General features: G+C 46.9%; 57 protein-coding genes and 3 pseudogenes. 18 read left to right on the forward strand and 42 right to left on the reverse strand.

Translation table 11 applies throughout. The features are described 5' to 3' along the window. Positions 1–396: pseudogene (locus tag ACFPXP_RS02865) on the forward strand (Tn3 family transposase); the annotation flags it as partial. Positions 397–567: 171 nt separating this feature from the next. On the opposite strand, the gene ACFPXP_RS02870 reads toward ACFPXP_RS02865, so the two are convergent. Beyond that, positions 568–1,068 carry a CBO0543 family protein gene (locus tag ACFPXP_RS02870; RefSeq protein ID WP_379892167.1) on the reverse strand — a complete coding sequence of 167 codons (501 nt, stop codon included), beginning with the start codon at positions 1,066–1,068 and terminating at the stop codon, positions 568–570. Between the two features lie 216 nt (positions 1,069–1,284). Next, the gene (locus ACFPXP_RS02875; protein ID WP_254611199.1) at positions 1,285–1,632 is read right to left on the reverse strand and encodes a hypothetical protein; all 348 of its coding nucleotides are present in this window, start codon (positions 1,630–1,632) and stop codon (positions 1,285–1,287) included. A gap of 173 nt (positions 1,633–1,805) precedes the next feature. Here ACFPXP_RS02875 and ACFPXP_RS02880 point away from each other — a divergent pair, with 173 nt between their 5' ends. Beyond that, positions 1,806–2,195 carry an IS630 family transposase gene (locus ACFPXP_RS02880; protein WP_254611240.1) on the forward strand — a complete coding sequence of 130 codons (390 nt, stop codon included), beginning with the start codon at positions 1,806–1,808 and terminating at the stop codon, positions 2,193–2,195. Positions 2,196–2,271: 76 nt separating this feature from the next. Next, positions 2,272–2,607, forward strand: coding sequence for a hypothetical protein (locus tag ACFPXP_RS02885; RefSeq protein WP_379892169.1), 336 nt, complete (start codon positions 2,272–2,274; stop codon positions 2,605–2,607). A 70-nt stretch (positions 2,608–2,677) separates the two neighbouring features. Here the strand turns inward: ACFPXP_RS02885 and ACFPXP_RS02890 are convergent. From ACFPXP_RS02890 to ACFPXP_RS02900, 3 genes and pseudogenes are all read right to left on the reverse strand, one after another. Then, positions 2,678–4,933 (reverse strand): annotated as a pseudogene (locus ACFPXP_RS02890) (ATP-binding cassette domain-containing protein). Then, a complete protein-coding gene (locus ACFPXP_RS02895) occupies positions 4,930–5,259 on the reverse strand; it encodes an ArsR/SmtB family transcription factor (protein ID WP_379892171.1) in 330 nt (109 codons plus the stop codon). The pseudogene ACFPXP_RS02890 and the gene ACFPXP_RS02895 overlap by 4 nt, the downstream one beginning before the upstream one ends. Before the next feature lie 360 nt (positions 5,260–5,619). Beyond that, the gene (locus tag ACFPXP_RS02900; RefSeq protein WP_379892173.1) at positions 5,620–7,548 is read right to left on the reverse strand and encodes a carbohydrate-binding protein; all 1,929 of its coding nucleotides are present in this window, start codon (positions 7,546–7,548) and stop codon (positions 5,620–5,622) included. A 333-nt stretch (positions 7,549–7,881) separates the two neighbouring features. On the opposite strand from ACFPXP_RS02900, the gene ACFPXP_RS02905 reads away from it, so the two are divergent. Continuing rightward, the gene (locus ACFPXP_RS02905) at positions 7,882–8,679 is read left to right on the forward strand and encodes a helix-turn-helix transcriptional regulator (protein ID WP_379892175.1); all 798 of its coding nucleotides are present in this window, start codon (positions 7,882–7,884) and stop codon (positions 8,677–8,679) included. 224 nt (positions 8,680–8,903) lie between these two features. On the opposite strand, the gene ACFPXP_RS02910 is transcribed toward ACFPXP_RS02905, so the two are convergent. Beyond that, complete coding sequence (locus ACFPXP_RS02910) at positions 8,904–9,305, reverse strand: VOC family protein (RefSeq protein WP_379892177.1); 402 nt, start codon at positions 9,303–9,305, stop codon at positions 8,904–8,906. 268 nt (positions 9,306–9,573) lie between these two features. On the opposite strand from ACFPXP_RS02910, the gene ACFPXP_RS02915 reads away from it, so the two are divergent. The 4 genes from ACFPXP_RS02915 (at position 9,574) to ACFPXP_RS02930 (ending at position 12,688) form a co-directional block, all read left to right on the forward strand. Then, positions 9,574–10,353, forward strand: coding sequence for an RNA polymerase sigma factor (locus tag ACFPXP_RS02915; protein WP_379892179.1), 780 nt, complete (start codon positions 9,574–9,576; stop codon positions 10,351–10,353). Between the two features lie 3 nt (positions 10,354–10,356). Next, positions 10,357–11,352, forward strand: coding sequence for a hypothetical protein (locus ACFPXP_RS02920; protein WP_379892181.1), 996 nt, complete (start codon positions 10,357–10,359; stop codon positions 11,350–11,352). Positions 11,353–11,695: 343 nt separating this feature from the next. Beyond that, positions 11,696–12,184: a glycosyltransferase family protein gene (locus ACFPXP_RS02925; protein ID WP_379892183.1), complete on the forward strand. Its 489-nt coding sequence runs from the start codon at positions 11,696–11,698 to the stop codon at positions 12,182–12,184. 33 nt (positions 12,185–12,217) lie between these two features. Beyond that, the gene (locus ACFPXP_RS02930) at positions 12,218–12,688 is read left to right on the forward strand and encodes an NTTRR-F1 domain (RefSeq protein WP_379892184.1); all 471 of its coding nucleotides are present in this window, start codon (positions 12,218–12,220) and stop codon (positions 12,686–12,688) included. 238 nt (positions 12,689–12,926) lie between these two features. On the opposite strand, the gene ACFPXP_RS02935 is transcribed toward ACFPXP_RS02930, so the two are convergent. From ACFPXP_RS02935 to ACFPXP_RS02965, 7 genes are all read right to left on the reverse strand, one after another. Further along, entirely contained in the window at positions 12,927–13,127 is a 201-nt protein-coding gene (locus tag ACFPXP_RS02935) for a hypothetical protein (protein WP_379892279.1), read from the reverse strand. A gap of 2 nt (positions 13,128–13,129) precedes the next feature. Continuing rightward, positions 13,130–13,858, reverse strand: coding sequence for a PadR family transcriptional regulator (locus tag ACFPXP_RS02940; RefSeq protein ID WP_379892186.1), 729 nt, complete (start codon positions 13,856–13,858; stop codon positions 13,130–13,132). Positions 13,859–14,057: 199 nt separating this feature from the next. Further along, entirely contained in the window at positions 14,058–15,497 is a 1,440-nt protein-coding gene (locus tag ACFPXP_RS02945) for a DUF6179 domain-containing protein (protein WP_379892188.1), read from the reverse strand. Continuing rightward, positions 15,479–15,967: a DUF6323 family protein gene (locus ACFPXP_RS02950; protein ID WP_379892192.1), complete on the reverse strand. Its 489-nt coding sequence runs from the start codon at positions 15,965–15,967 to the stop codon at positions 15,479–15,481. The genes ACFPXP_RS02945 and ACFPXP_RS02950 overlap by 19 nt, the downstream gene beginning before the upstream one ends. A 265-nt stretch (positions 15,968–16,232) precedes the next feature. Then, entirely contained in the window at positions 16,233–16,724 is a 492-nt protein-coding gene (locus tag ACFPXP_RS02955) for a DUF4362 domain-containing protein (RefSeq protein WP_379892194.1), read from the reverse strand. 324 nt (positions 16,725–17,048) lie between these two features. Next, positions 17,049–17,810, reverse strand: a complete 762-nt coding sequence (locus ACFPXP_RS02960; RefSeq protein ID WP_379892196.1) for a DUF3891 family protein — start codon at positions 17,808–17,810, stop codon at positions 17,049–17,051. A 201-nt stretch (positions 17,811–18,011) separates the two neighbouring features. Further along, complete coding sequence (locus ACFPXP_RS02965) at positions 18,012–18,743, reverse strand: alpha/beta fold hydrolase (protein WP_379892198.1); 732 nt, start codon at positions 18,741–18,743, stop codon at positions 18,012–18,014. A gap of 315 nt (positions 18,744–19,058) precedes the next feature. Between ACFPXP_RS02965 and ACFPXP_RS02970 the strand changes: the two genes are divergently transcribed. After that, on the forward strand, positions 19,059–20,063 hold the full coding sequence (locus ACFPXP_RS02970; protein ID WP_379892200.1) for an ROK family protein: 1,005 nt from the start codon (positions 19,059–19,061) through the stop codon (positions 20,061–20,063). A gap of 56 nt (positions 20,064–20,119) precedes the next feature. After that, positions 20,120–21,340, forward strand: coding sequence for an MFS transporter (locus tag ACFPXP_RS02975; RefSeq protein WP_379892202.1), 1,221 nt, complete (start codon positions 20,120–20,122; stop codon positions 21,338–21,340). 284 nt (positions 21,341–21,624) lie between these two features. Here the strand turns inward: ACFPXP_RS02975 and ACFPXP_RS02980 are convergent, their stop codons facing one another. The 17 genes and pseudogenes from ACFPXP_RS02980 to ACFPXP_RS03060 all read right to left on the reverse strand — a co-directional run bounded on the left by ACFPXP_RS02980 (position 21,625) and on the right by ACFPXP_RS03060 (position 35,459). Next, a complete protein-coding gene (locus ACFPXP_RS02980; protein ID WP_379892205.1) occupies positions 21,625–22,086 on the reverse strand; it encodes an SRPBCC family protein in 462 nt (153 codons plus the stop codon). A 164-nt stretch (positions 22,087–22,250) separates the two neighbouring features. Continuing rightward, positions 22,251–22,733 (reverse strand): hypothetical protein, encoded by a 483-nt coding sequence (locus tag ACFPXP_RS02985; RefSeq protein ID WP_379892208.1) that lies wholly within the window; start codon positions 22,731–22,733, stop codon positions 22,251–22,253. Positions 22,734–22,840: 107 nt separating this feature from the next. Then, positions 22,841–22,990, reverse strand: a complete 150-nt coding sequence (rpmG, locus tag ACFPXP_RS02990) for a 50S ribosomal protein L33 (protein ID WP_379892210.1) — start codon at positions 22,988–22,990, stop codon at positions 22,841–22,843. A gap of 236 nt (positions 22,991–23,226) precedes the next feature. Further along, the gene (locus tag ACFPXP_RS02995) at positions 23,227–23,733 is read right to left on the reverse strand and encodes a YfiT family bacillithiol transferase (RefSeq protein WP_379892212.1); all 507 of its coding nucleotides are present in this window, start codon (positions 23,731–23,733) and stop codon (positions 23,227–23,229) included. Positions 23,734–23,863: 130 nt separating this feature from the next. Further along, positions 23,864–24,406: an AAA family ATPase gene (locus tag ACFPXP_RS03000; RefSeq protein ID WP_379892214.1), complete on the reverse strand. Its 543-nt coding sequence runs from the start codon at positions 24,404–24,406 to the stop codon at positions 23,864–23,866. A gap of 163 nt (positions 24,407–24,569) precedes the next feature. Beyond that, positions 24,570–25,453: pseudogene (locus tag ACFPXP_RS03005) on the reverse strand (Vgb family protein). A 470-nt stretch (positions 25,454–25,923) separates the two neighbouring features. Then, complete coding sequence (locus ACFPXP_RS03010; protein ID WP_379892216.1) at positions 25,924–26,469, reverse strand: NADPH-dependent FMN reductase; 546 nt, start codon at positions 26,467–26,469, stop codon at positions 25,924–25,926. Between the two features lie 206 nt (positions 26,470–26,675). Next, positions 26,676–27,491, reverse strand: coding sequence for an NmrA family NAD(P)-binding protein (locus tag ACFPXP_RS03015; protein WP_379892218.1), 816 nt, complete (start codon positions 27,489–27,491; stop codon positions 26,676–26,678). Positions 27,492–27,713: 222 nt separating this feature from the next. Next, the gene (locus ACFPXP_RS03020) at positions 27,714–28,352 is read right to left on the reverse strand and encodes a response regulator (RefSeq protein WP_379892220.1); all 639 of its coding nucleotides are present in this window, start codon (positions 28,350–28,352) and stop codon (positions 27,714–27,716) included. Then, the gene (locus ACFPXP_RS03025; protein ID WP_379892222.1) at positions 28,342–29,388 is read right to left on the reverse strand and encodes a GAF domain-containing sensor histidine kinase; all 1,047 of its coding nucleotides are present in this window, start codon (positions 29,386–29,388) and stop codon (positions 28,342–28,344) included. Before ACFPXP_RS03025 ends, ACFPXP_RS03020 begins: the two co-directional genes overlap by 11 nt. Then, a complete protein-coding gene (locus ACFPXP_RS03030) occupies positions 29,385–29,981 on the reverse strand; it encodes a GAF domain-containing protein (RefSeq protein ID WP_379892223.1) in 597 nt (198 codons plus the stop codon). The genes ACFPXP_RS03025 and ACFPXP_RS03030 overlap by 4 nt, the downstream gene beginning before the upstream one ends. A gap of 380 nt (positions 29,982–30,361) precedes the next feature. Further along, positions 30,362–30,553 (reverse strand): hypothetical protein, encoded by a 192-nt coding sequence (locus ACFPXP_RS03035; protein ID WP_379892225.1) that lies wholly within the window; start codon positions 30,551–30,553, stop codon positions 30,362–30,364. 44 nt (positions 30,554–30,597) lie between these two features. Then, positions 30,598–32,430 carry a UbiD family decarboxylase gene (locus tag ACFPXP_RS03040; RefSeq protein WP_379892227.1) on the reverse strand — a complete coding sequence of 611 codons (1,833 nt, stop codon included), beginning with the start codon at positions 32,428–32,430 and terminating at the stop codon, positions 30,598–30,600. Positions 32,431–32,734: 304 nt separating this feature from the next. Then, positions 32,735–32,890 (reverse strand): hypothetical protein, encoded by a 156-nt coding sequence (locus tag ACFPXP_RS03045; RefSeq protein WP_379892229.1) that lies wholly within the window; start codon positions 32,888–32,890, stop codon positions 32,735–32,737. A gap of 234 nt (positions 32,891–33,124) precedes the next feature. Further along, positions 33,125–33,571, reverse strand: coding sequence for a carboxymuconolactone decarboxylase family protein (locus ACFPXP_RS03050; protein WP_379892231.1), 447 nt, complete (start codon positions 33,569–33,571; stop codon positions 33,125–33,127). Between the two features lie 71 nt (positions 33,572–33,642). Next, positions 33,643–34,560 carry an RNA polymerase sigma factor SigJ gene (gene sigJ, locus ACFPXP_RS03055; protein ID WP_379892233.1) on the reverse strand — a complete coding sequence of 306 codons (918 nt, stop codon included), beginning with the start codon at positions 34,558–34,560 and terminating at the stop codon, positions 33,643–33,645. Between the two features lie 245 nt (positions 34,561–34,805). Then, positions 34,806–35,459: an SGNH/GDSL hydrolase family protein gene (locus ACFPXP_RS03060; RefSeq protein ID WP_379892235.1), complete on the reverse strand. Its 654-nt coding sequence runs from the start codon at positions 35,457–35,459 to the stop codon at positions 34,806–34,808. Between the two features lie 271 nt (positions 35,460–35,730). Here ACFPXP_RS03060 and ACFPXP_RS03065 point away from each other — a divergent pair, with 271 nt between their 5' ends. Both ACFPXP_RS03065 and ACFPXP_RS03070 read left to right on the forward strand, forming a co-directional pair. Next, positions 35,731–36,750, forward strand: a complete 1,020-nt coding sequence (locus ACFPXP_RS03065) for a permease (protein WP_379892237.1) — start codon at positions 35,731–35,733, stop codon at positions 36,748–36,750. Positions 36,751–36,764: 14 nt separating this feature from the next. Beyond that, positions 36,765–37,832 (forward strand): TIGR03943 family putative permease subunit, encoded by a 1,068-nt coding sequence (locus tag ACFPXP_RS03070; protein ID WP_379892239.1) that lies wholly within the window; start codon positions 36,765–36,767, stop codon positions 37,830–37,832. Positions 37,833–37,944: 112 nt separating this feature from the next. Here the strand turns inward: ACFPXP_RS03070 and cysI are convergent, their stop codons facing one another. Next, the gene (gene cysI / locus ACFPXP_RS03075) at positions 37,945–39,669 is read right to left on the reverse strand and encodes an assimilatory sulfite reductase (NADPH) hemoprotein subunit (RefSeq protein ID WP_379892241.1); all 1,725 of its coding nucleotides are present in this window, start codon (positions 39,667–39,669) and stop codon (positions 37,945–37,947) included. 40 nt (positions 39,670–39,709) lie between these two features. Beyond that, positions 39,710–41,533 carry an assimilatory sulfite reductase (NADPH) flavoprotein subunit gene (locus ACFPXP_RS03080; RefSeq protein WP_379892243.1) on the reverse strand — a complete coding sequence of 608 codons (1,824 nt, stop codon included), beginning with the start codon at positions 41,531–41,533 and terminating at the stop codon, positions 39,710–39,712. Between the two features lie 221 nt (positions 41,534–41,754). On the opposite strand from ACFPXP_RS03080, the gene ACFPXP_RS03085 reads away from it, so the two are divergent. Beyond that, positions 41,755–43,377: a catalase gene (locus tag ACFPXP_RS03085; RefSeq protein ID WP_379892245.1), complete on the forward strand. Its 1,623-nt coding sequence runs from the start codon at positions 41,755–41,757 to the stop codon at positions 43,375–43,377. Positions 43,378–43,499: 122 nt separating this feature from the next. On the opposite strand, the gene hisC is transcribed toward ACFPXP_RS03085, so the two are convergent. Further along, positions 43,500–44,567, reverse strand: a complete 1,068-nt coding sequence (gene hisC, locus ACFPXP_RS03090) for a histidinol-phosphate transaminase (RefSeq protein WP_379892247.1) — start codon at positions 44,565–44,567, stop codon at positions 43,500–43,502. 158 nt (positions 44,568–44,725) lie between these two features. Between hisC and pdxR the strand changes: the two genes are divergently transcribed. Beyond that, a complete protein-coding gene (pdxR, locus tag ACFPXP_RS03095; RefSeq protein ID WP_379892249.1) occupies positions 44,726–46,156 on the forward strand; it encodes a MocR-like pyridoxine biosynthesis transcription factor PdxR in 1,431 nt (476 codons plus the stop codon). A 76-nt stretch (positions 46,157–46,232) separates the two neighbouring features. Here the strand turns inward: pdxR and ACFPXP_RS03100 are convergent, their stop codons facing one another. From ACFPXP_RS03100 to ACFPXP_RS03115, 4 genes are read right to left on the reverse strand one after another with little or no spacing between them, the layout of a single operon-like run. Next, complete coding sequence (locus ACFPXP_RS03100; RefSeq protein WP_379892251.1) at positions 46,233–46,400, reverse strand: hypothetical protein; 168 nt, start codon at positions 46,398–46,400, stop codon at positions 46,233–46,235. After that, the gene (locus ACFPXP_RS03105; protein WP_379892252.1) at positions 46,388–46,684 is read right to left on the reverse strand and encodes an NUDIX hydrolase; all 297 of its coding nucleotides are present in this window, start codon (positions 46,682–46,684) and stop codon (positions 46,388–46,390) included. Before ACFPXP_RS03105 ends, ACFPXP_RS03100 begins: the two co-directional genes overlap by 13 nt. A gap of 13 nt (positions 46,685–46,697) precedes the next feature. Continuing rightward, entirely contained in the window at positions 46,698–47,024 is a 327-nt protein-coding gene (locus ACFPXP_RS03110) for an AzlD domain-containing protein (protein ID WP_379892254.1), read from the reverse strand. Further along, entirely contained in the window at positions 47,021–47,779 is a 759-nt protein-coding gene (locus ACFPXP_RS03115) for an AzlC family ABC transporter permease (protein WP_379892256.1), read from the reverse strand. The genes ACFPXP_RS03110 and ACFPXP_RS03115 overlap by 4 nt, the downstream gene beginning before the upstream one ends. A gap of 292 nt (positions 47,780–48,071) precedes the next feature. Between ACFPXP_RS03115 and ACFPXP_RS03120 the strand changes: the two genes are divergently transcribed. Then, entirely contained in the window at positions 48,072–48,941 is an 870-nt protein-coding gene (locus ACFPXP_RS03120) for a manganese catalase family protein (RefSeq protein WP_379892258.1), read from the forward strand. 127 nt (positions 48,942–49,068) lie between these two features. Next, positions 49,069–50,154 carry a tyrosine recombinase XerS gene (gene xerS / locus ACFPXP_RS03125; RefSeq protein ID WP_379892260.1) on the forward strand — a complete coding sequence of 362 codons (1,086 nt, stop codon included), beginning with the start codon at positions 49,069–49,071 and terminating at the stop codon, positions 50,152–50,154. A 149-nt stretch (positions 50,155–50,303) separates the two neighbouring features. Here xerS and ACFPXP_RS03130 read toward each other — a convergent pair whose 3' ends face one another. The 4 genes from ACFPXP_RS03130 to ACFPXP_RS03145 form a co-directional block, all read right to left on the reverse strand. Continuing rightward, positions 50,304–51,470 (reverse strand): N-acetylglucosamine-6-phosphate deacetylase, encoded by a 1,167-nt coding sequence (locus ACFPXP_RS03130; protein WP_379892262.1) that lies wholly within the window; start codon positions 51,468–51,470, stop codon positions 50,304–50,306. Positions 51,471–51,472: 2 nt separating this feature from the next. Beyond that, positions 51,473–52,240: a glucosamine-6-phosphate deaminase gene (locus ACFPXP_RS03135; protein WP_379892264.1), complete on the reverse strand. Its 768-nt coding sequence runs from the start codon at positions 52,238–52,240 to the stop codon at positions 51,473–51,475. Between the two features lie 44 nt (positions 52,241–52,284). Continuing rightward, positions 52,285–53,151, reverse strand: coding sequence for a sugar phosphate isomerase/epimerase family protein (locus ACFPXP_RS03140; protein ID WP_379892266.1), 867 nt, complete (start codon positions 53,149–53,151; stop codon positions 52,285–52,287). Positions 53,152–53,225: 74 nt separating this feature from the next. Beyond that, positions 53,226–54,293 (reverse strand): Gfo/Idh/MocA family protein, encoded by a 1,068-nt coding sequence (locus ACFPXP_RS03145; protein WP_379892268.1) that lies wholly within the window; start codon positions 54,291–54,293, stop codon positions 53,226–53,228. A 242-nt stretch (positions 54,294–54,535) separates the two neighbouring features. On the opposite strand from ACFPXP_RS03145, the gene ACFPXP_RS03150 reads away from it, so the two are divergent. Further along, positions 54,536–55,390 (forward strand): helix-turn-helix transcriptional regulator, encoded by an 855-nt coding sequence (locus tag ACFPXP_RS03150; RefSeq protein ID WP_379892271.1) that lies wholly within the window; start codon positions 54,536–54,538, stop codon positions 55,388–55,390. 134 nt (positions 55,391–55,524) lie between these two features. Here the strand turns inward: ACFPXP_RS03150 and ACFPXP_RS03155 are convergent, their stop codons facing one another. Then, positions 55,525–56,490, reverse strand: a complete 966-nt coding sequence (locus ACFPXP_RS03155; protein ID WP_379892273.1) for a helix-turn-helix transcriptional regulator — start codon at positions 56,488–56,490, stop codon at positions 55,525–55,527. 102 nt (positions 56,491–56,592) lie between these two features. Between ACFPXP_RS03155 and ACFPXP_RS03160 the strand changes: the two genes are divergently transcribed. Then, the gene (locus ACFPXP_RS03160; RefSeq protein ID WP_379892275.1) at positions 56,593–57,504 is read left to right on the forward strand and encodes an SDR family oxidoreductase; all 912 of its coding nucleotides are present in this window, start codon (positions 56,593–56,595) and stop codon (positions 57,502–57,504) included. Positions 57,505–57,671 lie beyond the last annotated feature (167 nt).

The raw sequence follows: 57,671 nt of genomic DNA on the forward strand, positions 1-57,671 counted from the left end.
GGGCCGAATAGAAAAAACGATCTTTATTTTGAATTATATTTCGGATGAATCATTAAGAAGAAAAATACAAAAAGGATTGAATAAAGGAGAAGCCATGAATGGACTGGCAAGAGCTATTTTCTTCGGAAAACAAGGAGAGCTTAGGGAACGAACCATACAGCATCAATTGCAAAGAGCCAGTGCCTTAAACATCATTATCAATGCCATCAGTATCTGGAATACTTTACATCTACAAAGGCAGTTGAATATCAAAAACGGTCAGGTAGTTTTAATGAAGAATTATTGCACCATATGTCACCTCTAGGTTGGGAACATATTAATTTACTTGGAGAATACCATTTTAATTCGGAGAAAATGGTCTCGTTAGATTCTTTAAGACCCTTGAAACTTTCTTAACGTTGTTAAAACTGGGGGAATAGTCGGGGAAATGGGCTTAGCGTTGTAAATCCGCATTTTCCTGACTGTACCCCAATTAACAAACTTGAGTCTTTAACAATGACATGGTAAATATGCAGCTCATGAATCTGGGCATGATTTTTGGAATCGGTAAACTTATGGTTTTGGCCTTTATTTATCTACCGAGGATGAATCTGTGCAATCAACGCCCCGCTTGGCGATGCTCGAAGCCAGCAGATATAGCCCCACATAGATAGGAAACGAATATGTATGTTTCCAGTGAACGGGGTGGTATAAATCGGCCATTTGTGAGACCGGCTCGGCCACAAAAGCGGAAAATCCCCCAAATAGGAGAGCTTTGAACAACGGATGTATGCCAGACTTGTACTGGTGTAAGAACATAACCGTGACGGGAAGAAGTGAAAAATTCCATGGAAAATTAGCGGGCATGAATGGTATGACTTCCCAGTGATAATGCCAAAGTCCCATGGCAATCCCAAGCTGGTCCAGCCACGACGACACGATAATCATTGTAAACCCGGATAGGAGAAACTGTCCCGTAGCTCTCTTATCCCGAAATCCGATCCAAAATAGCCAGGGGCATATCGATAAACCTACTCCCAACCACCATTGTCGCGTAAATAGTACGTGAGTGCGCCAAATGTCAGTCATGTTGCGGTGTGCTTAGACAATCAATTGATAGGCTTGTTCGATTACATGATGAATCTAATTTTCGTCCACCGATGCCACCCCTTTCCGTTATCCGGGTACCGATCATTTCATACAGTATATTCGACGTTACAAATACGCCAACCGGCGGCAAAGAAGTTGAAGGCGGTTGCGGTGGGACATAGCCGCTATAACCCGCCAAGCTTATATCAGTTGTCGCTACTCAGGTTCCATATTCGCCCGCCTGTAAAGAGGGGGGAGCATCTGCAGGCGTCCGGTGAGAATCAGATGCCGAAGTTGAATCTGGACATCGTCATACATGGTTAAATGGCCGGAGTAAGCGGCGTAGGAGTAATGAAACACGATCTGCTGAGCGCTTTCATTCCAGCTTCCTTCAATCGGAATCGGTGTTCCGCGGAATTGGATGGTGCCTTGAATTTGTTGGTCCGGCAAAGCACACATCACGAGTTTGCCCCACACAACCGGTCTTTCGGCGACAGATGCATGAACTCCCCATATGGAAAAGGGAGGTAAACTCTTTGTACTTGTTTGAGCCGCGATGGACATAATTCATCACTCCTCAAAGTTGGATCACGTCATTATATGCGTCCTCGGCCGGCATTCAAGCGATCGGCAACACGGCAGAAGATTTGCCGCCCGTTCCTAGCGAACACCCGACGATCGGACGTGACCCGGAGTACAAGCGGTACGGTACGCTTAGCTGACTGGCAGGCATCGATCTGGTTACAGGTAAAGTGGTCGGTTCAGTAGAAGATCGCCATCGCAGCAAGGAATTTGTGAACTTCCTCAAAAAGTTGGACAGCACCTACGAACCGGGATTACGAATCCAAATTATTTTGGATAACCACTCCTCCCATACTTCGAAGGAAACCAGGGCATATTTGGAGACCGTGCCTGGGCGGTTCGAGTTTATATTTACGCCTAAACATGGTTCATGGCTCAACATCATCGAAGTGTTCTTCGCTAAAATGACCAAACAGGCGCTGCGGCATATTCGTGTTCAATCAAAAGAAGAATTGAAGGAACGCATTGAACAATACCTGCAGGAAGTGAACGCCAATCCGGTTCCGTTTCGTTGGAAATATGGTTTGGATGGGTCGGTTTCGTAATCTAACGATACTTTAGAACGTTCTACTAGTCTGGCCGTCATCGAGCAATTTCCGTAGCGTCGAGGACGTCGTTAACATGTCTGTCGAAGACCTAACGGCCTTCATCATCGAGTGTGGTAAGAATCGCTTTGAGAACCCGAAAGAAGTGGTTCAGGCTTTGCAGAAAGCGGCGCGTTCTTCCTACCGCTTGCCTAAGGCCATGGCTGATGCCGTTAACTTTGCGATGGCTTCGAACATTCGAATCATCCGTTCTCTTCAAGAGCAGCCCAAATCGCTACAAAAGGCGATCGAAGAAAATTTGGTGACCATTCCACAGACCCTCACGTCTGTACCGGAATCGGCCCCATTTTCGCAGCTGGCATCCTTTCAGAGATCGGAGACATTCAGCGCCTCCATAGGAGTGGCCTGTTAAGAAGAATGGTTGGATATGACCGGTTAAGAGACGATCGCTCTTTAGAATGACGAATGAAAATTTTGATACATTACCTCAAGTATCTTCCCGTGATCGACTGCTCTGCATGGATGATCTGTGCGGGCATGCCCTCGAACACGACCTGACCGCCCTTGCTGCCGCCGTCTGGACCCATGTCAATGATCCAGTCCGCTTGGCTGATCACTTCCAGATTGTGCTCGATGACAACCACGGTATTGCCGGCATCCACGAGCCGGTTCATAATCGCAAGCAAGTGACCGATATCCGACATATGCAGACCGGTCGTCGGCTCATCCATCACGTAGATGCTGCCCTTCTTATGCAGCTCGCTCGCCAGCTTGATGCGCTGGCATTCCCCGCCAGAGAGCGTGCTGAGCGGCTGGCCGAGTGTAAGATAGTTCAACCCCACATCGCTCATCGCCTGGAGCTTGCGCACAACCTCCTTTTGCTGAAAGAAATCGAGCGCCTGCTCCACCGTCATCTCCAGCACTTCTGCGATGGACTTGCCGTTCAGCTTATATGCAAGCACCTCTTCCTTGAAACGTCTTCCTCCGCAAGCCTCGCAAGGCAGCTTCACACTGTCAAAATACGAAAGGTCGACATAAACAACGCCCAGTCCTTGACAGTTCTCGCAAGCGCCCTTGGAATTGAAGCTGAACAAGCCTTGGTTCACTTTGTTCTCGGAAGCAAACGCCTTGCGCACATCATCCATGATGCCCGTGTATGTAGCGGGATTGGAGCGTGTTGATACGCCTACCGCCGATTGATCGATGACGATCGCTTCCGGATGCTGGTTGAGAAATACTTCGTTAATCAACGTGCTCTTGCCCGATCCGGCAACACCTGTTACAACAGTCAATACGCCTGTAGGAATATCGACACTCACGTTCCGCAGGTTGTGCATCGTGGCATCCTTGATGGACAGTTTGCCGGATGGCTTCCTGAACTCCTGCTTCAACGGGTTCGGCCGCTTCATATGGTTGCCTGTTAGAGTACCTGACTCCAGCAAGCCTTGGAAGCTTCCTTCATACACGATGGAGCCGCCGCGGCTGCCGGCGTGAGGACCAACATCAACGATATGATCGGCCACCTTGATCACATCAGGATCATGCTCAACAACAATTACGGTATTTCCCTTGTCTCGCAGTTTAATAAGCAATTCATTTAACCGGTGTACGTCACGGGGGTGCAAGCCAACGCTGGGTTCATCGAAAATGTATGTGACATCCACCAGACTGCCGCTTAGATGCTTGACCATCTTGACCCGCTGTGACTCGCCGCCGGACAATGTATCCGTCTCACGGTCCAGCGTCAAGTAGTCCAGTCCAATATCCATCAAATACTGCAGCCGTTCTGTCAACGATTTAACGATCGGCGCAGCGACCGGATCATCCATTTCCTGTATGACACGAATGAGCTCTCCAACTTCCATGGATGACAGTTCTGCAATGTTATATCCATGAATTCTGCAACTCAGCGCAGCTTGGCTAAGTCTCGCACCTCCGCAACTTGGACAGGATCCCTCTGAGATAAAAGGCGCAACCGATTTCTGTGTACGCTCGGACATCGTCTTCAAGTCCCGCTTGATGTATTTATTAGTGAATTTCTCAATGACGCCTTCCACTGTAATGTTCATCGTCTTCCCACCGAATTGCGTCGCCACTTTTCTTGCTTTACTGTACAATAATTGATCGAGTTCCTCGTTCGAATAATCACTGAGTTTCTTATCAAGATCAAAGTTACCCGACTGTACGATCATATTCCATTCCCAACTGTCTACCGCATAACCCGGAAGCAAGATGGCCCCTTCATTCAGCGACTTCGTCATATCCACCGCCTTGCTCATGTCGACGCCCAGACTTCGTCCGATCCCATTGCATTCGGGACACATGCCTTTCGGGTCGTTGAACGAGAACATGAATGCCGGTCCAACATAAGGCTGACCTGTACGGGAGAACAATAAACGAAGAAGAGGCGAAATATCTGTTATGGTACCCATGGTCGAATGTGAACCGCCGCCGAGCCGTTTCTAATCGACAACGACGGACATGCTGAGATTCTCAATTCCGTCCGCATCTGGCTGCGGGATGCTTGGCAGAAAGGTGCGGACGAACGTGCTGAAGTTTTCATTCAGCAGACGCTGCGATTCGGCAGCGATGGTGTCAAAGACGATCGATGACTTGCCGGAACCGGATACACCGGTGAAGATCGTGATTTTTCGCTTGGGTACGCGTAAGGATACGTTCTTGAGATTGTTCTCTCTCGCACCCGAGATCATGATATATTCCTGACTTGATTCGCTCATTCCTCTTCCTCCTCTAACCATTGCCTTAGGCGCGACACATTCGTATTCCAGTATTTACTGTAAAAAGCTACCCAATCTTGAACTTCTCTAAGCGGCGAGGCATTAAGTCTATATCTAGTCTCTCTGCCGACTTTTCGATCATGCACCAGATCGGCCTCCTTAAGAACCGTCAAATGTTTGGATACCGCTGTACGGCCCATAGTAAACTTCGCTGTTAACTCATGAAGCGGTAACTCCTCTGCCCCTGCTAACAAATGGATCAAATGTCGCCTCGTTGGATCGGCAATTGCATCAAACACATCTCTCTGCTGCTTATACTCCTTCACGACAGACCCCTCCAGTTTATGAAGTGATGTAATAGAAAACTAATGGCGGTACGAAGGGAAAGCCGTTATTTTCACCACCTCTTCTTATTCTTCCAACCGAATTCAGGATCCAACCCTTAATTAGACACCATTTAGTGACATTTTGATTATACGTCACCATTTAGTGTCCTGTAAACAATAATTTAAGTCAACGAAATGCTTCTATAAAAAACGGATTTCGTTGTTCGATTTCATTGACTTACAGAAAAAGACGACTACTATTCAACTTCGGAATAATAGTCGTCTTTTACACTCAGCAGCTTCCCCTCATGAACACCAGCTATAAGTGGCGGGGAGCCAGCATCAGATATTGAAACTTCATTATGGGATAAACTTGAACCAATTGATGTTGAATAAATATCCGCTTCCTCCTGTGAACACCAAATATACATCGTGAGTACCCGTAGGACCGCTGCTTAGTGAACAAGATTGCGTCGCCCACGTCTGCCAGCCTCCCGTTGATGATACCGGGCAAGTGCCGACGAGTGTTCCCGTAGGACTGCCTAGTCTAATCTCAATGCTGCCGGATGAGTTCCCGGTTGCCAATCGCGCCTCAAATTTCGCGGGTGGATTATTCCCAAAGTCTACATCGTCAAAAGCAATATAATCGCCATTGTGAATATATCCTATGTTCTCCCCGCCTTCAGAGCTCGCTTCCGATTGCACGCCTGACATACTGCTGTAGTCTTCCGCTTCTATCGTTGAATAAGCATCAGTGCCGGATGTGATGGTTGGCGAAAGCTGCACCACGTTAGGCGGGAAAGCATTCACCGTTAAGTCATTGATATAATATTCAATATTGGTATAACCTTGTCCTATATAGTTTCCGCTGGACTCCAATGTGCCATCCGCAGCTGTTTTGCTGTATGGATTGAGTCCCCTTGCGCTTTCCCATTCATCAGGCATACCATCTCCATCGGTATCGGTTGGCGCACCCGTTAATACAGGGCTTGGGTATTGATAGTGAACACCGGTAGCCATCTGGAATGAATCGATCGTTGCTCGTTGTTCAGCCGTAGCCTCTGAATATGGTCTCGCACCGCTAAGTGTTCCTGTACCGGTACTCGTTTCATGGGCAACCTGCCGATCGATAGCAGGCCGTTGAGACGGACTGATTCCCGCACCTGCATAATCAAGAACATGATCATAAGCATCCTGTGCGCTTTCCACATTGGCAACAGTAGAAACATCCACGCCATTTACAATCATTGGGAAGGGGACATTGGAGCGAGTATTCGCTTCTGTTTTTCCACTAGAAGCATTATAAGTAATACCCGACCAGTTATTTGTTGTAAATGTGCTGTAATTTGTGTTATCTTGATTAAGAAAACGGTTACCTGTCAAATAAATCGAAAAGTTTTCAGGATATGTTCCACTATCTCCAACATTCGCATAATGTTTTCCGCTGATCGTTGAATTGCCCATTTTTAAGGTGTTATTTACATAATTCACATGACCGATCGTGCCGTAAGTTGTCTCCGTACCCCAATTATATATCACATTGTTAGTGAAATCCGACGTATTGGTACCTACAATTTTGCCTCTGAAATTCCTTGAAACATTGTGAACGATAAGATTATGATGCCATGACGCATTGGAACGGCCAAGCATAATTCCAAATCCATGAATTCCTTTGGAATGGTAAGAGAATGAATTGGACGGTCCGATAATCGAGTACTGAACGGTATAATTGTCGTTTTTGGAGTAAAGTCCCCACTGCTCGTCATTTGCCCAACCGATCGAAACATGGTCCACAATCGAATTGCTGCCATTCGCACCGCCGAATGCATCGTAATCCGCTGATGTACCGCGCTCACCCGGTCTTGAACTGATAAAGCGAAGAATGACATTGCTGCCGCCAAGGCCTACTTTGTAATTCTTCAAGGTAATCCCTGCACCTCCAGGTGCGGTCTGTCCTGCTACCGTGACATTGGAGCTAATCACAACATTGCTGTTTAATTCAATCGTTCCTCCCACTTTAAAAAGAACAATTCGATTGGAGCGGCTTACCGCATCTCTAAATGAGCCCGGCCCGCTGTCATTCAAATTTGTAACATAGACCACTTCGCCTCCTCGTCCTCCTGTTGCAAACTTACCACCACCTTCTGCTCCAGGAAAGGCAATCACATTCGTCTCGGCGGATACAGGAAGACTCGGATTGGAGAATAATGCGGCCGATGCGATCATTGCCAAGCTTATTGTAACCACACAATATTTTCTAAATATCGATTTGGACGCTTTAAGCAGCATAATCATATCCTCCTCTATTCATCATTTGTAATCATTCTCTGCTAAATCCCGGCTTTATTCATTTGCATCGATTCTGTAGTCCGAACGAATGTAAACGCTGTCAAATCATTGGACAAGTTAGCATGATCACCGCCCTTCTATACAAGTGTCCTCCGGATTTCCCAGAACCTTATCTCCTTATCGTATCTAACATGCATCAGTAACAGGTGGCTGGTCATCGCTCTTACGCCTTGGGAAATCCGAAGTGAATACTTAAATTGTAGCATCGTTTGGTGTGTGAATTTAGTCAAAAGACATTGAGTTTCAGCCATATTTTGTAAGGGGTGATGATTTTTGCTGCCTTTTTACGAGATACAAACGAAGAGTTTGAGATTATACCGTCGTACAAAACAACTGACCTATCCTGCACATTTTCATGGAAGCATCGAGATCCTATACGTATTTTCCGGAATTCAAGGCCTTGAGATTAACGGGACATCTTATGCCGTCCACGATGGAGAAGCGGTGATCATCTTATCGGATATCGTTCATCGTTATGATCAAATAGATGATCATTCTCTGGATGCGATTCTCATTATATGTGATCTTGCGCAGTTGTTCGGGGGAGTATTTCCAGACTATCGCAACTTTATTCCTACAACACCCTTGATTCCGAAAGAAGGAATTCATGAAGATGCACGGTATGCGCTAAACCGTATTAAATTGGACGATGAATTTCCTATAAAGCTTGGTTGGATCTATATCATCCTGTCTCATCTTCTTCATCGCATAGAACTAAAGGAGCGAAAGCGAGTACCCGTTCAAGATATATCTTTCAAAATCATAGATTATGTAACGAACCATTTTACGGAGCCGATTACACTTGAAACGTTAGCCTCTGAATTTAATGTAAGCAAATACTATATATCTCATATATTTTCAGATCGATTAAAAATGAATTTCAGACAATACCTTGGAGTGCTTCGCGCGGAATACGCAGCCAAGCTGATTCGCACAACGGATGCTGCATTTACGGCTATCAGCGGCTATGCCGGATTCGACAGCCAACGTACGTTTAATCGCGTTTTCCGTGCCCATTACGGCATGTCTCCGAAAGAATTCCGTAAAAATACACTCAAATCTATCCAATGATATCCAGTCTCATGAATTATTCCAGTCTTAAAGGTATTGCACCGCAAAAGAATGAGAAAAAAAATAAAAAGGCATGAACCAGTACAGTACCGAGTTCATGCCCGCCATAATGAATGGATGCAAGCTTCACTATTTAAGATGATATGACATTCGCAGAATCGCAACAAGCTGCAGATCGAACCTGCAGCTTGTTCACGTTTACTTTATGAAGTTACTAACCGAATTTATGATTTGGTAATCATCCAATTGACGCCGAATTGATCTACAACTTCACCATAATAAGCGCCCCATGGCTGTAGTGAAAAAGGATACTTACTTTCGCCGCCCTCGCTTAACTTCTCATATGCCATTCTTGCTTCAGACTCGTCCTCATAATTCAATGCAATACAGATGCCGCGGTTATATGTTGCCTCCTCAAAGGAGTCGGCCAACATGAATGTATTCGTTCCTGCCAGCGTCAAAGTCATGTGCATCACTTTGTCCTTCATCTCTTCGGGAGTTCCAGGTGTCTCACCGTATGTAGTAAGAAGCTGAATTTCACCGCCAAGCGCCTCAACGTAAAAATTCGCCTGACGTCTTGCATCCTTTGACATCAAATAAGCATTCATTTGTGCTCCCATAAACATTTCAACAACCTTTCTTGTTCATTTTATGTTCTTACATCAATACAACGAATGAGTGATAGGGAAATCGACAAAAAATATAATTTCTTTCTAAGATTTCATTTCAGTGAACTTATTACGAAAAAACCGCACACTTCCCCATCGCCTAACAGCATATACCTATTGTAAAATGGAAACGATCGCCATTCCAGAGAAATTTTTTTAACCTCAGGTGATAGATTATCGGCGCCTCTGGCATCAAAGTATATGGGAACGTGAAAGGAGTTTGACAATGGAGAAAACCTCATGGGGCGGGTTCAGTCAGCTGCATGAAGAAGCAATGGAGCCTTTAGAGGCCTTGCCAGAGGAACGACTGACAGAAATGGCGCGAACTGGAGATACAAGAGCGTTCGGTGAATTGGTCCGCCGAGGACGGTCGCAGATGTACAAATGGGCACGCTCGCTAATACAGGACCATCACCAGGCGGAGGATGTCGTACAGGAAGCACTTGTACAGGCTTTCCTGCATGTAGGACAGCTCATGGAAAACAGCCGCTTTAAACCTTGGTTAGCCAAAATCATCCGCAATCAGGCCTATATGAAGCTGCGACGCGGAGGACCGTTCGCCAAAGAACAGCCGTTCAGCAGCCTGCAGCAGGCCGAGCATACCGGTAACATGCCTGAAGGAGACTGGCACGATATCGACCGTGTGTTGTTCCATTTATGCCGCCATAGGGAGGCTGAAATTCAGCAATCGCGTGATCCGCAAGCCTCTTTGCTTCGCAAGGAGATGGTCGAAGGCATTCGGCAGCTTTATGGCTGTTTAAGCCGACGGGAAAAGGACATCTTCGAGGCCCATTTCTTTAATCATGTTACGCCGAATGAACTTGCTGCGGTACTGGATACTTCCATTGCAAATGTCTACAACAGCATTTCTCGTGCTCGTGCGAAACTGCAGAGGGAGCGTCTTCGGATGCACATCAGCATGTATGTAAAGCAGCGCCGGGATACGGGGAAACCAAAGTCGAAACTTCTCGTTCCGCCTAAACTCTATTGTCCGAAAGGAAGCTGAACCATGATTGCTAATCGACCCGATTACACGAACAATTTCACTCACACCAATTTAACGGACACAGGCTCCATCTACTCCATGCTGCAATATACAGATCGCAAAGATCTATCGCTGGTGGAGGTGGCAGGATATACGGCCAACGCCTTCCGAATCATTATTGATCGGGAGCGTGTCAACGTCGCGGGATATTCCGCCTTCGAATGGCCGATGCACCATCAGGAACAGTTAGCCAACCTTGGCTTCCAAACCCGCTATGAAGGCGGCCCAACAGAGATTCCGCCAACGCCGGAGGATCTTGAGCGTGCGCTTGAGATGATTGCGTGGAGCCTTGATCGAGGCATTCCTCTGCTGTCTTGGGATCTGTTCGTGCCAGAGTTCGGTATTATCTATGGTTACGATGACGAATCCCGCACCCTGCGCTGCCGAGATATATCCAAAGACGGAGAGCTCCCATACGAGAAGCTCGGACGTGGACAAGTCCATGAGCTGTATGTCTTAGCATTGACCGATCCGATTCCGACGGATCGCAGGACGATGCTGCTCGGCGCACTGCGAATGGCGGTTAGCCATGCCCGTAAGCAGGGCTATAAGCGTGAAGATTCCCCTTACCGTAACGGCCTTGCTGGATACGATGCGTGGATCGAAGCGCTGCAGCGGCATAATGTGGATGTGTTCGGCAATCTACTGCACGGCATGTACGTATATGATCAGCGTTTGTTTGCCGCGGAATTTCTAAGACAGATTGCCGCGAATTATGAAGGTCTTACTGCTGCAGAGACCGATGAGATACGACAGATTGCAGGCGATGCTGCCGTTCATTACGATCGAGTGGCGGATCACTTAGCTGAATTCGTCACTCGATTCCCGTTCCCGCAAGGAGGCGATCCGAACGATCCAGCGGAAGCGGCCGAGGCGGTTCGAATTTTGACCGATGCCCGTTCGAATGAAGAGCAAGGTGTTGAGGTTTTGGAGCGAATGCTTAAAGTTCTGGAAACCTAATTCTGTACACAAAGTAAGGTACAACTCTTCCATTCGGGGAGTCGTACCTTTTTGTATTATCTAGATGATAAGAATGGGCAGGAATGCGAAACCTAAATCAAATCACATTCGAAGGACTTCTTTAGAGATAATCCCCCTTTGCAATAAGATATCGACGATATAGTTAACTCTAGATACATAAGTGTGCTCCAAAACAGCTTTTCTCGCTTGGATTCTCAATTTTTGTCTTTGTGCATCATCGGCTAAATATGATGTAGGATGCAACTCTGCTTTCCATAAGCCTCTAGAACCAAGCCCTGATTATGCTTGTGATGTAGCGATCATTGCAAATGGAAACTTTGCGTTGGGTGAACTTCGCTATCGGAGTATTCATGATCTAGTGATCCCTTTGTTAAAAACAGATTTGAACGTGAAAATTTGGGGAAAGCACTGGGAAGGGATCGGTCTATTCTATCCCGATATGAAGGTACCGAAATTAATGTATCAGGGAATATTGCCATTCCAACAAACCCCAAGAGTATTCAGCTCTACAAAAATTAATATCAGCATTCAAACCTGTAAAGATCAGCTCAGCAACCGAACGTTGGATATACTTGCAAGCGGTGGTTTTCTCTTAACATCGAATACAAAAGCGGTAAGAGAAAAATTGCGTCCGGGAATAAATTGCATTGCATCCAACTCACCAGAAGAAACTCTTGATCTCGTTACGTATTACTTAGATCATGATAACGAACGAAAACTCATCGCTGAACATGGAAGAGAATTAGCAGTACAACAATTTGACTATACGCGGACGTTACAAAAAATCTGGTACGAAATCGAAACAGAATAGGTAAAGTATCAACAAACTCCTCCATTAGAAGTAGTGAGCGATATTAGCCGAAAGGAGCCACCCTCTAATCTGCTTCAACCGGATTGGACAACATATTTTCATGCTAAACCGTACATCGAAACTAGTTTTGATCATCAAAAGATAATATGTTTCAGCAATCAGCATGAAAGTGCATATATACTACAGAAAGTGCAGCTCCAAATCGGCAAGACGTATCTATTTTCCGCCCGTTTTGCGAAAGAAGGGAAAGCCGAGGGCGCACCATTTGTTATAACGATCCAATATTATGACATGAACAAAAAGCTCCTGGAATTTGGACTTTACGCGCACATTTTAAAAACAGATATGGAGGAAGCCGATTCAGGATGGTATGAATATCGTGGAATTACGAAAAAGGTTCCCGAAGCAACACTCTATGCACTGGTGATTATCAATAAAATCAGCAGTATAGACGTTGCACCTGTACTTGTAGCGAATTGTCAACTGATCGACATAACGATCTAATGGAAGAAGGTACAGCTTCCTCCTAGCTAGAGCTGTACCTTTCGATATTTATAATAGCCATTCAAACTAGTTTTTGAATTCGTCTATTATCGCAATCCGGTTTCGGTTGACCCCGCTTTACCCGGTGCCCTTGAATATCCATGAATCCTCATTCTTGATAGGTCCCATCAGGAGTATCGAACGGTGGCTTAAGAGCGGGCATGTTTTAAGCATGCATGCAAGAAATCTAATACCTGATTTATATTCTTTGGCGTCTCGAACTCCTTCCCGCCATGCTCCTCCCAACAATTCCAGCCGAACATTGTCTCCCCCAATGACCCCACAACAGCTTTTCGTAAAATATAACCGACTGCTTGACAGGAATAATCGGATCCATCGTTCCATGCTGGATGAAAAAAGGCGGGGTTTGCTCAAAGATATACGTTTCTGGATTCGCAATCTTTACTCTCTCGGGAACCGTTTCGCCTCATCCTGACGAAGATCTTCTGGCAATGGATCGTTTATTGCAGGCGGCAAAGCCGATTCATCGATAACGGCCTTTTCTAAGGATGATACGATTTCCTTTAGATCTCCCTTCAGCTTGGTCATCAATGCTTGGAACTTCTCAGCATGATCAGAGGTTGGATTCTCTTCTGCTGCTCGTGCCGCTTGCGCCATCAATAAAATGATATCGCTCCAATTGTTCATTAATTGCTTCAGTTCACGCTTCCCTTGCTGCCCGCCATGCGTGCGATGATGTCCCCTGTGACGATCCCAGCGTCCATCATGCCGCTCGGCCTCGTTCTTTCGTCTTTCACGAAGAAAGGAAAGTCCTTTATCCGTGATGTGATACAATTTCTTCCCCTCCGCTTCACTACTTCGGATAAGATCCATGTCCTCCAACAACTGCAAATTCGGATAAATCGACCCTGGGCTTGGAGAATATAATCCGCCGGTTTTCTCCTCCATCGACTTAATGAATTGATAGCCGTGCATCGGTTCGGTGGCGAGCAGTTCAAGAAGAGCGAATTTAAACTCTCCTCTTTCAAAAAAACGGCGTTTCCCTCCGCCTCCTCCCTTATGCTCTCCATGCCGAAATCTTACATTCGGTTTTTGAGAATCCTCTCTGTCTAAATCTGTTTTCAACTGTGAATGCAGCCTCCGTGCATTTCCATGATGATACCATCTCATTACACTTCACCTCTCAATACGATATATCGTATATAATATAACGATATATCGTATTGAGTCAACCCAAAAGTTTCCTCGCAATCCATTTTTGGAGTTTCAAGCGTTAGAAGCTGCATAAAAGGCTGCGTTAATTCCATATTTAACGATACCTCTATTACAGCCCTATGTCGTTACGACTCATTCTCTTCGCTCGCTCACATCAAAAGAACGTTATTTGTTCGTAACCAATCTCTTTCATCTTCTTCTCGACGTCTTGCAGTCGTTCACGGCTCAGCCCCTTTAGATACTGATGAAAATACAGCTGCCACTCCACCGAATACTCTTTGTCCATGAACAACATGGAGGGTAAATCTGGCGATTCGTTTCGCAGCTCTTCGTAAAACACGATGGTAACCAGTATCGCCAGCTCCATAACACCGAACGCGGTGAAGAGAGCTTCGTATTCATCACCATATAAGCTATTCGATTCAAGCAAATCGATATAATCGAAGAAGGAGTGGAAGCGGGAAACGATCAGTTTGATTTTATCCTCCTTGTTCACACATCCCTTTATCTCTTGCAGCCGTCTTCTTAAATCTACATCACTCATTCGATCTTGCTCATCGAAGGATAGAACCATTGACTTCGCTTCCTTCTCACGCCAGGTAATAATGACGCTCCGCAAGCTGTCATGCTTAGCGGCATGGGATACTCTCTTTACGAAGTCTTCCGTATTCCAATCCATATACATCTTCATCAAAACATTCTGAATTTGCAGCTCCTGCTGAAGTCGCTGCATTCCATTTTCGATCACAGAACGAATTTGCGATTCATTTATGTTCATGAATTGCTGTTCAAGGATCTTATACTGCACCTCAGAAATTTGAACACACCCGGCTTTTCCTCCGGATAAGATCGAGAACACAGCATGTTGCAGAACAAGCTCAAATATGTTGAACAGCTCAATCCGAAAGTTAAACCTGCACTCTCTTCCATAATGAATCAGCAATTCCAAAAGCTCCTGCTCGTCGAATAGCCGGCAAAAATCGGTTTCCAGCTTCAGCCGTTCCAGATACTGTTTGATATAATAAACCCCCTGAAGCCGCATATCATCAACAGCAAGCGGATAATCAATACTAGCCATCGTATTGTGAGCATCGAATAGGATACCGTACTTCCTTAAAAATACGGGAATCGACTCCTCCAAGGTCATAAGATAGGCGTCGACCGGAACGTTCAGCTTATTCGCAGCTAATTCATCATATAGCTGTTTCGTCTCCTCGAAGCACCTTCGAACCCGTTCCAAGCCTTTTTCATAGATTCGCCGAACATCCGACGTTTTCAAATAAACCATCGCTCTCTCTGGTTCCTCATAGCTGTACAAATAAGCATCTGCTGCATACATGATGGAGGATAATAGGCTTTCCGCAGTTTCTGTCGTGACCGACGTGCTCTCTCCCTGAGTATATTTGTAAATCAATTCCTGAAGAATTTGCATGAACGCATGCTGAATTCGAGCCGATTCTTGAGTTGTCAGCAGGCCTGCTCTGAGTCCCTCGTTCATTAAAGAGATCGTATACATATTTCGATGCAAATCAGCTTTACGAATGCCTCTATAAACGGTAAGCTTACGATGAGTCTTCAGATCCTCAAATTCCAATGGTCATCTTCTCCTTCAAGCATAGATTCATTTCGCTGGAGCTCTCTTCGATAATCTTCCGCATAGGCTTCAAGTTTGCTCTTCAGGAGCTCCAATGAACCCTCGCAATGCTCTTCAAACATGTCTTTCATCCGATTTAGGAGCTCCACATCGCTGATTTGGTCTTCCGTTTCATTTTTCAAGTAATAAAAAATTTCCTGCAGCTCATTCAAGGTATCTGCATAGTTCTCCTGTTCTATGAATGCGGAGCTTGAGAATCGCTCAATAAGCTCCTTCGTTGCTTGGGTGCCCAGTTCCACCCGTCCGTAGCTGTGGAGAACCTGGCTTCTCGCAGCCAGCATCCGTTCAACGTCCTGAGGGGTCAGCGTCAGCCCATAGTGCTTGGTCTTCTCATTCAATGCCAGAACTTCATGCATAAATTGCTCCTGCATCGACACGTTCAAGGAACGAAAAATCCGAGAAATATACATACATTCTCCTCCTTTTTTTCAGATACACGAATGCCAACATTTACAAAGACTTATGTAAAAATCCACTTGACTTTTTTAATTAATTTATGGTATAATATATAAAAATTGGTTGTTTTAATATTGTAATTCACAATCTCCATCCAAGTCAATGAGTTGGACTTTTTTTGTCTCTAAACATAAAAAGGCTGGGCAGAATCAATCTAACCCAACCTTTTTTGGTATTCACTTCTTTGAAACATCTCTATCCGGATGAACGATGCCCGGATTACTGCAAGTCAGGATGAATTTGCAGGATCAATTCTTTATTCTCTTCTTCTGGTCCTTCAACCCAATATTCAACAAACACACCTTTATAATGCTCGCTATAGCGTTCCTCAGTATAGATCCGCTCGTACGATTTCGTTTCTCCGTAGGAGGTGAGAAGCAGTGCTTCACCATCAAAGACTAATTCTTTGATCACAGCTTCACCTTCTTTTGAAGTGGTCTCTACCTTGATCGCGTCCGTTACTTTTTGATTCACATGCTCAATAAATGTATCGATTCTTTGGACATTATGAACTTCTTTCAAATTCCAAAACACTTTATCGTTATCTTCAATGGATGAATGAACAGAATTATTTTGCATCTCCCCGCTCATCATACCAGCTGACTGAATGGTGGATCCTACATTCATCGAAATATCTTCACTCTGCTCAGTCCCGGCGCATCCGCTCATGATGAAACCGCTCACCATCAATGCAATATAGATCTTCTTCATCTACTCCCCTCTTTTCCCTTATAGACGTAAAATACTACAAAATGTTACAGAATAGAAAATAAATAGCCATCCTTCGGTTATTACGTAAGGATGGCTATTTATACGTACTTCGCGGTTTACATCACAAGTGTCGTGCGATGATCCGTACCAATCTGCCGGGTAGAACATCCAAATTCGAGAGATCTAGAAACCGTTCGCTGCCGTAGATGCGGTGGATTTCATCCTTATCCTGTCCGATTGCGGCCGCCAGGATGGTGACACCTCGCCTTTCATACTCGGCAATCGTCTGCTGCATATCCCGCAGCGCATTGGAACCGGTATAATTTACTCGCAGAATGTTACATTTTGACTCACAAATTCCGTTTGTTTGTACGCCTCTCCGACCCCCAACTGTTGCATCAGGTTTTTGGGAACACGTTTCTGGCGCAAGGTTGCGGAGAATTCGGCTTCAAAAGGAAACGAGCGAACGATGATTTGATCTTGCTTATTCCACTCGGCTTTGACGATTTTTCGATCTGTAGAGAACAAATCGGAATGGGGAAATCCATCTTTATACCAAGGGTGCTCTTGATCCTTGTCCGTTCCTGGATGGTTCAGGCATACATATAAAGAAAGGCGATCACAAAATTGCAGCAAACGAACATAGTGATTGATCATGTCTAGATCCATGATTTGAAGCTCTTCTTTGATTATCTCCTGCCGCCCATGCTCCTTCGTTATGAACCCAATGCATTCTTGCTGCGTCGTTCCTTTAAAGAAAGATGAATAATGCAGACTGCACAAGAGGCAGGCAAATGGGCTCATCCTTTCTATCTCGTGGAGACCTTTTTCATACAGGGCTAATTTCGGAAGCAGCGGATAATCCATAAACGAAAACGGCCGTTTCGCTCGGTCATTCCAAATGGGGGTCTCATCTAACCAGATCCAACTGCGGTCATGCTCGAATACAGCCAGCTTAAAATCTTCAAGAAAAGCTTGATATTTCATGACTTCCTGAGAAAAATGAGAACCGATCATTCCGGACAATTGTGCATGCTCATGCTGCGGTATCATCACATATTCGCTGTCGGTTTCGCGAACGATCATCCGCTTATCCCTCCTGACATGAAATTGTCTCTCTTCAGATCTTGCTTCTATATTCAGTGTAACATGAACCGATCCATCATGAGTTGCTCATATGTTCTAGAAGGATCTACACCGTACTTACATTAAAATACTTGAGTTAAAAAAAGAGCATTCCCCATTTTCACTACAACAAGAAAATAGTGGCATGCTCAAATCTTCTCTTTATGATTGATTCACATGAATGGATCGATCGGGGACCTCTTCGATGAACTTTCTCTTCATCCCAGGTACATGCCGTGGGTTGTGACGGCTGTTTGTGGGCATCGTGACATGATTCCACAAATCAACAGGCAGCGGTCTGCCATCCATAATTCCATCCGTTATGGCAGCATCATAGGGAAGCGTATGGGCGATGGCTACGAGATTGGACCAAACCCCAGGCATGATCCGCATCATGTTCACAACGAACGAGGGTGCTCCCATCCCTTTCGTCATAAAATACTTAATCGCGTCTCCCTTTCGTTGTTCTGAGATAAGAATGCTGATCTGTTCTGTAAAATCCTTTGGCGGCAGATGTCCCTCCATATCAACCACGAATGGAGGTTCATGCAGCGCCAGCTTTGTAATTGCAGCTCCTTTCGCCGCAGCCTGCAGAGCGAGAATCGCACCGGATGACAACCCCCATACATATGCTGTCCCGCCTGCCGCCTCGATCATTGCCTGCAAATCTTCGATTTCCCGTTCTACCGCATAAGCCTGTGAGTCTCCGCTGTCGCCCCGTCCGCGGCGGTCATAGTTGTACACGGTGAAATAAGCAGACAACCGATTCGCAAGCTGTACTTGTCCCGAGAACTTTCGGTAGCTGAAGGCGCCTGCCACTAGAATCAGTGCAGGTCCTTGCCCTTTTTTGTCATAAGCGATTTGTGTTCCGTCTTTGGAAGTAACAGTGTACATACGTGAAACCACTCCTTTTTCTTATCGTGCTCCTGAGTTTGAACCGCTAAGGCACTTTTTCCGCTCCTTTCAACCCATGAACTCAGGCATCTATATACACGACGAACCAAAATAATTAAAATCGACACATATCCTATTTTTTTAAAAAAATGCCCGCTCCAAAAATTGGTATAACTACCCGATATTTTCTGCATTGGATGTTTATTTCCTCTTATATGAGTCTGAATAACAATCATCTTGACAAATTACAATGGCTGCCCGATATTAATAAAGACACTTTATAAAGCCTCTTTATTATTTGTTTAGGAGGTGTCTATGGAAAAAGCATCTGCCAATCCGATGAAGGAAGTCAATATCAATCATGTACGCAGAATTATGAAAGAAATCGGAGCTGCGACCAAGCCCGAGCTCTCCAAGCTGACGGGTCTAAGTGTAGTTACGATTAATTCAATAGTCAGAGAACTGCTTTCAAGCGGAGAATTGGTGGAAGACGAGCTGGTTTCCTCCGGCGGCGGCAGACCGGCTGTGACCTATCGGTTTAATTCCAATTTCAGCCATGCCCTTGTGATCCATTTCCACGAGAAGCAAGGAAAGGACACCGCTGTGATTACAGTGATGAATTTGCATGAGGATCTGTTGATGAGGAATGAGCATACATTCGAACGATTCGATATGAAGCTCTTTTATGAAATGATCGAAGAAGCGCTATCGCACTTCCCTTCGATTAAGGTCATAGGCATCGGCATTCCGGGGCAGGCGGTAGGCGGACGTATTACTATATCCGACTATGAAGATCTTCTGGGTGTTCCATTCGTTGAAGAATTGCAAAATCAATTCGGCTTGCCAGTTATACTTGAGAACGATGTGAACGCCTCGATCAGCGGATACTGCTTCCGAAATCAGATGAGCGAGGAACAATGTGTACTAGGAATCTATTTCCCCGAAAAATACCCTCCCGGCATGGGCATATGGTTAAATGGCAGTATTGTAAAAGGGAAACATGGGATGGCTGGGGAAATCCAATTTTTACCGCTGGATGTGAACTGGAGGCAGCTTGTTGAAAAAGAACAATTTGTTCGCACCGCATGTAAAGTGATTCAATCCATCAATGCCGTCCTGGCGCCTCATTACATTGTGATCTATCGGGAAAATGTAGATGCCAATCTATTATTTCAACAATGGGAGTCTTTCGTTCACCAATACGAGATTCCCTCCACCCCTGAGATCGTAATATCGAATACGTTCCATCACGATTTTGAGTATGGCATGCAGCGGCTGACTTTGCAGCAGCTACAACCCGCGATGGTTCAGATCAAATGAACTGAGGGCTGTTTTCAATCTAACGATCATATGTGCAAACAGAAAGGAACATACTTATGGCAACTTGGTTTCTAGTCATCATTTATCTATCATTTATCAGTTTAGGTCTGCCTGACTCCATGCTTGGATCTGCATGGCCTGCTATTTATCCGGATATCGGCGCTTCACTGGAATCTGCAGGGTTGTTGTCGATGATCGCAGCGGGAGGTACGATTGTATCTAGTCTAGCCAGCGGCTTTTTAATCGAAAGGCTTGGTACGGGCAGACTGACACTGCTCAGCTGCTGTTTAACCGCGGGTGCACTGCTCGGCTTTTCATTTGCCCCTTCCCTGCTTTGGCTTGTTGTGCTTGCGATTCCGCTCGGTCTCGGGGCAGGAGCAGTCGATTCTGCGCTTAATCATTATGTAGCCAACCACTACAAGGCGCATCATATGAGCTGGCTCCACTGCTTCTGGGGCGTTGGAGCCACTGCAGGTCCGATCATTATGTCTTTATTTATCGCCAATGACAGTACATGGAGAGACGGCTATCAAGCTGTTGCAATGATCCAATTCACGTTAGTCGTCATCCTGCTGCTGACACTGCCGCTCTGGAATCGAGTCGCTGCTCTGCAGCAGCAATTATCACTTGCCGAAGACGGCGCTCATTCGAATGAGACTCAGCCAGATGACGATCACAACGCAAGAACGAGCCGAAAAAATCCGCTCCAAATTCGGGGTGTGAAGCTTACGCTGATTGCTTTCTTATTTTACTGCGGTGTGGAAATGACCGTAGGCTTGTGGGGAGCCAGCTTTCTGGTACATACGAGAGAGTTTTCAGCAGATACGGCTGCCGCTTGGGTCTCATTATATTTTGGGGGCATTACGGTAGGACGGCTCATCTCTGGCTTCATCACGATGCGTGTCAGCGGTCGGGCCATCATTCTTTCCGGCCAGTTGATCGCATTATTCGGTGGGCTGCTCGTTCTTCTGCCGCTGCCGGACGTACTTACATTGACCGGTATCATTCTCATTGGAATGGGATTTGCTCCAATCTATCCAAGTCTTATTCATGAGACGCCTGCAAGATTCGGCAAAGAGCACTCCGCCAAGCTAATCGGATACCAGATGGCCGTCGCCTATACAGGTACGACCTTTCTGCCGCCTCTGTTCGGTCTAGTCGCGGCCCATACAACGATGTGGTTATTTCCGGTTACGGTTATCGCATTTATACTGATCATGCTGCTCTGTACGGAGGGCGTCAATCGAGCGCTGAAACGTGAAGTTCAGAACGGATAAGAAAAATGTTGATGGGTATCAAAGCAAAAAAAGGATTGTCCCAAAAGTCCATGATGAATTCACCTTCGGACGGTTCTACATTTATGTTCTTATAAAAGACAAAACAGAAGGAACTGGGGTCATACTTGCCCTGGTTTTCCTCCTGTTTTTTTCTTCGCCGTAAGCTTTGATGAATCATTAAAAGCATCCATTGTGGGCAGCAAACGGAACCAGATCCGAGCCTGCATAACCAGGAAAATTCGACTTTGACAGTGGGACATCACTTTTGGGACAGCCCCTTAACTTTATACATGGGCATCCGGGGCCTTGTCTGCTACAACATTCAGCTTGATGTTGTACTCAAGAAGCGCCTTTGCCGCGCAAAGCACCATCGTATACCCTCCCATCGAATCAATGGCGTAGTTTACCATATCATCCCCATGGCCTGTAAATCCAGAATGTGTAATCGAGACATAGGTTTCGTTCTCTGCTCGCGGAGTAAAGATCCACTCCGTTATGGTGCGATCCGCTGATTCGATCCGGATCAGCTCGTTTGGCTTGATTGCTTTTACACGGATATCATCAGAAACGCCGTACATCTCCCAATCCCACCGTATTTGTTTTCCCTCTTCTAATCTTCCGCTGCTTTTTGTGAACCAAAATTTTGTAGTGATTTCGGGGTCAATAAAAGCTTCAAACACTTCTTCGACCGGTCTGCGAATGAGCATTTCAGATTTAACGACCGGTGTATGATTCAATGCTACCATGTTCAAACCCCTTTCAAGGTTCATTCTTCCCTTTTTATTGCATCTGATACGATCGTGATTGGCGTCATTGTCACCGAATCAATGATCTTCATTGTACCCCATTCAAAGTGAATAATTTCTTCTCGTTTGCTCAAAAGTCCTTTTCTCGATCTTGTTGATTAGGCTTAGTCTTGGGCTGCACAGACTTCCTCCATCAACCGCCGTGCTGCAGCCTCCAGCAGCAAACAAAACGAACGATTATGACCGATAAAAAAAGACGAGACATCGTACCGATTTTTTTCAGGCTCGTAGGTGACAACCGCACGATGTTTCATGTACTCAAGCACGATCTCTGTAAACCGCTTCGCCGGACCTTCAGCGTAAAATGTCACATAAGCATATAGAGAATGCTCCTCAGGCTCGTCGAGCGGGCTCACTCCCGCACAGGAATATTCCGTCCGAATGCCTGCTTGCTGCAAGCAGACCAGTGCAAGATACAGCTGCTCATCTACGGGAACCCCTTCGAAAAGCCGTGTTTTTTTCGGCATCTTTCGCTCCTTTTTTACCGCAATCCATTCATCTAATTCTCTCTTTCTCCGATCCCACCGTTCCTTGCTGTGCATGCTGAGCACCGCTTCCCGGTGTTGCTGGTTTAGATTCGAAGCCATACCTGTCCCCTCCCTATCCATGGATCCAAGCTTCCAGCGAAATTCCCGCTTCCAATTTATAAAAAGTAAGACCGGGAGTACTGCCCCAGTCCATAGCTTCCAATTACTTATCGAGTTTCACGGTGAAGCGTGACTCTCCGCAGTCGAGGACTGTATTTTCGCAGCTCCATCCGTTCGGGATGTGTCTTTTTGTTCTTCGTCGTCGTATAATTGCGATCCCCGGTTTCCGTGCAAGCAAGTGTAACGGTAACTCTCATTTCATCACCTCCTCTTATTGTGCTGTCATCTCATCACTATGCTCTGCATCCATTCTGTTGTCAATATGTCCCGTCCTTTTCTCCACATTCTAGATCAATGAACCACATACGCTTGATTTTCTCACACCAGGATTATGGCCTTAATGTGAAAGATTTCCGCGCATTTTATTCGTAACAATTACTATTAATGATAACGTAAAGGGATTTCTTGTCAAGGGTTTGACGTTTGAAATCGGTTACTTCAATGCGAGTTGAATGTGTGCTAGATGATGCTTTCCATGCCATGCGTAAAGGGCGATGCTTTGTTCAATTCGCATTTCACTGCCATCAGGCAACATATAAACACGATGACGTTCCTTCTCAGATAATCGATTCAATAAAAAGGTCCACCGTTCATGCAATAAATCGATTTGTTGTATTGAAATCCCCACAGGCAGTTCGTAATCAGCAAGTTTCGCCCATTCCTTTTCCTCATATGTTTTCACAACTGGACTTTCTTCGGTAAGTGCTAACTTCATCCTGACATATCCATTGAGATGGCTGTCTGCAATATGATGAACCAACTGTCTTACCGTCCAGCTATTTTCGCGGTATGTTTTTTTCAATGACACCTCATCCTGTCCATCTAGTAACTCTCTCAATCGATGGGGCAGTAAAGAAATCTCTTTAATCCATTGCTCAACGTCTTCTCTTTTCACTTCAGTTGGACAAGAAAATTGCCCTATCGGAAACCTAGGATCCACAAAAACCCCTCCATCTTCGAATGGATTACATCCATCACTTATGACTATGACTTGACAAGAAGCCTCTATCCCTCATGGACAACGTCAGCTGCATGCTGAATATTCTGCGTCCTTATTTACTTGTGACGATTCATATGCGCCCCTCGGTCCATACGCAATTCCATATCTGTTCCACTGTTTCCTCCGGCGTCTGTTCCGTGGTATCTATCCACATTCCAATCTTCGGTGTTCCATGACGAAGCTGATCGTCCAGATCTGCAATCGTCCAGATGCCGTAACCTTTCTTCGGGCGTTCCGCTTCCCTTTTGGCAACCGCCTCCCGGCTCGGTGTCAGCACAATGACATACAGCGGCCTGCTGCGTATCATGTGGATTACGTCCTGCAGCATGGTTCCGATCATGACGTCCTGCAGAACGACATTAAATCCTGCATCAAAGTAAGTATCTGCGGCAGATGACGCGATCTGGTACCTGAGGCGGAGCTGCCGGAGAGCTTCATCGCTAGCACCTGGCACCATCTCTTCTCTGCCGCTCACAATCATTTTACGGAACGTATCCCCTCTTAAATGTACGCCTCTGTTCAATTTTTCAGCGAATTGCTGTGCAACAGTCGATTTACCTGATGCCATCACACCTGTAATGAGGAAAACACCTCGGTCTCCTGTATGCTTCATTTCGAATTCCACCTAACTGATTTCAATTAATATTTTTTTCTTCCGTTCTACCGAGAAATTCGCACTTGTCTTTGCTTATTTACTCATCATCATGCAATCTACGATAACCCTGTTGATCTATGGTCCGCTTCGATTGAATGGATCTCGGCACTACATCACAGATCTACTTGCATAACCGGCCGATCTGGTTGCACTCTTCGGCGAACCATACTACTCCTTCCGGACTCACAGAATTCCGTGAGGCTCTGCATTGGGCGTAGAGATCGGGTACTCTGCAAACTCCCCTTCGGTCGTGATGCAGCCGATCTGATTTCCTCCCCATTCGGTAAACCACAATTCACCGTCTATTCCACAAGCAATCGCATGAGGTCGCGCATTAGAAGTAGGAATGGCGTATTCGTTGATTTCACCAGCTGTCGTAATCCTTCCAATGTGATTCCCCATGATTTCTACGAACCACATCGCTTCATCGGGTCCCCTTGTAATCCCCACAGGCCCTGATCGAGGCGTAGGAATCTCATACGCCGCATATTGTCCATCCACTGTCATTCGACCGATTCGATTGGCTTGATTTTCTGTAAACCAGAGTGCGTCATCCGGTCCAGCAGCAATGTATGATGGATAGCAATCCGAATCAGGCAGAGCATATTCTGTAATTTCACCTTCACGATTGATTTTGCCGATCCTTCCTCCGGTGAGTTCAGTGAACCATATCTCGCCATCCGGCCCTTCAGTGATTCCATAAGGAGATGAATTTGCCGTAGGCAGTTCATATAGATCGAAGGTTCCGCTGCAAGTCATTCGTCCGATTTGATTCGCCTGATACGCTGTAAACCAAATCTCCCCCTGATGATCAGATAAGATCGACATCACGCCTGCATCTTTGGTTGGAACCGGCCAAGCATCCACATGTCCTGCGGCAGTCATTCTTGCGATGCGGTTTCCCGCATAATCCGTAAACCAAATGTCTCCTGCAGCCCCCACTGTAATGCCGTAGGGCCTCCCATTCGTAAATGGAACCTTGTACTCCATGATTGTTCTTTTCAACTTTGCATCCTCCTCTACATCTGTATCACGTGTCATTTTGATTGATCTGTACTTAGCGAATGACTCGAAGTCAGAATTTAATCCAGCATGCGCAAAAAAACCTCCTTCCCGGTTAACGGATAGGAGGCGGTATACGCGTAAACAAGCACGCCAAATCGGATGATGTATCAGCCGACCGAACTGCAGTTAGCGATATAAAAGCCCATACTTAACCCTATCCCGAAAACCGTAAACAGATTTTCAAACATGTGGATAGGATTAGTAGATCATTGGCTCAAGGTCACCCTTTCTTATTCAATAATCTTACTATAACATAGGTTTAATATGGAATAAAGGCCTGAAATTGTTACACTGTAGAGATCACGTATCCTGATGAATTCATTCGTTTCTCCGAAACTTAAAAAGCCGCTGAAGCAGCGGCCCAGACATAAATCCAACCATAAGGTGTGGATTCACTTGCTCGTACTTAGTTATTTTCGTACTGCCTTTAGCGCTCCGCTCCATGCAACGACCTGATCCAGCATGCCGTTCACGTTTTTCTCATGCAGCTCGGCTGGTTTAAATACCGAGTAGTTCTCGAAGTCTGTAAAAATAGAGAGCGTTGGATGTGTACGTACATCAGCCACTAACAACTCACCAAGAATCCCGCGAAGATGCTCTGCCGCACGTGCTCCCCCGGTGGAACCATAGCTGACGATCCCAGCGGCTTTGTTGTTCCATTCCTTATAAGCGGAGTCCAGTGCGTTCTTTAATACAGCGGTAATGCTGTGATTGTATTCCTGCACGACAAACACGTAACCGTCCATTTCATTCACCTTCTGCTGCCAAGCCCGAAGTCCTGGTTCGCTGCCCGTGCCTTCGCCGTAAAAAGGCAGCTTATATTCTGCGATATCGACGATCTCATAACGAGCGTCCCCTCTCGTGTCTGCGACCTTCTTGATCCATTCCCCAACTTGCGGACTCAATCGACCCTGCCTGCTGCTTCCTAATACAATACCAATATTTAATAGATTCATTGTCCTATCCTACTTTCTAGTTTATTTTAGTACGGCTTTCCCTCTGTCATGCTCCGTTACCACTTCGCAATGCTCATCTGCAGCATGGTTCATCGGGAACGCTTTCCGTACAAGGAGCCTTGGCTTTAGGCACTGTACATGTCGACCGTTGTTACGGCCCAATTTCATGTTTATACTAGGATATATGAAAAATATATGGTACAAGCTTATCGAAAATCCTTCATATGCTCCGCGACCCACTGCACAAATGTTCTCGCAGAACGGCCGGTCACCTCTTGAACAGCCGGACTCACGGTGTACGAGATTTTCGGGGGGTGAAGATGCCAATCGATCACATAATCGATAACTTCCTCTTGAACCCCCATCTGTCTCATTCGTTCCTTTTCTTGTTCCCTCGAATGCTCGATCAACCGAATGTTCCGTCCAAGTGCTTTGCTGATCGCATCCACTTTATTCTGTACAGACAGTGCTTCAGGTCCCGTTAACACATAGGATTTTCCCGCATGTCCGTCCTCGGTCAGCGCAACTGCTGCCACAGCCGCAATATCCTTCTCATGAACTGCCGCACTTAAGCCTTTTCCCTGAAGATCGCGCACGGCGTCTTCGAAGCGGATCGATTCCGCCCATTCCAATGCATTGGACATGAATTCAACGGGCTGCAGCAGCGTCCATTCCATCCCGCTCGCCATCACCGCCTTATCAACTGATCCGATCTCACCGTTCCACATGACGGTAACTCTCTGCACACCCGCCTTTTCCGCTACTGCCGCAATGTCCTTTCCGTTTTGCAGCGGTATATGTCCGTTAGCGCTGGTGATAAGATGTGCTGCCCGAATACCTTGAAATGCGGATTCCAGTGTCGACGGTTCAGTCAAATCTCCTGCAACAACGTCTACACTTTCCGGAAATCTGCCTGAATCTGTGTTCCGAGTCAGCACTCGGACATGTTCTCCAGCTTCTAGAAGAAGCTGAACGAGGTGACGGCCCACCTTACCGGAAGCTCCTGTTACTAAGATCGTCATAATCATTCACTCCTGTCGATGATTTATTGAGTGCAGAACGGTATGCTAGCACTTCTGCGCGTCTACACCATTCATTGTAACGAAAAGCACATTTATTCTCGTCCGGCGGTTGTCAGAAAAAGGAATACAAAAAAGGTCTTACCCTCAAATAAGACCTCAGGTAAGACCTCGAGTAGACCCGATATGCTGACGCCGATTGAAAGCCCTGTGTTGATCCGCGCTTCATCGGAACCAATTATGCTTCATCGCATGCAAAGCAGCTTGCGTTCGATCTTGAACATTAATTTTGGCGAAAATATGTGTGACATGCGTTTTCACTGTCTTCTCCGCAATCAATAATTGCTGTGCGATTTCCTTGTTGCTGCGTCCTTCCGTAATGAGCTCAAGCACTTCCCGTTCTTTGGCGGTTAATATCGATATATCACTCTCTGCGGCTGGCTCGAAGGTGACATGGCTAACCAATTGGTTCGTCACTTCCGGATGCAGTGTGCGATTTCCGTCGATCGCGGCTTTAATCGTCTCCGATAAAACTTCCGGTTTCACATCCTTAAGCTGATACGCAGCCGCTCCGGCTTTCAATGCGGGCAGCACTAAATCCTGGTCAGAGAAGCTCGTCAATATGATGACCTTCACGTCAGGAAAATGCTCGGTAATCCGTTTCGTCGCCTCGATTCCATCCATGACCGGCATACGAATATCCATCAAAACGACTTCCGGCTTCAGCTGCTCCACCATCTGCAGCGCCTCAAGGCCGTTCAAAGCTTGGCCGACAATATCAATTCCAGGCTGAGTTTGCAGGAAGAACCTAAGTCCCCTCAGTACTACAAGGTGATCGTCAACAATCAGCACCTTAATCTTCATCAGTCCGCAAATGACCTCCTTTCTGAACCGGCAGCGTTACAGTAATGACCGTACCTGAACCGATTTCGCTTTGGATTTGAAACATGCCGCCAAGCTCTGCGACACGTTCTTTCATGCTTGTGATCCCGATGGACGTGTTGCTTGCGGATTCATTCACATTGAAACCTCGGCCTTGATCGGAAATCTTCATAACAAGCCAACTTTCGTTTTCTTCAAACCGAATCCAAGCGCGGCGCGTGCCCGAATGCTTACGGATATTATTTAGTCCTTCCTGTGCAATGCGCCAGAGTCCCTCCTCCATATCGACACCTATCGTGGGCTGCTCATCCGCTATCACGGTCAGAATCAGTCCGATCTTCTCTGCATAAGTCTTCAAGGACACCACGATGCCTTGCTCGGTTCGATAAGGACGTAGCTGCCAGATGAGAGACCGCATTTCCGTCAGCGCTTCTTGTGCCAGTTGTCCGATCTCCTGTACTGCGTCAGCCGTCTCCTTCCGGTCCTCCTTTGAAATCTCCCATATTCCCCGGGCCATTAAAGATAGTGAAAACAACTTCTGATTGACGGAATCATGTAAGTCTCTTGCCAATCGATTCCGTTCTTCCGCCAATAGTAGAAGCTGCCACTCTTCGTACAGGCGAATTTTCTCCATTGCTAGTGATATATGATCCGTCATGATTTCTAAAATTTCGACCTCTAACTCACTAAATGGTTGCGTCTCTCTCTTGATCCAAAGCACACCCATTTCCGACATTTTCAGAGGAAGGACAACCGAATGTCCCGAAGCAGAAGACATCGCACTTGCTTTAAACTCACTGCATATGTGTTCAATCACATTTTTGAATTCATCTTCGAGAGGCATGGTTTCGTCAACCAGCGTCCCCTGTCCTTGAGTGTATCTCGCTCTAAGTTTAAGCTCTGAATCTTCCTTGAGTAAGGCATCCACCCTCGGCCAACCAAATTGTTCCCCAATCCATCGAACAGCGGAAGACAGCAGCGTATCCATATCATTGATTTTCCATAGCTTTCTCGTCACTTCGTTCCAATCGTATAATAATTGATGATAAATCGGGAAATATCGTCAACCGCCTGTTTTTCCTTCTGTTCATATAATCGAACCCGCTCGATCGCAGTTCCGAGCTGATAAGCAACAGATTCTAGTAATGTCAGCTCCTCTTTGCTGAAATGTTCCTTCCCTGGCGAACCGACATTCAACAATCCAAGCCGTTCTCCCCTCACTGTAATTGGCGTCGTCGCATGATGAGTCAAATTATGTGTCTCTCCCGTACATTGGGTGATGGCGTTATACAGCCTTTCGCATTCAATGATCGTAACGGCTTGATTGAGACCGCCGGTTACATATAGGCGTTGGCATAGACAATCGCTGCAGCGCATTGGATTCTTGTCATCCCGAGATAATGCGGGCGGCAGCCGATGATCTGCTGACAGCTCATAAACCGATTCCTTTTGAAGTAAAAATATCCATCCTGTCTGCATTTGCGTCAATTCCAGCAGCTTCATCAAAGTCTTTTGCAGCATCTGCTCCATATCATTACTCTGGTTCAATGTTTCAGCAATCGTTTTCAAAATAAGCAGTTCGTCATAATGCTGATCTTTAGGCGTCTTCATAAATCCCTCCACGGATCCAAGATCGAGGTGCCGCATCATTCACTTTGGAGTTCCTTGTATTCCTCTATTTCAAACCTACTCGCTTAATCTTGGCACAGATAGTTCCAGCCCGCATAATAGATTCGATCTTAGATTTCCACTTTTTCCAATCGTCTACATTATACATAAACCCCGTGACTGTATCGATACTCTTTTATGACAATGCATTGTTTGTCTCCCAAGCTTTCATAGCAAACGGCTTTGATAAGCCTTCCCTTTACGTCTAGAGGTTGTTTGATGACGCCAATCAAAAAAGAGGAATCCTTAATTGGAAAACAGAATTCCTCTCACTTCACGATACGGTTGAACACGATCACCAAGTCGCTTACAGCTCTATGTCATTAGGCTCCTTTTTGCTTGCTTTCCAATGAATCAAATTGAACGATAGCCTGCTCCACAACTTCAGAAGCCATCATTACAACAGAGTGATCCATTCCAGCCAGCACTCGGTACTCTGCTTGCGTTAACAATCCAGCCAGGGATTCGGCAGCTTCTTGAAAATGAGGGCCGCGATTCACGCGGCCTTGGTACAAACTCTTGTTTGATATGATCAAAATAGGATGAATGTTATTGCTAATTAAATCTGAATCCCGCTGAGACTCCCGCCCTTTGCAAACAATCGCTCCATATTCTTCTCTACTGTCGGATCGGGGATGAGCGGCGGTGCCTGATGCGGCTTCGTCCGTGCGTCGATAATCACTTGATCGCAGCCCCAATGCTTATGCTCAGTAACACTGTTAACGCCGTACATATCGTGAGAAGGATTGCTGCGAGTAAATGTCACCCATACGAAGTTGCTTAGAGAAGCACTGACAAATTCACTGTCATCACAGAGAACGATGATCGGACAGCTTTGGACGGTTCCTTTCGCCTGCAAAACACCGCATAGTTCTTCCATTTCCTTCTGGACTTGCGCATAATCGGTAAATGCAGGTGCCTTCATCGCAACGACGCCAGGCAATGCCAGATGAACAGCCTCATAGCCTCGAATCCCTTTTAAAGCCTCAGGGACCTCCGTGCACAAGTCCCGCTTCTTGTCGCCATATGCTGCAAACACTACTTTACTGCCGCTGTTCAAGCCTGTACCGGAATAGTCCAACGTATCGATCGTCGTATTCGTGTAGAAATGCAAATCACGCCGCAAATCAATTCTTTCCAACATATAACTAAAGAATTCGATTTCCCTATGTGTACTGAGAGCTTGTCCATCTTCCGCCGTAATAAATAAATATTTCGCCAAGCTTAATTGTCCGGTTCCTAAAATGCGATTCGCGATCGTCAGCAGCTCGGCTGGCTGCTTCACCTTCTGATATGGCGTATAGCGCTCACTCCCAATCGCCAGAAGCAGTGGATGAACTCCTGCAGCGTCGACCGCATGCACCTCTTTGACACCCGGTACCTCCTGCTTCACCGCATCACCCGTCAACTCATGAATTAATTCACCAAAAGCGGTGTCTTCCTGCGGAGGTCTTCCGACGACGGTAAAAGGCCAGATGGCGTTCGGCTTGGCATACACTTTATGGATTTTCATAACCGGAAACTCATGCGTCAAGCTGTAATAGCCGAGATGGTCGCCGAAGGGGCCCTCTGGCTTGGTGTCACCGGGATGGATTTCCCCAGTAATGACAAAGTCTGCATCACGGCTAATGCAATAGCCGTCTATGTAACTGTAGCGAAAACGGTGTCCAGCCAGCATACCGGCGAAAAGCACTTCGCTCAGTCCCTCAGGCAGCGGCATGACTGCGGACAATGTATGTGCCGGCGGTCCACCAACAAAAATGCTGACCTTCAGCGGGTCCCCCTGCTTCACTGCCTTCGCTTGATGAACGCCTATCCCGCGGTGAATCTGATAATGCAGGCCGACCTCCTGATTGAGCTCGTAATCATTGCCGCTGAGCTGAACACGATACATGCCCAAATTCGAATTCATGATTCCCGGCTTTTCCGGATCCTCTGAATACACTTGCGGAAGCGTAACGAAAGCCCCTCCATCCATCGGCCAGTGCTGAATGAGCGGCAGGTCCGATATTTGAATTTCATGCTGTGTAACCGGTCCGCTGGCAGAAGATTTCTTCGGCAATGCCTTGAGAGCCGAGAACCCGGCACCGATATTGTTAAAAGGATGCTTCAGGGCGGCCATCGGATTATTTCGCAGTGCGATCACATTCTGAACCGCATCCCACGTCTTGCGAAAAATAAACTTGCTGCGATCGACCGTGCCGAATAAATTCGAAACCGCCCGATATTTAGAGCCCCTCACTCGTTCAAAAAGCAGCGCAGGACCGCCGGCTTCAAACACCTTTAAATGGATCGCGGCCATTTCTAAATAAGGGTCCACTTCCTCTCGGACGCGCACTAGATGTCCGTTCCTCTCTAAATCGATGACGCATTCTTCTAAATTGCGGTACATTGCAAATTCTCCATTCTATTAAACGTCTAAACGTATCTATCATTAACATATATCAAATGGAAATGCGGCGCAACGATCGCATAGAAAACGTCACCAATTATACGAACTTACAACATCGATTTCACTTTGTGCGAGTCGTGCCGATAAGTGCGCACTCGATTCAAGTAAAAGGCAGTTCACAATTTTCCTATTCATGGCCAATGCAAGGCAGCACCTCATCGTTATCACAACAAAGAAGAAGCCTCCCATACATATCCGATTTGGATATGCTCGGGGGCTCCCTATTAATCCCTGCTCTTATTTCTTATGTATGTTCTTCATACTCTTCATCATAAATTCCATGACCATGCGTCGCTTCTTCAATCTGTGCGGTCTCATTACGTACAATCGTCTTATGAGAATCCACGGCACCGGCTTGATGCGTATGAATGTCCGGACCGACCTTTTGATCTTTGTTCATGCACTACCTCCTTTGTTAAGAAAGCGGTATAGCTTTCTCCATTCCAACTTTACGATAGCCCATGATCCATGTTTTTATTCTACCGCAGGCCCCTTTAACTTGGGAGGATATGAAAAACTCCCTTTTTTCAAGGGAGTAGAACTTACCATACACACAAAAAAGGGAGCAGCATAGCGTTGAATCGATTCAATATATTCTTCATCTTACTCCTATCTCCCCTTGAGTGAAGCCTGCTTAAGCATCTGCCACAGGAAACATGCCGGTAGAAATCGCCAGATGGTTCCAAGCGTTAATGGTGTTCATCGCCATAATCAGCGTGACATATGCACTCTCGTCAAAATGTTCCCTTACACGTCTGTACAGATCATCGGGAACGCCTCGTTCCGAAATCAGCGTGACTGCTTCCGTCAGCTCCAGAGCCGCTTTCTCTTTCTCAGTATAAACCGGGGCCTCCCGCCAAACAGAGATCAGATCGATGCGCTGCGGCTTCTCTCCCATGCTCCGCAATTCCTTGATATGCATATTCAGGCAAAATGCACACCCATTCAATTGGGAAGCCCTAATCTTAATCAATTCATACAACGTGCGATCAAGCCCGCTCTTACTGATGAAATCCTCCAGCTTTCTCATTGTTTGATAGGCATCTGGATTCACCTTCGCATGATTTACGCGTACTTCCATCTTCCATCTCCTCCATACCATTGAATTAGGATTACACTTATGAAGACAAAATAGCCTATGGATTTGTGACATTAAAGACGGGATGGAAGCGCCTTTAATTTATCTGGATTCAAAATAATAAACATTCGATGGGCCAGATGACAGTTCTGCTTCGCAAAACAAATCGTCTTCGAAAGCGATCCGTCGACAAACAACGCAGCACCCGGCTGTCCATTGAGGTAGATTGGCACCCACTCTCCTGCCAGTGCGCCCTTTGACAGCAGCCCTTCCCAAAAAGCACGAATGCGATGCTTGCCCAAGATCGGACGAAGCGCCGCTCTTCTTTTCCCGCCGCCGTCCGACATCAGTACGGCATCATCGGTCAGAAGCCGAATGAAAGCATCGAAACTTCCCGTTTGTACGGCATGAAGAAACGTATTGACCAAATGCGACGTATCTTTCAACTCATCTCTTCGTTCTGCTGCATACGGCTTAAGCTTCCCCTTCGCCCTGCTGTAGATTTTACGACAGTTGGCTTCCGTTTTATGAAGCATCTCAGCCGTCTCATGATATTCGTAACCCAACACTTCCCGAAGCACGAATACAGCTCTTTCCAACGGCGATAATTCCTGCAGAAGCACTAAGAAGGCATACGTCAAATCTTCTTCCTGTACGACTCGTTCCAACGGCTCATTTATCGCGATACCTGTAAAAAGCGGTTCTGGCAACCAAGGGCCGACATACGCTTCCCGTCTTTTTCGTGCAGACTTTAAGTCGTTAAGACAGCGGTTGACGACCATTTTGACCAAATAGTTTTTCAGATGATCGATCTGTTCCAAATCTTGCAATGGCAGTGACACAAACACATCTTGAATGATATCCTCTGCATCAGACACAGAACCGAGCATTCGGTAAGCAACGGGAAAAAGGAGCGGCTTATAGATACGATATACTTCCTCTATCGAAGTCCTAACGGATCCGTAATGCTCTGTTTCGTTTGGCCTAATCACAGTCACCCTCCCAATCTCTACTCTTTTGCCGTGTATTCCTATGTATTCGATATGACATAGCCCATTATGTTCATCTCAATTCATTTTCCGAATAGACTCAGCTTTATCCGGAAAATGCATCAATAGATTGGCACCGAATTGAAACATAATCTCGAATTTCAAACAAATCGGAAGAAAGACGGTCTACACACCATACACGAAAGGCCGGTTCCGAAAGGGACCGGCCTTTTCGATGACGCTAACCTCTAGATCAACTTTCTGAGCGGTTTGCTGATTTCATGCGCAATGCGGACGTGCCCTTTCGGAGTTGGATGCACGCCATCATCTATTCCTCCATTCTCCAAACTGATGAGAAGATCCTCCTGCCTACCGCCGTCACGGATATATTCCTTGAACGACTCATTCAAATCTGCGAGCTCCGTTCCATATTGCTCCGCTGCCCTTTTGACAATTTCTGAATACAGATCAAGCCAACCGTTAATGCCCGGCGGATTGACAAAATTCTCTTTTGGATGCCGACTGTAGTAATAAGACTGTTCGTCTCCCTCGATGACATGAAAAATCGTACAAAGGACGATCCTGCAGCCGATCGATTGAAGCGAAGAAACAAAATGCTGAAGATTCGCTTCATACTGCTCAGGCGTCACTTTCGGCATATTGACTCCTGCATCACAGGCGGTGTCATTCATCCCGAAAAAGATGACGCACAGATCAGGTGAAAGTTCCATCACATCGGTCTCGAAGCGCTCTCTTCCCTGGCTGCTGGTATGACCCGGCACGCCCTTATTCACAAATTGAATATCCGGAAATGCTTTTTCCAAATGAACCATGTACCTCTCATTTTCCTGAACGAGGGCGCCAGCCGTGATCGAATCTCCGAACAAAACTGCTGTCTTCATGATCTTCTCCTCCATTTCCTTCGTTCTTCATAGAATTAGACGTTACGATATGGTATAAAGTTTCCATTTGCTGCAAGCACGTGCGAATCCGGATTCATCATCCACAAACTCGTGCGTTTATAATATTGGCAAGAAAACAAGGCTGCCCCCAAATTCTTGAAACTTCTTTGATCAATTGGTCCTATTTTCTGGATTGTACAGCCTATGATATATTAATCGTAATTATTTCTATTAATTAGGGACAAAAGACCACTCAGGAGGATTGTCGTTTATGCCTCAAACCTTGAACCGATGGACCTGGCTTATCCTTTCCATTCTCAGTCTATGGATTTTATACACGATATTTGCAAATCTAAACTCCTTACAACTTACAATCACGTATACGGATGTACAAAACTTCAAAACCGTCTTTTTGAGCATTGTACTTGAGGCGATCCCTTTCATTTTAATTGGCGTCTTAGTGTCCTCCTTGCTGCAGGAGTTCGTTCCGGATCGTTGGATTCGTAAAATGATCCCAAATTCGCCCTTCGTCGGCGTGCTGGTCGGGGGTTTGATGGGCATCCTATTTCCCTTATGCGAATGCGGAATGATTCCCGTTGTTCGCAGGCTTGTCCAGAAAGGGTTGCCGCTGTATATCGGAATTGTATACATACTGGCCGGGCCGATCGTCAACCCTGTTGTCTTCGGATCTACGGCTCTTGCCTTTCGCCAAGTACCGGAAATCTTATGGCTGCGGATGGCGCTGGGCTTTATGGTCGCGATTATCGTCGGATTGATCGCCGCCCGTTGGATGCGAACGAATCCGCTTCGGAGCGCAAGAGTGAATGATGCTGCATATTTGCATCCTCATCATGAGGCACAGCAATACACCACGAATACATATCGCAGCAGCCGTTTGGCCAAAGCAGTCGGTCACATGTCAGAGGAATTTTTCGAGATGGGCAAATATCTGTTGATCGGCTGCTTATTGACCGCAGTATTCCAAGTATTCGTCTCCAGAGAGTTTTGGATCACCATAGGTGAAGGGATGAGCTCCCATTTATTTATGGCCGGATTCGCTTACCTGCTCTCAATTTGCTCCACATCGGATGCGTTCATCGCCTCTTCGTTCATCGGAACGTTTTCAACCGGTTCACTGCTCACCTTTCTCGTATTCGGACCGATGCTCGATTTGAAAAATACGATCGTGCTGCTCTCTGTCTTTCGTACTCGTTTCGTCGCCATATTGTCAGCTGTCGTACTCTTCCTTGTACTGCTAGGATCGATGCTTGCGGAATATCTATTTTTATAAAAGGAGAAATGTATATGACACGAATCGCTCATCATCTGCTCCGAGGCGTGCTGCTGATCGGGTTTTCACTATTTATTTTATTTTTAGTGAGAACGGATCAGCTCTCTTATTACATCGCCCCGCGGATGGCACTTTATGTAAAGCTCTCTGCTCTGCTGCTGTATATACTGGCAGCAGGGCAATTGTATCAGGCCTACAAGCTGCATCAATCGAATCGCACAACGCTTCAGCACGATTGCGGCTGCGAGCATATCCCTTCCGGCTTCCCGCTGAAAAGCGTCTTCATGTATGTCTTGTTCGCGCTGCCGCTGCTGCTGGGCACCTTGCTCCCGAATACGGTGCTGGGAAGTGCCATGGCGGATCAAAAAGGGATGCGCCTTACAACGATCGCTTCCAATCCGTCGTTAAGCCATGAGGTCATACAGGAGAAGGATGCCGGCAAACCAAAGCAAACACCTGCAGATGTGAAAGATGAGGTGTCTCCTCATGAATCCAGTGGAATCAACCAAACCGAAACCACTGATCTACAACAGACGAATCAAGCCATTGCGCCGAACTCAGAAATGGAATCTGGAAGTATGAAAGAAAACAGCGAGTCTGTGAAACAAGGTAACGCCGCCTCTTCCGACTCCTTAGAGGAGCTCTTCCCTTCTTCACCAGCAACAGAGAGCTTTGCGAAATATGCGAGATCGGTCTATGACGATGAAACTATCCTCGTTGAGGAAAAGAGCTTTACTGAAATATTGACGACCTTACATCTATACTTAGACGCGTTCATTGGCAAACCGATTGAAATAACCGGCTTTATTTACCGCATGGAGCCGATGGAACCCCATCAATTCGCAATCGGCCGTTTTGCCATGACCTGCTGCTCCGCCGACGCTGAACCTTACGGCGTATTCGCAGAATTTGTCGGTGCTGAAGCTTGGCCGGACGACCAGTGGGTTAAGGTGAAAGGAAGTTTAAGCAAAACCGTATTCAATGAGGCGGAAATTATGAAGCTCGATGTGAAATCGATTGAAAAGACAGAAGCACCGAAAGAGCCCTATGTGTATCCGAATTGGGACTTCGGCTCGGAATAAAAATCAAAAAGGCAGCCTGCGATGATATGCTCCCCTCAGTGTAGTCCTGAATTTTGTTATTTCAGGTGTCTACTTTGAGGGGAGCATATCACGATCGGCTGCCTCAACCATATTAAGCGTGGAAATCTTGACCGGAACGAACTTCTTTAACATATCCGGCACGGATTACAAAATCACCGAAATGCTCCCCTTCGTTGCGTTCCTTCGCATATTGCGAAATGATTGGCTTGAGTGAAGCCAAAATCTCATCTTCGCCAATGTTTTCTTTGTACAGCTTATTCAAGCGCTCTCCAGCGAAACCGCCGCCCAGGTACATGTTATATTTACCAGGCGCTTTACCGATGAAGGCGATCTCCGCCAGAGCAGGTCTGGCACAGCCGTTCGGACAGCCCGTCATACGGATCACGATCTCTTCATCGCGCAGTCCCGCTTCATCCAGCATCGGTTCGATCTTATCAAGCAGTGACGGGAAATAACGCTCTGATTCCGCCATCGCCAATCCACATGTCGGCAGCGCCACGCATGCCATCGAATTTCTGCGCAGTGCCGAATAACGGAACCCATCGGTCAAACCGAACTCGCTGATCAACTGTTCGATTTTTTTCTTTTTCTGACTGCTGACATTGGCAACAATCAGGTTCTGGTTCGGCGTCAAACGGAAATCTCCGGAATGCACTTTCGCAATTTCCCGAAGCCCCGTCATGAGACGGTAGTCTTCCCAATCCTTCACACGGCCGTTTTGAACGAAGAGGGTGAAATGCCATTTGCCGTTACTTCCTTTCACCCAGCCGTAACGATCGCCATTATGCTCGAATTGGTAAGGCCGAGCTTCCTGAAGCTGCCATCCTAGTCGATGACTCAGCTCCTGAATGAACCATTCGATGCCTCGGTCGTCAATCGTATATTTGAAACGGGCATGCTTCCGTACGGAACGGTCGCCGTAATCTCTTTGAATGGTCACGGTTTTCTCCGCTACATCAACAAGCTGCTCCGGTGTGCAGAAGCCGATCACTTGCCCGATCTGCGGATATGTCTTCGGATCGCCATGGGTCATCCCCATTCCCCCGCCGACCGATACGTTAAAGCCCTTCAGCTTTCCATCTTCAACGATCGCAATAAATCCTAAATCTTGAGAGAATACATCGACATCGTTGGTCGGTGGAACCGCGATTCCAATTTTGAATTTACGAGGCAGGTACACCGGACCGTAAATCGGCTCCTCTTCTACCTGCTCGTCACGGCTGTCAACGACTTTCTCGCCGTCCAGCCAAATTTCATGATACGCTCTCGTACGCGGATCCAAGTGTTGGCTCACCTGTTGTGCCCATTCGTACACTTCTGCGTGAATGTCAGATTGATACGGATTCGGGTTGCACATCACGTTACGGTTTACGTCCCCGCACGCTGCCAGTGTGCTGAGCATCGATTCGTGCACTTCCTGAATCGTATTCTTCATATTCCATTTGATGATGCCGTGCAATTGGAACGACTGGCGCGTCGTTAAGCGAATCGAACCATTCGCATATTTCTGGGCAACGCGGTCCATCATGAGCCATTGATCCGGTGTGACGACACCCCCTGCAGCACGAACCCGCAGCATGAATTGGTATGCCGGTTCGAGCTTGGACTTGGCTCTTTCATTCCGTAAATCCCGATCATCCTGCATGTAGCTGCCGTGAAACTTCATCAGTCGGTTCTCATCCTCGGGGATCGAACCGGTAATACGATCTTCTAATACTTCTTTCAGATTCCCCCGCAAATAGTTACTTCTGCGTTTAATATCCTCGACATCGCTGTGAGGCGCACTATTGGGAGAAAGTAAATTGTTTTCCGACATGTTCGTTTTTCTCCTCTCGTAATCGGTGGGACTTTACGTATTAATAAACGTCCCGTTGATAACGTTTTTGCTGCTGCATACGAGCTATATATTCTGCCGCTTCATCCGCGCTGAAGCCGCCTTCTTGCTGAATAATGGTTTCGAGTGCGTGATGCACATCATGAGCCATTCGTTTTTCATCGCCGCAAACATAGACATATGCGCCTTCCTGCAGCCAAGCATACAGCTCCTTGCTGTTCTCAAGCATCCGATGCTGTACATACACCTTCTGATCCGTATCACGTGAGAATGCCACGTCCATACGTGTCAACACGCCGTCTTTCAGCCAGCGCTGCCATTCCACCTGATACAAGAAGTCCGTCGAAAAATGCTGATCGCCGTAGAACAACCAGGATTTCCCTTCCGCACCGTTCTCTTCCCGTTCACCCAGGAACGCTCTGAAAGGAGCAACACCTGTACCTGGCCCGATCATAATGATCGGAGCGTCTGGATTTTCCGGAAGCTTGAAATTCGGATTATGCTGAATATATACCGGGAGCTTGTCGCCCGATTCGATTCGTTCTGCCAGCTGTACCGAGCAAACACCGTAGCGCTGACGACCGTGCGACTCGTAACGTACCGTACGCACCGTCAAATGCACCTCGTCCGGGAACGCCGTTGGACTGCTGGAAATCGAGTATAGACGAGCAGGCATCTTTCTTAGCAGCGGGATAAACTCGCGAGCAGACATACCTTTGAGCGAATAATCCTGCACCAAGTCGAGCAGATCTCGTTCGTTCAAATAGCTTCTCAGCTCCTGTTCGTTCTCAAGAAGCTTCGTAAGCTCGTTATTCAGTGTGATCGTCGCGATCTTCTCTATTAAAGATTTCGTCAACACCGTAATTTCAAAATGGCGAAGCAGTGCTTCTCCGAGCGGACGTTCTTCTCCGTTTTTGTTGATCACAACCGGACTATCTCCGTTCCAACCCATCGCTTCAATCAACTCTTCCACGAGTCGAGGGTGGTTTTCCGGATAAATTCCTAAGCTGTCGCCAGGCTCATACTGCAAATTGGATCCTTCGAGTGAAAGCTCCAAATGACGTGTTTCGCGATCCGAACCTCGGCCGTTCAAGTTCAAATTTTCCAGCACTTCCGCCATAAACGGATTCGTGCGAGAATATTCCGATTCGGCACCGACGGCTGCCACCGTACCTGCGGCACTCACGACCGCGGCACCTGCACCAGCAGAAGATGCTTCGTTTAAAGCGTTCAGTACACTTGCCATCCATTCCGCTGCCGGCTCGTCAAAATCGACGTCGCAATCGACACGAGGCGCAATACGTTTGCCGCCCAGCTCTTCCAATCGCTTATCGAAATCTTTCCCCGTCTGACAGAAAAATTCGTACGACGTATCTCCCAAAGCCAACACAGAGAAATTCGTGCCCTCAAGCTGAGGCGCTCTCTTGCTGTGAATGAACTCGTGGAATGAAATCGCGTTATCCGGCGGATCTCCTTCCCCGTGTGTGCTTATAATGACAAGCAAATTCTGAACCTTTTTCAATCCGTTCGCTTTGAAGTCGCTCATCGCAGAAACGTTCACTTGGAAGCCCTGCTCTTCAAGCTGTTTAGACATTTTTTTAGCCAGTCCATGACAATTACCGGTTTGCGATCCGAACAGGATCGTTACCTCTTTGGAAACAGCTGGCGCATTCGATACGGCACCTGCTGTAGGCTGTGCTGTACCCGCTGCGGAGACGGCTCCCTGAAGCGCCGACAAATATCCGCTTAACCAAATACGCTGCGGTTCAGACAGCGTAGGAATTAGGCGATTTAGCAGTTCAACCTGCTCCTGATTAAAAGGACTGTTCGTGACTTGAAGTTCCAACAATATCCACCTCGCGTAAGATGCAATGTTCTTAATTCCTAGTATTCTTATCTAATTAATCCATTGTACTAAAACTATCACAGCCTGCATAAGGGGTCAATGAGAAAGTTCTTATAGGATCTATTAGTTCTGTTTATAAAGAGAGTTGCCCATACACAGGGGTCTAGCGAGACTCTCCCTATCGATTTGAAAATGTCCATAGAACTTGAATATTTATACGGATGTTGGAAAATATAACGTCAGAAAATGAAAGCTATCTTCAAGGAGTGAAACCATTGACCACCGAACAAGAAAATACACTGACGAACCGGCAAGGACACCCCGTTACGAACAACCAAAATTTGCGAACCGTCGGGAATCGCGGGCCAGCCACGCTAGAAAACTACGATTTCATTGAAAAGATCAGTCACTTCGACAGAGAGCGCGTTCCGGAAAGGGTGGTTCATGCTCGCGGCGCGGGAGCACATGGCTACTTTGAGGCATACGGCACCGTAGGCAATGAGCCTGTGTCCAAATATACCCGAGCTAAACTGTTTCAGGAAAAAGGCAAACGTACCCCTGTATTCGTCCGCTTCTCCACAGTCATTCACGGCGGACATTCTCCGGAAACACTGCGGGATCCGCGCGGTTTCGCCGTTAAATTTTATACGGAAGACGGCAACTGGGATTTGGTCGGCAACAATCTGAAGATCTTCTTCATTCGCGATGCGGTCAAATTCCCGGATATGATTCATGCCTTTAAGCCCGATCCCGTAACGAACGTTCAGGATGCAGAGCGCTTCTTTGATTTTTGCTCGAATTCTCCTGAAACCTTCCATATGGTGACTTTCGTCTACTCCCCTTGGGGAATACCTGCCAACTACCGCATGATGCAGGGCTCAGGCGTGAATACATATAAGTGGGTAAACAGCGAAGGCAAAGCCGTTCTGGTGAAATATCATTGGGAGCCGAAGCAGGGAATCAAGAACTTGACCATGAAGGAAGCGGCTGAAATCCAAGCGGTCAACTTTAACCATGCTACACAGGATCTGTATGATGCGATCGAGCGCGGAGATTATCCGGAATGGGAGCTGTTCGTTCAAATCATGAGTGACGGCGAGCATCCAGAGCTTGATTTCGATCCATTGGACGATACGAAGCTTTGGCCAGAAGATCAATTCCCATGGCTGCCGGTTGGCAAAATGGTACTCAATAAAAATCCAGAGGATTACTTCACAGAAGTGGAACAAGCCGCTTTTGGAACCGGCGTATTGGTAGATGGCTTGGACTTTTCCGACGACAAAATGCTGCAGGGGCGCACCTTCTCCTACTCTGATACACAGCGCTACCGCGTCGGTGCGAATTATTTACAGCTTCCGATCAATGCGCCGAAGAAGCGCGTCGCAACGAACCAAAGCGGCGGCCAAATGCAGTACAAGGTCGATCGTGCGCCGGGGCAAAACCCGCATGTCAACTATGAGCCTTCCATTCTAGGCGGTCTGCAGGAGGCCAAGCAGGAAGGCAAAGAATATACTCCTCATGTTGAAGGGAACCTTGTTCGGCAGTCTATCGACCGACAAAGCAATACGAAGCAGGCAGGAGAAACTTACCGTCGCTTCGAACAGTGGGAAAAAGATGAGCTCATTACGAACTTGGTAAACGACCTCTCCCGCTGCGATTCTCGTATCCAAGCGAAAATGATTGCACTGGCCGAAGAAGCGGACGAAGAATACGGCCGCCGTTTAAGAGAAGGCTTGGCGAACGCTGAGAAAGGCGGATCGAGCCAAAAACCGCTTGGCAACCATGGCGGCGACAAAGCGATGGAGATGGCCGTCGAGTTAGGGCACGAGGCGGATCCTTATTAATAACGTCCAGTTGTTAGACGTTCTATATCTGCACGGCGCTTTCTCGATTAACCGGTTCATATAAATTCACAAGATACTCCCCGCAGCTCTTTCAGGGGAGTATCTTCTTCATTTTTTGCAGATTATTCGCCAAATAGATCTTGAATCACATCCATGGTGCATTTCATCTGCTCATCCGTACCGATCGAAATGCGCACATATCCGCGAAGACGAGGTTCCTCGAAGTAACGAACGAAGAGATTTCGATCCATCAGCTTCTGATACAGCGCTCTGGCATCATAAGGACCTTCGGGAGGCGGCGAGCAAAGAATAAAGTTCGCTTGAGAGGGAACCACATGGAAATCTAACTGCCGAAGCTGACTGCTGAGCCATTCCCGATTCCGCCGTATAAGGGCTGCACGCCACTTCATATACTCTTGGTCTGACAGAGCCGCGAGAGCCAACCTCTGACTCAACACATTAATATTGTATAGATGTTTCGCTTTTTCCAGAGCCGCTATCAACGTTTCATTAGCAAATGCATAGCCTACCCGTGCCCCGCTTAAAGCGTATGATTTAGAGAATGTTCTTAAGACGATGACATGTTCGTATTGATCAATGAGAGGAATCGCCGACGATCCCGATTCCGCGAAATCGATATAAGCTTCATCCACAACGACCAGACCTTTAACATGCTTTACAAGACGCTCTACCTCAGCTAATGGGAGCTGTACTCCCGTGGGATTGTTAGGGTTCACAAGCATGACTGCGTGCGCACCGCATTCCAGCAGACCATCGACATCCACCGAGAAATCATCGCGAGTCGGGATTTTTACACATTCCGCTTGATGTACAGCAGCCACGCTGGCATAAAGAGAAAAAGACGGATCCGGAATGGCAATTCGGCGCTCATGTCCAACGCATACGGTAAATAGAAGCGATATAATTTCACTCGAACCGCTGCCGCAGAAGATTCGCTCCTTCCTTACTCGGTATACCTCAGCCAAACCCTCGCGCAGCTCCTCCATCTGAGGATCAGGATAACATCTTAGTTCTTGCCAGTTCGCTTTCGACAGCACTCCCCTAACTTGCGGCGAGGGCGGATAAGGATTCTCATTCTGATTCAGTTTGATTACTTCCCTTACGTTCTGAGGCCTGATTCCGGCTTCGTATGAACCCAGCTTCAGCATATGCGGCAAGATTGTATGCATTCTATAACCTCCAAAACTCGTTTTTATGCTCATCGCTTGCGATCCACAAGCAGGATGATATGATGAGCATATCGGTATTTTGTCATTTCAAAAATATACAGTTTTTAAATTTTGTCAATGACAGATACCTAGGGATGACCAAGGAGGACGAACTTCAAATGAATGAACTGATACCGGTGCTTGATCCTGCTTCAGACGAAGCTTTATATATGCAATTGTACCGTTACGTTCGGGATGAAATCACAGCAGGACGAATCCATCCTTATCAGAAATTGCCCTCTATTCGAAATTGGGCAGCTTATTTGCGGATCAGCCGGACCCCTGTCGCACTGGCCTATGAACAGCTTTTGGCTGAAGGGTATATTCAAAGCAGGGCGCGTAGCGGATTTTTCGTCTCTCCGCTCGAGAACATACCCATTCATTCAACACACGAGAAGAGAACCGATACGCCCTCCCCTTCCACTGCAGTTCACCGAATGTATCATGCCTCATACGACGAACTCGTCCTTTATGATTTTGGGTATGGGAGCATTGATATTTCCAGCTTTCCGCTCACCAATTGGCGTAGGCTGATGAACGAATGCCTGCGTCCGGAGAACAGCCGCTTCTTAATGTATGGGGATTTGCAAGGTGAATACGAATTACGCGAGGAAATTGCAGCTTATTTGCATCAAAACCGCGGTGTACGATGTTCACCGGAGCAAATCGTCATCGGAGCGGGAACGTACCATTCACTTGATCTATTGTTCCAGCTGCTCCAAGACCAATTGACACGGATCGCTGCGGAAGGCTCTGTCAATGACGGGGTAAAGGCGCTGTTAACACAATCACGTCTCCAACTTCTCCCCATCGCATTGGAACAGGACGGCATTCGGACCGAAGACTTACATGCGAGCGGTGTGCAGGCTGTCTATGTGACACCCTCCCATCAGTTTCCTTTCGGGATGACGATGTCGATCAGCAAAAGACAAAAGCTACTCCAATGGGCAAAGGAACATCACGCGTATATCATTGAAAATGATTACGACGGCGAGTTTCGATACAGCGGCAGACCGATACCGTCGCTTCAGAGCTTAGACGAAGATGAGCGTGTCGTTTACGTCGGCACCTTCTCCAAAGCACTGACGCCCTCGTTTCGGATTAGCTATCTCGTGCTTCCCCCTGCTCTGCTTCATCTGTTTCAAAGCAAAAATCACAGCTATGATCAATTCGCGTCGCCTCTATTTCAAAAGGCGCTGCATCTGTTTATGGCGTCAGGTGATTTTGACCGCCACATGCGAAAAATGCGAAGGCTGTATGCCAAAAAACACGATGTTCTTCTCAAGGCCGTTCGAGACGCCTTTGGGGAAAAGGCGGAAGTCATTGGCTCCGGTTCCGGGCTGCATATTTTGTTAAAAATACTTAACGGGATGAGTGAAACGGAGCTTATTCATGCAGCGCTTCAAAAAGGCGTAAAAGTTTATGCGACTTCTGTATACGCACTAGCTCCTGCCATGCAAATGCAATCCACCGTGCTGCTTGGCTTCGGCGGATTGTCTGAAGAACATATTACCGCAGGAGTCTATTTATTAAAACAAGCGTGGAGTTGAGAAAACATGCCGCCTCACACTTCAGTGCGAAAAAAAGCCGCAGCATGTCATCAAGACAAGCCCTGCGGCGTTTGCACTATTGTCCCGTTCCCCGTTCCGACAGAACATATTCTCTGAAAAATTGTGCGGATTCAGGTGCAAGCAGCGATGGAACTTCCGACATCGGCACCATTTTAATTTCAGCAATTTCATCATCCTCGGGCTTCAGATCCGCACTGTCACCGTAATACTCTACGAGGTACATCTTCGTCTCTTGGCCTGTACAGCCCAATTTTTCGTTGTTCTTTGATCAAAATCAAAATAGATAGACTCATCATATCTTTTCACGATCCGATATTGAGTCGAACCCGTTTCTTCTCGCAGTTCCCTGAACAGAGCCTGATCGATGCTTGTATCGTGCGGCTCCAAACCTCCTTTGGGCAAATCCCACATGCCTTGGATGCTTCCCTGTGCCCCTTTGACTTTATAGACAAGGATCACATTTCCTTTATATAAAGCAACGGCCCCAACTGCTTGACGAATCACCATACATCCTCTCCCTTCATATGATAAACGCCCTTGTCAGCGCCATCAGAAGAACTCCAACGACTACGGTCACCGATAAGCTTTTCGTCCATACTGCAGCAAGCGCCGTCGGTACGATAACCATCAAAACCGGCCAATCGATTGAGATGGACGTTCCTTCCTTTATGATCACACTTTGAATCACAAGTGCGGACAAAATACATATCGGAATAAATGATAGCCATTTCAGGACCGGCTGTGGGAGTCTGATGTTTCGGACGAGCAAAAACGGCAGAACTCTGGGAATCAACGTGACAATCGCTCCGCCGAGAATGATAAGTAATACGTCCATATCCACCTTCATCGATCCGTCACCACCCCAATCGTCGCCACGATCACGGTGGACAAGATGACCGCCAGATGTGTCGGCACGAGATACGAAAGGATGGACATCACAAGGATCATATACACGATAAGCGACAATGCGTGCTTCAGCTTGGACGAATTCATCGTTTGCAACTGCAGTACCAAGAGCGCTAAGAACATCGCGGTTAAGGCAAAATCAAAACCAAGCATGTCTGGATTCTCAATCCATTTCCCGAAGACAGCGCCCCATACACTGGATAAAATCCACATGAGATAGGCCGTTACATTCAATCCATTCATCCACCGGTCGGTTAGACGTTTCTCTTGACTTATCCGATGGACTGCGACGCCGAACGTTTCATCGGTAAGCAGCGCGCCGATCCCTATGTTTTTGAGTACGGAATATTTCGTAAAATGAGGCGCAAGCGTTAAACTCATCAAAAAATGCCGCAAATTGACGATAAACGTCGTAAATATAATGGCCGTGATCGGACTGCTGGCCGCAATCAATGCGAATGCGATGAACTGTGCCGCTCCAGCATATATGAGGGCGGAAAACATGGCGATCTCCATGATGCTCAGCTGTGTGGACACTCCCACAATCCCTGCTGCAAAACCGATGCTTAAATATCCGAGCAGTGTAGGAATACAGTCTCTAATTCCCTGCAAAAAGCTATCATCCGTAGAATAGATGTTCGTTGTTTTCGTTTGTGTGTGCTCCAGTTTCACCCGTATCCCCTTCTGTTTCCACATGATGATTTCAAAATTTCCCGAAAAATACATACAAATCGCTATTCCAACTATATAACTGGACGAAATCGATGTCAATCATGCTTACAAGATGCCTTCTTATCAATGTTGGTGTAAGAATCATCTCTGTGATCATCATGAAGATTCGAATGTGGATGGCAAAATGCGCATGTTTCGATATCTTTTGGCAAACGATAATTCCAACGGAAACGGAAGGGAGTATGCAAGCAAATTCGAAAAAATGCAGTTAGCAGTCTGAGACACCAACATTTATAAGGAAAGGATGAGATAAATCATGTTTTTTCATATCAAAGAACTCCAGTACAATGCGAAGCCCGATCGTCCTGATCCCGTTTACGCCAAAAAACTGCAGGAGGTATTAGGCGGCCAATTTGGCGAAATCTCGGTGATGATGCAGTATTTGTTCCAAGGCTGGAACTGCCGGGGCGAACAGAAATATCGGGATATGCTGCTGGATATCGGCACGGAGGAAATGGCACACGTAGAAATGCTGGCGACGATGATCGCACAGCTGCTTGACGGTGCACCAGCTAATGTACAAGAGGAAGCGGCCAAGGATCCAGTCATTCACTCCGTCTTGGGAGGCATGAATCCACAGCATGTCATCGTATCCGGCTTAGGCGTAACTCCAACAGACAGCGTGGGATATCCGTGGAACTCCCGCTATATCATTGCCAGCGGCAATATGCTTGCAGATTTCAGAGCCAACCTAAATGCCGAGTCGCAGGGCAGACTTCAGGTGGTCCGTTTGTATGAATCGACGACAGACAAAGGCGTACGGGATATGCTGTCATTCCTCATCGCTCGCGATACAATGCATCAGAACCAATGGATGGCCGCGATCGAGGAATTGGAGGCAAGCCAAAAGCCGATTGTACCAAGCACTTTTCCACAAGATTTGGAGAAGCAGGAAGTATCGTATTCCTTCATGAACTTCTCCCAAGGGGAAGAAAGCCGCAACGGCAGATGGGCAAGCGGTCCGAGCATGGACGGACAAGCACAGTTCGAATATATTCATGAACCGAAAGCGATGGGACAAATCCCTGTGCTGGGACAGGCTCCAGCATATATTCACAATTCACCGATCCCCGGCGTTCCTGCACCAGCAGCGAACCAGCCAGAAAGCCACTTCGTCCATTCGTAATCTTCACTCCCCTGATCTTTTCAGGGGAGTTTGCTGTTCTGCACCCCGGACCTGTTTACACACCAGTCTTTCACCCCTATAATTATTTATGTCATTAATTATTAATCATATGAATTGGGGTGAATCGATGAATTTGATCAAGCAGCATGATCAGAAGCTGTTGGAAAACAAAACGGCCCATCTTCCGTGGTTTGTGGTGCAGTTTATCGAGCATAAACTGCCGGAACGCTCCCCTTCTTCCCTGCTCGAGTATGCGAGAGACTTCGAGTTGTTTTTCCGTTGGCTAATCGGGGAAGGCTTGAGCCATGCGTCGAAGGTCCGTGATATTACATTGATGGAGCTTGAAGCTTTAACGATAGAGCAAATCGATTCCTATAAACTGTTTCTGCAAATCAAACGGCAGAACGGTCTTTCGTCCCGTGAACGCAAAATTGCCTCACTGAAATCACTGTTTCATTATTTGAGTCAGATCGCTGAGGACGAGCAGCACTATCCTTTGTTGAAGCGAAACGTCATGGCCAAGCTATCCAGCCATCGTCTGCTGCACCCCGATCTAATCGCTACCCGCTTAAAAGGAAAAATACTCGAGGATGATGAGGAAATCGGCGCTTTCATCGAATATATCATGCATGGTTATCTGCGAGATATTCAGGACAACAAGCAAGCACTCCATTATTACCAAATGAATCGTATACGAGATCTGGCGATGATTCAGCTGATCCTTTCCTCAGGCTTGAGGGTATCTGAAATATACAATCTGAATATTGAAGATATCGATATGAATAAAAAATTGGCCCATGTGTATCGCAAAGGTGTTCATGATCAAACGCTGAAGCAGGGCGTATTCTTTGCGGAAGCCGGAAAAAATAGTCTACATCAATACTTGACGATACGTCAGCAAATATATCAGCCCATTAGGGGTGAAAAGGCATTGTTTTTAGCCATCCCCCGTGGTCAAAAACAAGGCAAGCGCATGTCCAAAAGAGCGATTCAACAAATGGTCACTAAGTACGCCAAAGCATTCGGTAAGCCTTACTTGTCCGTACATAAGCTGCGGCACTCGTTCGCAACGAGTTATTACGCGAAAAATGACATCTATAAAACGCAAAAGCAGCTCGGTCACTCCAGTACGGAAACGACGCAAATCTATGCTCAGCTCACGGATAAGACGATGGCGCATGCCATAGAAAAATATAAATATAATGAACAGTGATCAGATGATAGACGAATCGGATGAAAAACAGCCTTTACGAAAAACGGAAATGAACGGTTCTTCCGGACAGTTCATCTCCCGTCGTCTAAAGGCTGTTCTTCATGCAGGAAACCCCATGGTACATTGTAAAAGCTTCTTCGCTCGGTCTGTTACTTCACGCGTCTCCCTCGCTTGTATACGTGTTGGAACAGTACCTTCCCTTCTTTCCATTCCAATGTAACCAAATCGGCAGGTGCACCGGGAGCCAGTGCATGCTGTACCGGCAAATCCATTAATCGGGCTGGACGAACGGATGCCATTTCCCAAGCGGTAACCCAATGGCTTAAACCGCTGCGTACCACGTGTTCAATGCCATCCTTAAGCATTTTCACGGAGCCTGCCAGCAGCTTGGGATTTCCTTCAAGGTGCAGCTTGCCTTCTGGAGTAAGAACGACGCTTCCTCCGATATGAGTTTCATATGTCCCCGGAGACAAGCCGCTTAAATAGACGGCGTCACTGACAAGGATGAATTGTTCCTCTTTTACCTTCATGAATACCTTTAATAACGATGTCGGCAAATGAAATCCATCTGCAATCGCACATGTCCATAAGGAATCATGGGCGAGCTGTTCCCATATGTAGTTCGGATGTCTCGGCAGCATCACATGAGCCCCGTTCCCAAGATGCGTGCTCAGCTTTGCGCCTGCTTGAACGGCTTGTTCAATCTGTTCCGGCGAAGCGGCGGTATGGCCGATCGACACAGCCACACCGTTTTGCACACAACGTGATATAAATTCCGGAGCTGTATCCCATTCCGGCGAAAGGGTCACCAGCCGAATCAACCCTCGTGCGGCTTGCTGCCACTGCTCAAACTTCTTCCAATTCGGCGGCTGTACGAATCGCTTGTCATGCGCACCTCTCGCGCCATCCTCCGGCGATATAAAAGGTCCTTCCAAGTGAATGCCGGTGATGCTGGCGGCCACTAAAGGATCCGATGCGCATGCTTGCGCGATAACCTGCACCGCCGCTTCGATCGAACGATCATCATTGGTAATCATCGTCGGATAATAAGTCGTCACACCCTCCTCCCATAGTCGGCGTGTCAGATTCTGTACATCTTGTATCGTCAGCGGCAGGGTATTCAAATCGATACCTTCGTATCCATTCAACTGCAAATCGACAAGTCCCGGTGCGATCCAGCCCCAATGCTGATGTTCTTCTTGTTCCGTTAACCATTGGACATGGTCGATTTGGCCTGATTCAGAGATCCATACCTGGATCGGTTTTCCTGACTGCCAATCTCGGCCCTTTACCAATGCGAATCTGTTTTCATGCACGATCATTCACACCCTTCATACGCATCCTTGTCAAGATACAGCGTACAGCTTGGATGAGTACGCAATATGGATGCAGGACATTGCTCCGTAATCGGACCCAGCAAAGTATGCTTCACAGCTTCGCGCTTCGTCTTGCCTGGAACGATGCAGAACAAACGTGAGCCTGCAAGAAGTGCAGGAATCGTGAGGGTCAGTGCATGCGTCGGTACGTCCTCGAGCTGCATAAAGCATCCATCATGGACCTGCTGTCTGCGGCATACTTCTTCCAATTCGACGAGCTTAATGACTGCAAGATCACGGAAATCCGCTACCGGTGGATCATTGAATGCGATGTGGCCATTCTCGCCGATGCCCATACAGACGATATCGATCTCACGTTCCTGAAGAAGAGCGGCATAACGACGGCATTCTTCATCCGTGCCTGCATTGCCGTCTATGTAGTGCACTTGACCGGGCTTCACCTTATCGAACAACCTTTTCTTCAGAAAATTCCCAAAACGCTGCGGAGCATCTTCCGGCAGACCAACATACTCATCCATATGGAAAGCCGTAATTCTTTCCCAATCGATCCCCTCCGCATGAGCAAGCGTCTCAAGAAATTCATTCTGTGACGGAGCCGCTGCAAAAATGATCCGGATTTGTTCCTTCTCGTGAAGCAATTCCCTAATCACCGTTGCAGCCTCCTCTCCTGCAGCACGTCCCATCGATTCGCGGCTGTCAAATACGCCTACCTTCAATTGATCGATGATCCTTGTTTGGATAAGCGTCATCGTACCAGCTCCTTCTTAAGCTTGTATTTAACCTTCATTCCTTTTCACAAATCTACCGCGATTCGTTTCAGCAATCCCTTCAGGCCTTGAAGTGTCAGCTCCGAACCTTCCATCGCGGTGCGACCTTCCGGGATGAAGTGGGTCTCGATCGTATACAAGCCGGAATAACCATCCTCCTGCAATGCATTCAGCATCGCGGCGAAGGGGACTTTGCCTGTACCAATCGGCACGCAGCTTGGCTCGCCATCTTCGAGGAACAACGCATCCTTCAAATGTACGTGTCCTGTCAGCTTGCGAACGTGCGCGTACCCTTCCGGATACGACGAACGGCCCCCGTATTGCTCGTTGCCTGGATCCCACAATGCTCTTAAGGCATCCGATTGTACCTTCATTACGATCCGAGCGACCTCCTCTGCAAATCCGCCATTGCAGGACGGCTCATTTTCCAGCAGCAGCAGCTTTCCGTGCTGTTCCGCAATATCTGCGGCTTTACGCAAATTGGCAGTAATTTCTTCCTCATAATCACGAGGATTCTGTTCACGCCAAAAGGAGAAAACTCGGATTCGGTTCGTTTTTAACTGATCCGCAATATCAATGAACCGATGCAGTTTGGCGAAATGTGCCGCGATATCCTCTTCTTCCTGACCGAATGTATCTCCTTTCATGACGGGCCGCTGCGGGTCCAGCGCACATTTAAACAGAGGAGATGAAATCGCGGAGACAAATAAACCTCTTCCCTCTACTTCCTGTATGACTTCCGAAAGCTCTCCATCTGTAAAATCCACAATATTTCGGCCACCTATGGTACGAATTTCTACATGCTTCAGCTCTCGATCAGCAGCCCAATCAAGCGCCTCGGTCAAGTCTCCGGATACTTCATCTGTAATAATCCCTAATCGATCCCAGATCATATCTCCATCCCCTTCATATGTTTTAACGGATCGTCACAGTATCGCTGGTCTCTTCTTTCGCGAGTGGTAACAGCCTATTGAAATTTTGGATTTTGTGCAAAGCACTGCTCCATCACGGCAACCTGTGTGCGAATCTCGTCCATGGTTACTTCCAGTGGCTGCCCTTCCGAAATCGTCCTGTACAGCATCTCATAGTAGGTGCGAGTCATTTCAAAAAACAGATTGTCCTTAACATTCTCCGGAATATCCCAGCTTTCCTTGTACCATGTCAATTCCTCGGAGCAGTACGCGGGATTGCCTTCTTTCGTGCTGAGCGGTTGTTCCTCCAGCTGCTGCTGAGGCGATTCTTCCGGCCTAAAATAAGTCCACTCCAAATGATGAAAATCTCCTCTCAGTCCACCGTGCGTCCCTTGGATCACATAATGATCCTTCGCATAGGCGTCACACGACGATATTTCCACATCAACCAGCGGCTTACCTGGTCCATGCAGAATCAGCTTTACGTAATCCTCGGCATCCCCGAAGCTGTTCGCTTGATCCATTCGGCACCACACCTCAGGTGTGACATCTGTACCGAATAATTGGAGCGCTTGATCGACCGGATGCGGACCCGTGTTGAGCAAATTTCCGCCATTCATCGACTTGAGCGTCTGCCAATCCCATCTTCTAGCGAAGCCATTGTAAGCAACTCGAGCTTGAACAATTCTCCCTAATACACCGGAGGCGATCACGTTTCTCACCTGAACAAATGCTGGATTGAATCTAGACTGCTGAAACACCGCCAACGTTTTGCCAGACGCTTTTGCTGCAGCCATCAGACGGTCTACATCTTCAACCTTTCTGGCAAGCGGCTTCTCGCACAGCACATGAAATCCCTGCTCTAAAAATTCAAGCGAAATCGGAACATGCTGATGACTCGGAGAAGCATTGACGATGAGATCCAAATCCTTTCTGCCGAACAGTTCCCGGTAATCTGCAACGGTCTCACATCCAAAATCCCGCTCCGCCATCAACCTCCGTTCCTCGCTCTGATCTGCTACAGCAGCAATATAAAAATACTCCTTCATTTTCTCTAGAGATTGGGCATGAATATTACGTCCGCTTCGTCCATGCCCAATAATCGCCACTTTCAATGGGTTCATCTCACATCACACCTCTTCTGTTCTATGGGTTAGATCCTACTAAGATGGATCCTCATCTTCACAATGTAAATCTAACATAGAAGGTGTGCTCCCTCCTTGAACCGACGTTGCCAATTTGAGCGACGATTTAACTCTCATTCGTCTCTATCCGAACACTATAGATTTTGATTTTTCTACTTGAATGAAGGCCATATGGTATAATAAGGAATACAGGCTCATCATCGCACCTGAGGAGGATGTAGGTGAAAACGAACCCTTATCGTATATTTACGGAGTTCTATTATCAAAAGACCGGGATGAATCCGGAGATCCATTTCCATTCCCATCCGCAGTACGAAATCTATTATTTTCACAGCGGTTCATGCGACTACATTATCGGTGATCAAATCATACCGCTGCAGCCAGGAGATTTAATCATTATGAACGGGATGACAGAGCACTGCCCTCGGGTAAAAGGCAGCGCACCTTATGTTCGTACAGTGTTCTCCTTCGATCCCTATTTGCTGCAAATCTTTGATCCCAGCATGAAATCCTGCAATCCTTTTTTACCCTTTGAAATTTTGAGGAATGATCATTTTCGGCTGAATCCCGATTCCAGAAAAGAGTGCGAAGCGATTTTAGAGCGTATTCATCGTTTTTACCATCAGAGAAATATCGTTTCCTATGAACGCTGTTTACTGGCCTTTTACGATTTGCTGATGTTCATCTATGGCCTGTGCCAGGAGAAAATGACCTACAAGCAGAAGCACACCAACGACCGGGAGCGTTACGTACAGCAGATGATGGAGTTCATCGAAGCCAGGTATACAGGGGACATCCATTTGGATGCCATTGCAGCCGAGCTCCATATGAACAAATCCCATGCCGTAAAAATATTTCGCAAAGTCACCGGCATGACGGTGTTCGACTATATTTACCGCCGAAGAATCAATCAAGCAAAAATTTTATTTTTACATAAAAGAGATTATACTGTTACAGAGGTTTGCTTCGAGGTCGGCTTCAAGCATTTGGCTCACTTCAGCAGACAGTTTAAAAAGCTGGTCGGTGTAACGCCGCACGATTTTCGCAAATCGATCCACGATACTTCTTCGGTCTAATCAAAAAGCCAGCCGGAACCATCTCCCTAATGGGGAGATGGTTTCCGGTTTTTTGTATTCATTTCGTGATCTTCTTGTTCATTTATATTGATTGACTGATTTTCAGTTAACCATAATTTAATTATGTATACAATCTAATCTATACTATACAGCTTCACTACCGCGGCAGCTTGCTCCACTATTCGCTCGATTAGATGCTCCGGCTCCAGCAGCCTTATTTGAGGGCCAAAACCGAGCACAAATTCACAAGCTTCCTGTTCGTCGTTAAATCGCAAGGTGACCGGTAACCAATGGTGATCTTCCCTCTCATCTTCCCAAACCTTATGAACAAATTTGCCGGTAAACGTTAACCGCCGCACAATGGAATGGTGAGCCAAAACCTGCACTTCGTACCGGGGTAATTGTTCCACAAACTGCTTTTTACTTTCATTCCAATACGCGGAAAGAGAAAAATCGGACGGTCTGGTGAAGTTTTCTAGCTCCATCCGAGCATCATGGACTCTGGTCACGCGAAAGCTGCGATAATCCCCACCCTCCGTTAGAGCGGCCAAATACCATACGCTTCCTTTTGCAATGATCCCCAAAGGGGAAATACACCTCTCTGTACATTCCCCGTTTGCCTTCACATATTGGATGGTCAGTTTTTTATCCTCCCATAAAGCCTGCATCATGATTTGAAAAATATCCTGTTTTTGAACGGACGGCTTCCATGTGCTCGAATCTACATACACTTTTTCCAAGTAATTTCTCGCTTCTGTTTTCGTGGAATCGGGCAAAGATGCCAGCAGCTTATCGCGGATATCCATTCCGTCCTTCACAATACCTAGCTGCTGCAGCATGTGCTCTGAAGGAAGAATAAATAGTGACTTCAAGTTTTCCAGCTTCATTCCGCTCAATTGACTGCGAAACTGATCCATCAATCTCCATCCCCCGGCTTTCCCCCGATCCGCAACGATCGGAATGCCGGATACGCTTAAGGCTTCCATATCCCGTAAAATCGTGCGCTTCGAAACCTCGAGCTCTTCCGCCAGCTGCTGGGTCGTCATTTTCCCCCGATTTTGCAGCAAAATCATCATTTGAACTAATCGATCTGCTCTCATCCGGTTTCACCTTTCCCTTGCATTTCATATATGACATAAGATGTCGTCATTATAGACTATAATAAGGGAGTAAACAACGAATCGAAAGGGGAATGACCAGAGATGAAATCTTTAGAAGGAAAAGTCGCACTTGTAGCAGGTGCAACGAGAGGTGCCGGACGCGGTATTGCCGTGGAGCTGGGGGCGGCAGGAGCAACCGTCTATGTGACTGGAAGGACGACGCGTTACAGCAGCTCCGAATACAACCGTCCGGAGACCATCGAGGAGACAGCTGAGCTTGTTAATGAAGCCGGCGGTCAAGGGATCGCTGTTCAAGTGGATCATTTGGAGCACGAACAAGTTCGTGCCCTATTACAGCACATTGAGCGGGATCAAGGCAGACTGGACGTGCTGGTCAATGACATTTGGGGTGCAGAGCATATGTTTGAATGGGACGTACCTGTCTGGAAGCATTCACTGGATAAAGGACTGCGCTTGCTGGAGCTGGCCGTCGATACACATCTGATTACCAGCCACTATGCTCTCCCCCTCTTGATTCGAAACAAGCACGGACTCGTCGTAGAAATGACGGATGGGACGGCAGCGTATAATCAGAGCCGATATCGCAACTCTATGTTTTATGATTTGGCCAAAAACACGGTCATTCGTATGGCTTGGGCGCTATCCCAAGAGTTACAGCCCTATTCGTGTACGGCCTTATCGCTCACGCCTGGTTGGATGCGCTCTGAAATCATGCTGGAGCATTTTAGTGTACGCGAGGAGAATTGGAGAGATGCTGCAATCAAAGAGCCCCATTTCATCATATCCGAGTCTCCACGATATGTTGGAAGAGCGGTTGCTGCACTTGCTGCGGATCCCCATGTCGCACGATGGAATGGGCAATCTCTCTCCAGTGGTCAGTTGGCCCAGGAATACGGCTTCCGCGACTTAGATGGATCTAGACCGGATTGTTTTCGTTATCTCACGGAAGTGATTGAAACCGGTAAACCTGCCCAAATTGAAGGATACAGATAATTTACGGTTTATGAATTATTGGCGGGAAGATGCATCTGTATCTTCCTTTTATGATCCATATTTCGAATTCTTCACAACGATCCACCTCCACTTTCCATCTTCCTGCCCACCACTCCTCCAAAATGAACGTGACATGCCCTGAAAATTAAAATAATTATGGATAAATA

The organism is Marinicrinis lubricantis, from assembly GCF_042658665.1.
Classification (GTDB): Bacteria; Bacillota; Bacilli; order Paenibacillales; family KCTC-33676; genus Marinicrinis; species Marinicrinis lubricantis.

Excerpts from the sequence above, each read along its gene's own strand:
- ACFPXP_RS03015 (WP_379892218.1), bottom strand. The coding sequence starts at position 27,491 with ATGACGATCTTAGTAACAGGAGCTTCCGGTAAGGTGGGCCGTCACCTC.
- ACFPXP_RS02915 (WP_379892179.1), top strand. The coding sequence starts at position 9,574 with ATGGAGAAAACCTCATGGGGCGGGTTCAGTCAGCTGCATGAAGAAGCA.
- ACFPXP_RS02970 (WP_379892200.1), top strand. The coding sequence starts at position 19,059 with ATGGAAAAAGCATCTGCCAATCCGATGAAGGAAGTCAATATCAATCAT.
- ACFPXP_RS03155 (WP_379892273.1), bottom strand. The coding sequence starts at position 56,490 with ATGAGAGCAGATCGATTAGTTCAAATGATGATTTTGCTGCAAAATCGG.
- ACFPXP_RS02920 (WP_379892181.1), top strand. The coding sequence starts at position 10,357 with ATGATTGCTAATCGACCCGATTACACGAACAATTTCACTCACACCAAT.
- ACFPXP_RS03115 (WP_379892256.1), bottom strand. The coding sequence starts at position 47,779 with ATGTGGAAACAGAAGGGGATACGGGTGAAACTGGAGCACACACAAACG.
- ACFPXP_RS03070 (WP_379892239.1), top strand. The coding sequence starts at position 36,765 with ATGACACGAATCGCTCATCATCTGCTCCGAGGCGTGCTGCTGATCGGG.
- ACFPXP_RS02940 (WP_379892186.1), bottom strand. The coding sequence starts at position 13,858 with ATGAGATGGTATCATCATGGAAATGCACGGAGGCTGCATTCACAGTTG.
- ACFPXP_RS02875 (WP_254611199.1), bottom strand. The coding sequence starts at position 1,632 with ATGTCCATCGCGGCTCAAACAAGTACAAAGAGTTTACCTCCCTTTTCC.
- pdxR (WP_379892249.1), top strand. The coding sequence starts at position 44,726 with ATGAATGAACTGATACCGGTGCTTGATCCTGCTTCAGACGAAGCTTTA.
- ACFPXP_RS02965 (WP_379892198.1), bottom strand. The coding sequence starts at position 18,743 with ATGTACACTGTTACTTCCAAAGACGGAACACAAATCGCTTATGACAAA.
- ACFPXP_RS03045 (WP_379892229.1), bottom strand. The coding sequence starts at position 32,890 with ATGAACAAAGATCAAAAGGTCGGTCCGGACATTCATACGCATCAAGCC.
- ACFPXP_RS03145 (WP_379892268.1), bottom strand. The coding sequence starts at position 54,293 with ATGAACCCATTGAAAGTGGCGATTATTGGGCATGGACGAAGCGGACGT.
- ACFPXP_RS03030 (WP_379892223.1), bottom strand. The coding sequence starts at position 29,981 with ATGAAGACGCCTAAAGATCAGCATTATGACGAACTGCTTATTTTGAAA.
- ACFPXP_RS03050 (WP_379892231.1), bottom strand. The coding sequence starts at position 33,571 with ATGGAAGTACGCGTAAATCATGCGAAGGTGAATCCAGATGCCTATCAA.
- ACFPXP_RS03010 (WP_379892216.1), bottom strand. The coding sequence starts at position 26,469 with ATGAATCTATTAAATATTGGTATTGTATTAGGAAGCAGCAGGCAGGGT.
- ACFPXP_RS03160 (WP_379892275.1), top strand. The coding sequence starts at position 56,593 with ATGAAATCTTTAGAAGGAAAAGTCGCACTTGTAGCAGGTGCAACGAGA.
- ACFPXP_RS03100 (WP_379892251.1), bottom strand. The coding sequence starts at position 46,400 with ATGTACCTCGTAGAGTATTACGGTGACAGTGCGGATCTGAAGCCCGAG.
- ACFPXP_RS02985 (WP_379892208.1), bottom strand. The coding sequence starts at position 22,733 with ATGGCTTCGAATCTAAACCAGCAACACCGGGAAGCGGTGCTCAGCATG.
- ACFPXP_RS03040 (WP_379892227.1), bottom strand. The coding sequence starts at position 32,430 with ATGTACCGCAATTTAGAAGAATGCGTCATCGATTTAGAGAGGAACGGA.
- ACFPXP_RS02950 (WP_379892192.1), bottom strand. The coding sequence starts at position 15,967 with ATGTATATTTCTCGGATTTTTCGTTCCTTGAACGTGTCGATGCAGGAG.
- ACFPXP_RS02975 (WP_379892202.1), top strand. The coding sequence starts at position 20,120 with ATGGCAACTTGGTTTCTAGTCATCATTTATCTATCATTTATCAGTTTA.
- rpmG (WP_379892210.1), bottom strand. The coding sequence starts at position 22,990 with ATGAGAGTTACCGTTACACTTGCTTGCACGGAAACCGGGGATCGCAAT.
- ACFPXP_RS03020 (WP_379892220.1), bottom strand. The coding sequence starts at position 28,352 with ATGAAGATTAAGGTGCTGATTGTTGACGATCACCTTGTAGTACTGAGG.
- ACFPXP_RS02870 (WP_379892167.1), bottom strand. The coding sequence starts at position 1,068 with ATGACTGACATTTGGCGCACTCACGTACTATTTACGCGACAATGGTGG.
- cysI (WP_379892241.1), bottom strand. The coding sequence starts at position 39,669 with ATGTCGGAAAACAATTTACTTTCTCCCAATAGTGCGCCTCACAGCGAT.
- hisC (WP_379892247.1), bottom strand. The coding sequence starts at position 44,567 with ATGCATACAATCTTGCCGCATATGCTGAAGCTGGGTTCATACGAAGCC.
- ACFPXP_RS02910 (WP_379892177.1), bottom strand. The coding sequence starts at position 9,305 with ATGTTTATGGGAGCACAAATGAATGCTTATTTGATGTCAAAGGATGCA.
- ACFPXP_RS03120 (WP_379892258.1), top strand. The coding sequence starts at position 48,072 with ATGTTTTTTCATATCAAAGAACTCCAGTACAATGCGAAGCCCGATCGT.
- ACFPXP_RS02955 (WP_379892194.1), bottom strand. The coding sequence starts at position 16,724 with ATGAAGAAGATCTATATTGCATTGATGGTGAGCGGTTTCATCATGAGC.
- ACFPXP_RS03110 (WP_379892254.1), bottom strand. The coding sequence starts at position 47,024 with ATGAAGGTGGATATGGACGTATTACTTATCATTCTCGGCGGAGCGATT.
- ACFPXP_RS03105 (WP_379892252.1), bottom strand. The coding sequence starts at position 46,684 with ATGGTGATTCGTCAAGCAGTTGGGGCCGTTGCTTTATATAAAGGAAAT.
- ACFPXP_RS02885 (WP_379892169.1), top strand. The coding sequence starts at position 2,272 with ATGTCTGTCGAAGACCTAACGGCCTTCATCATCGAGTGTGGTAAGAAT.
- xerS (WP_379892260.1), top strand. The coding sequence starts at position 49,069 with ATGAATTTGATCAAGCAGCATGATCAGAAGCTGTTGGAAAACAAAACG.
- ACFPXP_RS02980 (WP_379892205.1), bottom strand. The coding sequence starts at position 22,086 with ATGGTAGCATTGAATCATACACCGGTCGTTAAATCTGAAATGCTCATT.
- ACFPXP_RS02900 (WP_379892173.1), bottom strand. The coding sequence starts at position 7,548 with ATGCTGCTTAAAGCGTCCAAATCGATATTTAGAAAATATTGTGTGGTT.
- ACFPXP_RS03140 (WP_379892266.1), bottom strand. The coding sequence starts at position 53,151 with ATGATCTGGGATCGATTAGGGATTATTACAGATGAAGTATCCGGAGAC.
- ACFPXP_RS03085 (WP_379892245.1), top strand. The coding sequence starts at position 41,755 with ATGTTGGAAAATATAACGTCAGAAAATGAAAGCTATCTTCAAGGAGTG.
- ACFPXP_RS03000 (WP_379892214.1), bottom strand. The coding sequence starts at position 24,406 with ATGAAGCATACAGGAGACCGAGGTGTTTTCCTCATTACAGGTGTGATG.
- ACFPXP_RS03135 (WP_379892264.1), bottom strand. The coding sequence starts at position 52,240 with ATGACGCTTATCCAAACAAGGATCATCGATCAATTGAAGGTAGGCGTA.
- ACFPXP_RS03065 (WP_379892237.1), top strand. The coding sequence starts at position 35,731 with ATGCCTCAAACCTTGAACCGATGGACCTGGCTTATCCTTTCCATTCTC.
- ACFPXP_RS02960 (WP_379892196.1), bottom strand. The coding sequence starts at position 17,810 with ATGATCGTTCGCGAAACCGACAGCGAATATGTGATGATACCGCAGCAT.
- ACFPXP_RS03060 (WP_379892235.1), bottom strand. The coding sequence starts at position 35,459 with ATGAAGACAGCAGTTTTGTTCGGAGATTCGATCACGGCTGGCGCCCTC.